This window comes from Flavivirga aquimarina, assembly GCF_030540835.1.
GTDB classification, from domain to species: Bacteria; Bacteroidota; Bacteroidia; order Flavobacteriales; family Flavobacteriaceae; genus Flavivirga; species Flavivirga aquimarina.
The window spans coordinates 1-57671 of record NZ_JAUOEK010000072.1 but is presented as its reverse complement, the minus strand read 5'-3'; the positions used below and the strand labels follow the sequence as shown (position 1 = coordinate 57671).

Here is a 57671-nt window from a genome sequence, read left to right as displayed (position 1 = left end):
CTTAATAGGAAGAAAGGTTGATAGTATAGAATTATATCCAGCCAGTGAAGGCTTTTTTGCATTTCAAGACACTCAAAAAGAAAAAGGCATGTTGCTTCAGCTGAACTCTGGAATCTTTTATGAGTTTGTTAAAGCGGATGAGTTCTTCGATGACAATCCTAAAAGAATTACCATTAAAGATGTTGAAATTGGCGTAAACTATGTGATGATTATTTCTACGAATGCTGGTCTTTGGGCATATAATATTGGGGATACCGTTCAGTTTACTTCAACCAAACCTTATAGGGTTATTGTTTCCGGACGTATAAAACATTTTATTTCGGCTTTCGGAGAACATGTCATAGGTAAAGAAGTGGAACAAGCAATGCAAGAAGCCCTTTTAGATTCAAGTATTAGTGTCTCTGAGTTTACGGTGGCCCCTCAAATAAATCCAAAAGAAGGATTACCATACCATGAATGGTTTATAGAATTTGAAAATGAACCTGAAGATATTTTGTACTTAGCTAAAAAAATTGATGAGTCGCTTCAAAAACAAAACTCATATTATTTCGATTTAATAGATGGTAAAGTGCTGCAATCTCTTAAAATAACTAAGGTTAAAAAAGGAGGTTTCCAAGAGTATATGAAATCCATTGGAAAATTGGGAGGACAAAATAAACTGCCAAGATTATCGAATGATAGAAAAATAGTTGAACAGTTTCCTCGTAAGAATTAAGCTAAATAATACTATCTTTGGGGAGAAAAAAAGGCAAATGAGTAATAAAAAGCATCATTCTAGAACGAGAGCTCAGGAAAGCTCTAACGCTATTGAGAGGATGTATATAACTATGCGTCATTTGTTTAATAGAGGGTTTTATAAGCCTATGGGTATTTCGGGAGAAACTTTACGACAGTCTTTATTGCTTTTACGCCCAGAAATATATGGATCAATAGGAGAAGAAAAAGCCGAATTAGAAGGGTTACTTTATGTAATAGATAGACTTCCTACTGGAATTGAAGAGTGTACTTTTATTAATTTAACGAGTGATGAAGGTTATGGGAATTCTCATTTTAAGCCTATAATTCCAGAAAAAAGACGTCGAAATTGCTATAGAATTGATGCAGAACAAATGAATATTGAGATTACTCGAGGAAGGTCGGAAATCTACGATATTTTAACGCACCTTACATTTCTTTTTATAGAGTCTCATAAAATAAGTAGTCGTGTTTTAATTAATGAAGAAGGTGTAACAACAAGGGATTGGATAAAGCTTGAAAAAGCCGTTTTATCAAAAAAGAAACTTTCGCAGGATGAGCGCGAAGTTGCCATAACTCATGCCGCTAATATATTAGGCAGAACGTTTAATGAATTAAGATCTGTTTATGATGAGTTTGCCACGCCTTCACAACCGGAAAGATTTCTTCATATAGTATATTGGTTAGGTAAATTAGCCATAGAAGAACAAATACACAATAATAAAAGAACTGTAACATTTAGCCCTGTTCTAAGAGAACGGATAGGGCATCATATACATGGAGAAATTTGGGCAGATACCATAAAGGAAACTTTGTTTAAAAATGATTTATTGGAAAGACCGATACATATAATAAGTGCCAATATGCATAGCGTTATGAATACGCTTTTTGCATCAAATGCTTTAAAAATAAAGATGCCTAAAAAAGATATTTTTGAGGTATATGAGTCTTTGAGCAAGAAAGAAAATGAAGGGCTTCGAAATAAAGTAACTAAAGAAGCGTTACCCCAAGGAATGATTTATATTAAAGACACATCTGGAACTAATGTGGATGTTCAGATTTTCGATACCAGTAAAATAGATGCTTCAAAAACAGATATTGAAATTAATGAAAATGTATTAAAACAAAAAAAACCTGTTATATTAGTGATGGATTATGCTTTTGGAGAGCAAGCATATGAAACCATTGACGAGTTATTGAAACCATATAATAAGGATAAGAAAATGCATTTGAATGTAGAATCGATATCCATTATGGGTAAAGCAGGTATTTTAGAAGGTGGTAAAGGAGATATTATGATTCCTTCGGCACATATTTTTGAAGGTACTGCCGATAATTACCCGTTTACAAATGAGCTTAAAAAAGAAGATTTAGAAGGACAAGGCGTCGATATTTACGAAGGATCTATGATTACTGTTTTAGGGACATCATTACAAAATAAAGACATTTTGAAATTCTTTTATAATTCGACTTGGCAGGTGATAGGATTGGAAATGGAAGGAGCACATTATCAAAAGGCGATACAAGCAGCTTCAAAAGTTAGAGGAAGTATTAGTCCCAATGTAAAAGTAAGATATGCTTATTATGCCAGTGATAACCCCTTGGAAACAGGAGCTACACTTGCTTCGGGAGGCTTAGGGACTTCTGGGGTTAGACCAACATATTTAATAACAAGAACGATATTAAAACAAATACTTAATTAATATATGAATACTTATGAGTAAAGATTTGCCACAACCACCACAGCAGTCTGAAGAAGTAGATTTAGGACAACTTTTTAAGCTAATAGGGAATGTTTTTAGCAATTTCTTTCGCTTTATAGGGAGCATTTTCAATAAGCTTTTTTTAGCATTTGTCTGGCTGGTGTTTTTTGTAAAAAAACATGTTTTAAAATTAGCAATAGCTGGCATTGTTGGAGTTATTTTGGGAATAGTGTTGGAAAAAACGTCTGAACCTGTTTATAAATCTTCTATTACAGTAAAACAGAACTATAATACAGGAGAGAATTTATATAACGTGATTGACTATTATAATGATTTAATAAAACAAGATGTAAATATTTTAAAGACTGTTTTAGGTGTTAAATCAGAAGAAGCAGAATCTATTCTAAATTTTGAAATAGAGCCTACTATTAGTGAAAACCAAAAACTTCAAGAGTTCCATGCGTATCTTAAAACACTTGATACATCATTAACAAAAATATTAGATTATAAAACCTTTTTGAAAAACTCAAAAGATTACCATCACCAATATCAACAAATAACTATTAAAGCTAAAGAGCGAAATAATTTTAAGACCGTATTTCATAAGATTATTTCGAATATTAATTCAAATGTATATTTTAAACAAGAACAGGAAAAAGATTTAAGGGAATTAAAAGCGCAGGCTTCAGCAATTTTTAAAGGATTAATTAAATCGGATACATTATTAGCTGTTTACCAAAAAGCCATAGTAAAATCAGCAGAAAATAATAATGATTCTCAGACCCAAATTACTATAGCTAATAAAGGGAATCAAAGCTCTACCAAAGAATTTGAACTTTATAATAAAGATTTAGAACTAAGGCGAGAATTAGTTGAAATTGAGAGAGAAATAGCTGATAAGAAACATATCATTGAAATCACATCTAGTAAACAAGATAGTGGAACAATAGATGATAAAAAAGAATTATTTGGTATTATGATAAGTCCAAAGTTATTCTATGCGATTATATTGACTATGTTCACGTTTATAGTTTTATTAGGATTTAACGTTGTTAAATTTTTAGAACGCTATAAAGATAAAATATAATAAATGACGATTTTAATAACTGGAGGAGCTGGGTTTATAGGATCTCATTTAGTAAGACTTTTTGTAGAAAAGTACCCAAATTACAATATTTTTAATATTGATGCACTTACTTACGCAGGCAACTTAGAAAATTTAAAAGATATAGAAAGCAGGTCAAATTATTCATTTATAAAAGGAGATATTACCAATGGTGATTTCATAAATGAGTTGTTTGAGAAATATAAATTCGATGCAGTTATACATTTAGCAGCAGAATCTCATGTTGATAGATCTATTAAAGATCCGCTTGCATTTGTTAAAACAAATGTTATCGGTACTGTAAATCTTTTAAATGCTTTTAAAAGTTGTTGGAGAAACAATTTCGAAAAGAAACTTTTTTACCATATAAGTACGGATGAGGTTTATGGTACGTTAGGTAAAACGGGGTTGTTTACAGAAACTACTTCTTATGACCCTAATTCACCCTACTCTGCTTCAAAAGCAAGTTCAGATCATTTTGTAAGAGCATATGGGGAGACTTATGATATGCCTTATATTATTACTAATTGTTCGAATAATTATGGGCAGAATCAGTTCCCTGAAAAATTAATCCCATTGTTTATTAATAATATTATTCATAAAAAACAGCTTCCTGTTTATGGAGATGGAAACTATACCAGAGATTGGTTATATGTTAAAGATCATGCCATTGCAATCGATTTGGTATTTCATAAAGGAAAAATTTCTGAAACATATAATATAGGTGGTTTTAATGAATGGAAGAATATTGACCTTGTGAAGTTATTATGTCGACAAATGGATGAAAAACTTGATCGTACCATAGGTAGTTCGGAAAAACTAATAACTTTTGTTAAGGATAGACCTGGTCATGATTTAAGATATGCTATTGATGCATCAAAAATAAAAAACGAATTAGGTTGGAAGCCATCTGTTAATTTTGAAGAAGGTTTAAAAAGAACGATTGATTGGTATTTAAACAATGAAGATTGGTTAAATAATATAACTAGTGGAAATTATCAATCATACTATGAAAAACAATATAATAATTTAGCTATCGAATGAAAGGAATTATATTAGCCGGAGGTTCAGGAACACGATTACATCCATTAACTTTGTCAATAAGCAAACAGCTAATGCCTATTTACGATAAGCCAATGATTTATTATCCGCTTTCTACATTAATGTATGCCGGAATTCGTGAAATATTAATTATATCTACACCTAAAGACTTGCCTTTATTCAAGGATTTACTTGGTGATGGTAAAAAATATGGTTGTTCTTTTCAATATGCTACGCAAGATGCACCAAACGGTTTGGCAGAAGCCTTTATTATAGGAGAAGAATTTATTGGAAAAGATAAAGTAGCTTTAATTTTAGGAGATAATATCTTCTATGGTTCAGGGCTTTCTAAACTTTTACAGAACAATAATGACCCAGACGGAGGAGTAATATATGCTTATAGAGTACATGACCCAGAGCGTTATGGTGTTGTTGATTTTGATAAAAATGGACAGGCAATATCTATAGAAGAAAAACCAGATAACCCTAAGTCAAATTTTGCTGTTCCAGGAATTTATTTTTATGATAATAATGTTGTGGAAATAGCAAAAAACATAAAGCCAAGCTCAAGAGGAGAGCTTGAGATTACAGATGTAAATAGAAAATATCTTGAAGCAGGTAAATTAAATGTTAGTATTTTAGATAGAGGAACTGCATGGTTAGATACAGGGACTTTTCAATCTTTAATGCAGGCATGTCAATTTGTTGAAGTGATTGAAGAACGACAAGGTTTAAAAATTGGTTCTATTGAAGTTGCGGCTTTTGAAATGGAATACATTAATGAAGCCAAATTTAAAAGATTAGCAAAACCATTGCTTAAAAGTGGTTATGGGTCGAACCTTTTGGGGCTGTTGAATAATAAATGATGACAATAAAAGAAACTAAATTAAACGGGTGTTTTATAATAGAGCCTGAGATTTTTGAAGACAATAGAGGTTATTTTTTTGAAATATTTAATGCAAAAACTTTTAATGAATTAACAGGAATAAATGTGAGTTTTGTTCAGGATAATGAATCAAAATCATCTAAAGGCGTACTAAGAGGTCTACATTATCAAATTGGAGAGCATGCGCAAGCTAAATTAGTCAGGGTAGTAAAAGGTAAATTGTTAGATGTTGCTGTAGATTTAAGAAAGGACTCTCCAACGTTTGGAGAGCATATTATTATTGAGCTTTCGGAAGATAATAAAGTACAACTATTTATTCCTCGTGGATTTGGGCATGGATTTATTGTTTTAGAAGATCATACTATTTTTTCATATAAATGTGATAATTTTTACAATAAAGCTGCCGAAGGAGGCATCATTTTTAATGATAAAGACCTGAATATTGATTGGAAATTAGATGAAAGGGAATTCATAGTTTCCGAAAAGGACTTGGAATTACCAACTTTTAAAAAAGCTGATTTATGATAAATGTTTTGGTTACAGGAAGTAACGGACAATTAGCAAATTGTATAAAAGATATTGAAAAGCAATATGATAATTTAAATTTTATATATACAGATTATCAAGAGTTAGATATTTGTGATTTGGATCAGATACGGATTTTTTTTGAATCCAATGAGAAAATAGATTACTGTATCAATTGTGCAGCATATACAGATGTAGATAGTGCCGAAAAAGACAAAGCAAATGCTTATGAGATTAATGCTCTAGGAGCAAAAAAATTAGCAACTGTTTGTATTTCATATAAAACAGTACTAATTCACATTTCTACCGATTTTGTTTTTGATGGAGAAAAAACAGATCCTTATAATGAGTTAGAGCAACCAAACCCTTTAAGTGTTTATGGAAATACAAAATTGAAAGGTGAAATAGAAATAAAACAGATTCTTAAACGCTACATTATAATAAGAACGTCTTGGTTGTATTCAGAGCATGGGAATAATTTTGTGAAGACTATGTTAAGACTTTCAAAGGATAAAAAAGAGTTAAGTATAATAAGTGATCAAGTAGGAACACCAACTTATGCAGGAGATTTGGCGGTAGTAATATTAAATATTATAAGAGAAACTCCCCAAAGTTATGGAACCTATCATTATAGCAATTTAGGTTCAATAAGCTGGTTTGATTTTGCAAAAGCCATTTTTGAAGAAAGTAAAATAGCTATTAAGCTAACACCAATAAAGACCAAAGATTATCTTACACTTGCAAAACGCCCATTGTATAGTGTTTTAGATAAAACGAAAATCAATAAAACATTTAACATTGAAATTCCTCATTGGAAAGAGAGTTTAAAAAAAACGTTATCAAGATTAAACTAATGTTAAATTTTGAATAAAACCATTTAAAAAATGAAAAATAAAATAGCTCTAATAACAGGAGTAACAGGACAAGATGGTGCTTATTTAAGTGAGTTTTTACTTAAGAAGGGATATGAGGTACATGGTATAAAGAGAAGGTCATCTTTATTTAATACAGACAGGATAGATCACTTATACCAAGACCCTCATGTTGAGGATAGAAATTTCTTTTTGCATTATGGTGATTTAACCGATAGTACCAACTTAACAAGAATTATACAGGAAGTCCAACCTGATGAAATTTATAATTTAGCCGCCATGAGTCATGTGCACGTTTCATTTGAAATGCCAGAATATACTGCTAATGCGGATGGAATAGGTACTTTGAGACTATTAGAAGCGATAAGGTTTTTAGGGTTGGAAAAAAAGACAAGAATATATCAAGCATCTACTTCAGAGCTTTATGGAAAAGTTCAAGAAGTACCTCAAACCGAAACAACACCATTTTATCCAAGAAGCCCTTATGCAGTTGCAAAAATGTATGCTTATTGGATAACTGTAAATTATAGAGAAGCGTATGGTATTTATGCTTGTAATGGTATTTTGTTTAATCACGAATCACCTATAAGAGGGGAAACTTTTGTAACGAGAAAAATCACTAGGGCAACTTCAAGAATAGCTTTAGGTTTGCAGGATAAAATATATTTAGGGAACCTTGATGCCCAAAGGGACTGGGGGCATGCCAAAGACTATATAAGAATGATGTGGTTGATACTTCAGGCAGATAAAGCAGAAGATTGGGTAATTGCTACTAATAAAACAACAACAGTTAGAGATTTTGTAAAAATGAGTTTTGCTCATATTGGAATGGAATTAGAGTTTAAAGGAACAGGTTCAGATGAAAAAGGTTATGTGAAATCTTGTTCACATTCTGAATATCAACTAGAAATAGGAAAAGAAGTCATAGCCGTTGACCCGAAATATTATAGACCTACAGAGGTAGACTTATTGATAGGAGATGCTACAAAGGCAAAAGAAAAACTTGGTTGGGTGCCCAAATATGATTTGGAAGCTTTAGTTGAAGATATGATGACAAGCGACCTTAAGCTAATGAAGCAACAGCAATTCCTTAAAGATGGAGGATATAGGATCAATAACTACTTTGAATAAATCTATATGGAAAAAAATACCAAGATTTATGTTGCGGGACACAGGGGGCTTGTAGGAAGTGCCATTCTAGAAAACTTAAAAGACAAGGGGTACACTAATATAATTACTAGGACTCATAAGGAGCTTGATTTAACAGTGCAGGCAAATGTTGCTCATTTTTTTGAAAAAGAAAAACCAGATTTTGTTTTTTTAGCAGCGGCAAAAGTAGGAGGCATAGTTGCAAATAACATATATAGAGCAGATTTTATTTATGATAATATGATGATACAGAATAATGTCATTCATCAAAGTTATGTTCATGGGGTTAAAAAATTGTTGTTTTTAGGAAGCACTTGCATTTACCCCAAGAATGCACCGCAGCCTATGAAAGAAGATTGTTTGTTGACAGATACCTTAGAATATACCAACGAACCCTATGCCATTGCAAAAATTGCAGGTATAAAAATGTGTGAAAGCTATAATTTGCAATACGGAACAAACTTTATTTCCGTAATGCCTACTAATTTATATGGTCCTAACGATAATTTTGATTTAGAAAAATCCCATGTGCTTCCTGCATTAATTAGAAAAATTCATTTGGCTAAACTTTTATCTGAGTCTAAATTTGATGAGATCTTAACAGATTTAGATGTTAATACCATAAGTCAAGCAGAGATGTATCTCACTAGCTTTGGGGTTACGGAAAACAGTGTTGAAATTTGGGGTACTGGAAAACCAAAACGAGAGTTTTTGTGGTCTGAAGATATGGCCGATGCATGCGTTTTTATAATGGAAAATAGAGATTTTGTGGATACCTATGGTGGTGCTAAAAATGAAATTAGGAATACTCATATAAACATTGGTACAGGGATAGATATCTCAATTAAGGACTTAGCTGAAACTATTAAAAAAGTTATTGGTTTTCATGGAGAACTGACCTTTAATACTGAAAAGCCTGATGGAACTATGAAAAAACTAACCGATGTTTCTAAGTTAAACAGTTTAGGTTGGAAATATCGAACAGACCTTGAAACTGGCGTTAAGAAAATGTATAATTGGTTTTTGAATCATTATGAATCAAAATAGAATGAATGAAATTCTTGTAAATATTCGAGAAGAGTTAGTACTTTGTGAAAATGAAAAAAACGTAAATTTTGTGTTGTTCTGCAACGCAAAGCCGATTTCAGATTTAGTTTTAGATGAAGAAGATTTGGGTAATAAAAAATTTTATAAAAAAATACGACTAACTAAAATCGATTTTATAGAAAATTTAACTAAAGATGTTATAAAGTTAATCTTAAGATTTCCTCCAACTCAAATTTTAAATTTATTTCGGGGCAATATGTGAATTTAATAAAAGGTAGTCTTAAAATAAGCTGTTTTTGTTTTCGAGTTCACTTTTAAAGTTTATAATCTATTTTATTGATGAATGAGCTTACAAAATATCTTGCCAGTTTAAACATGAACTTATTAAAATTAAGATGATTAAAGTGTTTAATGTATAGGGATTGTATATTCTAAAGATAAGTATGAATAGATATTGTTCTATTGAATTTAAAAAAGATAAAAATGAAAAAAATAGCGATTATTGGAAGTGGTATATCTGGAATGACATTGGCTCATAATTTTAAAGGTAAATTTGAGGTTGAATTATTTGAAAAAGAAAGTAGACCCGGTGGTTTAATCAAATGTGATGTAATTGATGGTAATTTATATCATCTGGTTGGAGGTCACGTTTTTAATTCTAAACGGCAAGATGTATTAGATTGGTTTTGGAATTTTTTTGATAAAGATAAAGAGTTTACTAAAAGTAATAGGAATGCTGTAGTGTATATAGATAAGCCAATTGGCTATCCAATAGAAAACCACTTGTATCAAATGAATAATGGTACTACCAAGAAAGTTATAAATGATTTGTTAGACTTGAATAAGTCAAATGAAGAACCTCAAAATTTTGAGCAATTTCTTAAAGGTAAATTCGGTTTAACGTTATACGAAGCTTATTTCAAGCCATATAATGAGAAGATATGGAAAAAAGATTTAAGTAAGGTGCCTTTAACTTGGTTAGAAGGAAAGTTGCCTATGCCTAAAATTGAAGAGATTCTTTACAATAATATTAAAAAGGAGAAAGAAATGAATATGGTACATAGTTCTTTCTTTTATCCCAAAGTTAATGGCTCTCAGTTTTTAGCAGATCGATTATCTGAAGGATTAAATATTAATTTAAGTACCCCTGTTGAAGCCTTGTTAAAAGATAAAGAAACGAACAAATGGATTGTAAATTCTGATAAAGAATTTGATATGATTTTTTTTGCAGGAAACATCAAATCATTGGCATCAATGTTAAAAAATGATTTTTTAGAAAACTATGAAGAAAATATTAAATCATTAGATTTTCACGGAACCACTACGGTTTTGTGTGAAGTAGACCCTAATGATTATAGTTGGATATATATGCCCAACGTAAAGTATGATGCCCATCGCATAATTTGTACCGGAAACTTTTCAAAAAATAATAATAAAGAAGGAATCATGTCAGCAACAGTAGAATTTACTGATTATGTTTCAGAAGACACGATTAAAGAACAATTAAAAGATATTCCTTTTACACCAAAATATATATCACATAAATATACGAAATACACATACCCTATTCAGGATGTTACAACCAGATCTTTAATTTCTGAAATTAAAGGTATTACAGAAAAAGAAGGGTTGTATTTATCAGGACGTTTTGCAGAATGGGAGTACTATAATATGGATGCTGCAATAGGGGCAGCAATAGATTTATCTAAAAAGATTTTTGATATTTAATGAATGTGGATTGTTATATAAGATATGAGTAATATTAAATTTAGAAACACATTAATAATGGTGAAATAAAATGAGACTAAAAATAAAAAATATTAAAATTCTAGAATAGAATATAAATGTTAGAAATAAAACAAAAAATCCGTAATATCTTAATTAAGATAGGTCTAATTAGCCCAAGGCTATCGACATTATATTATTTTCTATTTTCAAATAGATTTGATAATGTACATTATGCTATTTTATCTGGTATTCATGAGAATAGATTGAATACCAATAATATTGGTAATTTCCGTAGGTCTATTCATAGAATTGAAAAAGGATTAATAACCACTCCATCTAAGCCTTTTTTCGCTGAAGGTTATATTAAAGAAACGATTGAATCCTATGGAGCTATGATTATTAACCCTAACGATGAAAACTTGATATTATGGGCTAGTAATGTATTACAAGACTATTTCGATAAAGTAGAGCATACAAACATAATTAAGTCTGCTTTTAATCATTTTAATTTACTTGGTAAATATGAGATTAATGAAAAGGCTAAACCTTATAAAGCTCAAAACAAAATATGTTCAATTAGTTACGATGATTACTTGGACCTGAATAAGTATCGGAGATCTATAAGATATTATACAAACAAGGTAGTGCCTAGAGAGCTTATAGAAAAGGCTGTTAAGGCTGCATTATATGCTCCAAGTGCATGCAATCGTCAACCTTTTAGTTTTTTTATAATTGAAGGTAATAAGAATATTCATGGATGTGATTATACTCCTGATGGTGCACAATCATTTTCAAAAAATATCCATACAATGATATACGTAATTGGTGATTACAGTTACTATTTTCATGAAAGAGATAAAAATGTAATATTTGTTGATGGAGGATTGGTAGTTATGAATTTAGTTTTGGCGCTAGAGACACTTGGGGTATCCTCTTGTATTTGTAATTGGGGGGATCTTAAAGATAAAAACAACAACTTATCTAAAAAACTTAGTTTAAAACCTTATCAGAGTTGTATAACAACGTTATCTATCGGTTATGCTCTTGAAAATTCTGGCATAGCAAGCTCAATAAAAAAGACTGTCGATTCTGTTGTTAAGTATCATTCAGAACTTCCTATTAAGTGAATATAATTATTAAAAATACAGGGTTTTTATATTTAAAATCAATATTATCAATTGCTATATCTCTTATTTCCACCAGATATGCCTTAGAATTTTTGGGAGAGGATTTATTTGGAACTTTTATAGTTATTGCGGGTGTAATTAGTTCTTTGGCATTTTTAAATGGAGCAATGAGCGTTGGAATTCAAAGGTATATGTCTTATTATCAAGGTAAAGATAATCTCAGTTTTCAAAAAAAAATATTTTGTAATGGGTTTGTTCTTCAATTAATTTTAGCAATTACAATTGTTTTGTTATTAACTTTAGTTGAGGATTATTTATTTAATCAAGTATTGGTGATTAATGAAGTTGATACTAGTAAGTTAGTATATAGAATCATGTTACTAAGTATTTTTATGACGATTTCATCTGTTCCGTTCATATCAACCATAAATGCACATGAAGAAATGCACTATATTGCAATAGTTGGATTTATTCAAGTGATTTTGGTATTTATACTGAGCGTTTCTTTGAAATTTACAAATTGGAATAGGCTTTTGTTTTATGGATCAGGAATGGTAGCAATACAATTAATAATAAATAGTATATATGCGATAATATGTTTTAAAAGATACCCTGAGATAACATTTTCATTAAAAAAACACCTTGATAAAAAGTTTTTAAAAGAATTAATAAGTTTTTGTGGATGGAATACAATTGGTGCTATAACAGGGACCTTGAAAAATCAGGGAATAGCAATATTATTAAATGCTAAATTAGGAACATCCATAAATGCAGCCTATGGGGTAGCTGGGAAAGTTTCAGAGCAGTTGAATTTTTTTTCAGTTACACTTCAAAATGTCATAAATCCTCAAATAATGAAAAATGAGGGCTCAGGTGAGCGAGATAAGATGATAAATTTATCTTTTATTTCATCAAGAGCTAGCTTTTTTCTTTTTGGAATTTTTTCACTCCCATTGATCTTTGAAGGACATTTGGTTCTTAATTTGTGGTTGATTGATGTGCCAGAAAACACTACGAATATTCTACGAATTTTACTTGTAGCCATTTTAATTAATCAAGCTAGTATAGGATGTGTTTCTGGGATTCAGGCTATCGGAAATATTCGAAACTATTATATTATTGTTGGGGGGTCAAAAATTTTAATGTTGCCAATTTCATTTGTAATTCTTTATTTGAAGTTTGATGTTATCTGGGTATTTATTAACTATGCTTTTTTTGAATTATTTGCAAGCTTTTTGCGTGTTCTTATGTTTTCAAAAATTAGTGATATTAAAATTTCATTGTTCTTAAATAAGGTTCTTTATAAAGAAATGATTCCAACACTTATTACAGTTCTAACGTCTGTTATTTTAGTAAGTTTTTTACCTGAACATAATCGGTTTTTAATTTCTATTCCATTAATCGTTATTACATTTATTAGTACTATTTTTGTTTTTGGAATGGATTTAAGTGAACAAAAGCTGATAAAACAAAAAATTAAAATTTTGTATGAAAATTCAAATAGACGGAACAAATACCGTAAATAAAGGCGCTGAGTTAATGCTTTATAGTGTGCTTGAGCAAATTGAAGAAAAGTATCCAAATTCAGAAATCTTTTTTAATGATAATAATTATAGAACATCCAAATCATCTGATGTAAAAACCAAATTAAAATTTAAAAAAAGATTTTGGTTAAGGGCAGGAGATTTTTTAAGCCCTATAAAAGCTGAAGGAATTTTGAGAAGATTGGGTCTGCCATATCGTTTTTTATCTGGAAATTATGCTCCTTCTGATATAGATGTTGTCTTTGATGCTAGTGGATTTCAATTCACTGATAGCTTTCGTATAAATGAGAAAGTATTATCTTTTAAGGTTAATTATTATAAAAGTTTAAAAAAGAATCATATTAAACTAATTTTTCTTCCTCAAGCTTTTGGACCTTTTGAAAAACCCATTGGCAAAAAAACTGTAAAAATACTTAATGAGTTTGTAGACATGATATTTGCCAGGGATGAAGTTTCTTATCAGCATTTGGTTAAAAACGGTTTTAATAAGGAAAAACTATATTTATATCCTGATTTTACTGCTCTTTGTGACGTTTCAATACCTTATAATGAAAAAGGAAAACTTAAAACCGTATGTATTATACCTAATTATCGTATGATAGATACTGGAAATATAGGCGAGAATGTCTATGTAGATTTTTTTGTTGAAATGATAACAAGGATACAGGAAAAAGGATTTAAAGTAAAATTATTAAACCATGAATCTAAGGGGGATTATAAATTGTGTTTACAAATTAATAATTTACTAATTAATCCTGTACCTATTCATGATAATTATGATGCTCTTAAGGTAAAGGCAGAAATATCAAATAGTTGTTTGGTGATTACATCAAGATTTCACGGTGTCGCAAGTGCACTCAACTCTGGTGTTCCTTGCCTTGCTACTAGTTGGAGTCATAAATATGAAATGCTTTTTAAAGATTATAATCAATATGATAATTTATTAGATCATAAAAATATAGAAGCTTCTTGGGTAAGAATTGATGATTTTTTAAATATAGAGAATAGGGAAATTATTATTGATACAGTGTTAAAAGCTAAAGACAATATTGTCAAAAAAAACATAGACATGTGGGAATTAATTTGGAGAAAAATAGAAGGCGACATTTAATATGTTGTTATATTATAAGTTTATAGTAAGAATGAATCGAATATATGTACTTTAACAAAATTTATAACAAAGTAAGTTTTAAATAATTAAAATAATAATTTTAATGTATAAGATTTTATTTATTCTAATGCCAGTGGAAGGGTATGGAGCCGAAAAATCGCTACTATCGAATATCATTTATCTTAAGAATCAAAATCTTATTGATCCCTTAATTATAATTAATAAAAAGAGTCCTAGTTTAGAACTATTACTTCAGAAAGAGAACATTCGATTTTTTAAAATACCTTTTAATTGTTTTATAAAAGCTAGTACGAAAGGGGTTATAGGTTCAATTAAACCTCATGTAAAATATATAGTAAATAAAATTTTGGCTATGGTTTTTAGCTCTTATCTTCAATTCTTTAACAAAAGCAAAATTGATTTCGTATATACTAATACTTTAACTTCTTTTTATGGGCTATTCCTTTCAAGAAAACTCAAAGTAAAGCATATTTTACATATTCGTGAAGTGATTGGTGAGCAATTTGATTTTACATTGGATTTTGGCACGGAAAAAACATACAATAAGTTAAAAAAGAATACGTCATTATTTATTTGCAATTCAGAATACACCAAAAACTACTATTCTAAGTACTTTAATACAAATTCTCTTAAAGTCGTTCCAAACCCCATAAGACTAGATGAATTCACCAATGAAAAAAAGGCTAAAAGAGAAAAAATCAAATTAATTTGCTTAGGGCGCTATTACGAGGATAAAAATCAAATGGAATTGTTAAAAGCGGTTAAGTTGTTAAGTGAAAGAGGAGTAACTGATTTTAAATTGGATTTATTCGGGGATGGTATTTTAGAAAGTACATTTCTGCAATTCATTGAAACTAACAATCTCAAAGATTTGATTTCTATTAATGGCTATACTTCTGATATTTCTTCATTATTGGCTAAATATGATATTGCTATTGTACCCAGTAGATTTGAGGCGTTTGGTAGAGTTACAATTGAATACATTTTAAGTGGTTTAGCAGTTATAGGTAATGATTCTGGGAACACAAAATATTTAATTAATCATCAAGAATCCGGATTAATTTACAAATATGGAAATGAAATGGATTTAAGTGAAAAAATTGAGTTATTACTGGATAACAAAGAACTAAGACATAATCTTGCTAAAAATGCTAAAATCCAAATAGGGAATACGTTCTCTGTTAAGAATAGTTCAGAAGAACTATATAAAGCTTTAAAATCACTCAAATGAAAATAATCTTGTATGACCCGTTGTATGCGGAAAAAGGGCATTACCAAAGATACTCTAAGTATATTAGTAAACTTTTATGTTCTTCCAATAAAATTGAGAAAGTATATTATTTCACAGATAAATCAGAGTTAAACTGGGATTTAAATTCAGATAAAATTCAGATTATTCACAATAACTCCTCCAGAATTGAGGATATTCAAACTAAGTTTATTCAAGTTAAAAACGAGAAATTCAAAAAACTAAAATTAATAATCTCTTCTTTTTTACATTATTATATTGTTCTTAAACAATTGAAAAGAATTAAGGCAGATAAAACAATATTTCTTTCACAGGGACAATTATCATTTTGGATTCCCGTACTTTTATTCTATAAAAACTATGTGGTTTCTGTTATAATTTTGAAATGGCTTTATGAAACTAAAGGAGTAAGGTATTTTGTGAAGAAAATTTTCGAATTATTTTTAAAAAAATCTAACATAACTTTCTTTACCGAAGATATTTATCAAGAAGACACTAAATATTTAAATTTATCTAAAACTTTTGTTTTATCTGACAGGTTTTTGCATACATCCAATTCTAAAGATACTTTAACAAAATCCAAAAATTCGCAAGAAAAAATCAAGCTGTTAACTTTAGGCACTATTTCATCTAATAAAAACCCAATAAATTTTCTCAAACAATTTAAAGAACTAGAAAAAAATATACAATCTAGATTTGAATACAAAATATATGGTAAAATAGTAGAAGAAAATCTAAATGAATTATGGAGTTTAGCCAATGAAATTGATTCTGTAATTCTAAAAGACGAATATATTAATCAAGAGTTGTATGTTGAACTAATGAGCGAAGCAGATTTGATTGTCATACCTTATTCAGGAACGTATTTAAGATATGCAACATCAGGTGTAATGTGGGATTGTTTCGAAAAATCAAAACTGATTTTGTGCCCAGAACACGAATTATTTATGCATTATATAAATCATTATCAAATTGGTTATACTTATAATCAAAAGAATTTTAACAAGGTACTGAAAGGAATTACTAATAATACACCGAAAAAAATGATTAACAATTTTGAAAAGTTACAGAATGATTTTGCTTTTGATAGGCAAGTTTCAATATTGGAAGGTAATTTGTGATTCTAAAATCTAACAATAATTATAATGCAATCGTTAAACAAAGATAAAATTGAAAATGTAGGTTTAAATGGAAAGTTGTTGATTCTTACCTTTTTTATCTTTAATGCTGTTTTCCTTCCACCCCCATTACTATGGATAAACTTTTTATCTGTCTTCTATGTTTTTAAGGTTCTTAATTCTAAATCTGTTTTTATACTAATTGTATTTGTTTTGTTATTAGGTCTGTTTTCTGCTATTCACTTTTATAATGGAGTGGATATAGAATCTTATAGGAATAGTAGTTTGATTTATATATTGGTAGCATATACAGCAATTACAGCAAGAGTATATTTGGTAAATAACTCGATTAAATTTGATGCATTTTATAAACTTATAGTCAAATATAACTTTGTACTCTATATAGTGGGTCTCTTTCTATATTTTTTAGATATTCCTTCTAAAGTTTTTATAGTTTATAATTATGAAGAAGGAGGGCTACCAAGAATGCGAGGGTTATTGTATGAACCTTCTTTTTATGCATACCTTTTAACCCCTTGGATAATTTATGCAATGCTTAAAAATATAAAAAGCAAAGCAAATAAATCAGACTTAAAGTATTTTATACTTTTGGTTATACCTTTTGTATCAACTGCTTCAATTGGTGTTGTTTCTGCTCTATTTATGGCTTTAGGTGTAGTAGGATTTTTAAGAGTTTTCAGCTATATGAAATTAAACAGAAAGGTTGTGATAGTTACTGCATCTGTTTTTTTTGCTTTAATTATCACAGTTTTATTATACCCTGAAATAATTTTATCTCGAGTTGTTTCTATTCTTAATGGTGAGGACGGGTCAGCTAATCAAAGAACGATAGGCTCATTAGATGTGTCATATCAAATTATGAAAGAAAAAAGTACTTTGTTTGGTATTGGTTCGGGTCAGATTAAAATCATAGGGAATGATATATTTAATAATTATTTCAATTATCAAAAATCCAATATCGCAAGAATTCCAAATGCCATAGGTGAGACAATGACAATTTTTGGATTTGTTGGTTTGACAATAAGACTTTTTATCCAATTTATTATATTCATTTACTACAAAGTTTACAATAATAATTATTTATTAGCACTATTTTTATTCCTTTTTATTTACCAATTTACTGGGAGTTTCATTACTTCGACTATTGAGTATATTTTCTGGTTACTCTTAACAATTCCTGTTTTTAGGGAATTTAAATTTGGGCATAACCGATCCTAAAATTTTATCATTATGGAAATATTTGTTGATGGATACACTTTACATAAAGAAAATCAAGGAACAAAAACCTTTATTTTAGAATTATACAGACAGTTATTAGAAACGCATTCTAATATTAAGATAACTCTTGGAATAAGAAAGGAAGCTGAGTTAAGCATTAGTGAATATTTTGGTGAAAAAACAGACTTATATATTTACAAACTACCCAGCAGAATGTTAGTATTAAACCTAGAAATCCCATATATAATAGCCAAGAAGAAAATTGAATTGGCACATTTCCAATATTGGATTCCTTGGTTGAAATTGAATTCATGTAAATATTTGGTAACCATTCACGATGTATTATTCCTTTCATACAAAAAAGAATTTCCGAAATCTTATTACTACAGTAGAAAAATAATATTTAAAATAAATGGTTTATTAGCAGACATTACCAGCACAGTATCAAATTATTCTCGATTAGAAATTCGGAATAAACTAAATATAAAAAAAGATATTTACGTAATCAGAAATGGTGTGTCAGACTTATTTATCAAAGCCCACAACTTGAGACCAGTTAGTAAGAATAAATATGACTTAGAGATTCCGGAAAAATACATCTTATGCGTAAGTAGAATAGAGCCTCGTAAGAACCATCATTTGATGATTCAATTGTTTTTAGAATTGGAACTTCAAAAGAAAGGGGTACACATAATATTTATTGGACATAAATCTCTTAAATATAACAATCTTGATCAGATGCTCCAGGGGGTATCTATGGAACAAAAGCAGTTTATTCACTTTATTTCTAATGTTGAGTTAAATGATTTGTTATTCTTTTATAAACAGGCTTCATTGTTCCTTTATTTGTCTAAGGCGGAAGGTTTCGGGATTCCGCCAATAGAAGCGGGTGCTATTGGTGTTCCTGTAGTGTGTGCAAAAAACACAGCGATGGTGGATTTCGAATTCTTCGGTGAAGATTTAGTTTCTCTGGATAATATTGAAACATTAAAGCAACGTATCCTCTTTAATTTAGATAATCAAAATCAAAATCAATTATTATTAATTAAAAATGAAATTTTGAAAAAGTACACCTGGAAAAACTCAGTAAATGATTTAGAAGTTATCCTTTCAGATTATTTCCCTAATTATGTAAATAAGAACGCTTAAAAAACTAACCCTAAATGATATACAATGTTATTTAATTCCTTTGACTTTGCAATATTCTTACCAATTGTATTTATAGGATATTGGTTTTTATTTAATAAAACACTTAAGATTCAGAATTTATTCATTCTTGTCTCAAGTTACTTTTTTTATGGTTGTTGGGACTGGAGATTTTTATCATTAATTCTTTTTAGCACGATAGTAGATTATTTAATAGGTATTGGTTTATCAAGAAAAGAGAACATAACTAAAAGGAAACTTCTTTTGTGGATAAGCATTTTAATGAATTTAGGATTTCTTGGTTTCTTTAAATACTATAATTTCTTCCTTCATAATTTCATCACAGCGTTTTCATTTTTTGGTAAAGAAATAAGCGCAAATTCATTAGACATTATCCTTCCTGTTGGAATTAGTTTTTACACTTTTCAGACATTAAGTTATACTATTGATGTATACAAGAGAAAACTTGAACCAATTAAAGATTTTATTGCTTTTTCTGCGTTTGTAAGTTTTTTCCCTCAATTAGTTGCGGGCCCTATTGAAAGAGCTACAAATCTTTTACCACAATTTCAAAAAAATAGAATTTTCAAAAATGATCTGGCAATTGACGGGGTGAAACAAATTTTATGGGGATTGTTTAAAAAGGTTGTTATAGCAGATAATTGTGCATTTTTTTGTAATGAAATATTCAATAATTCCTCATCCTATAATGGAAGCACTTTAGTGCTTGGAGCAATCTTTTTTTCATTTCAAATCTATGGTGACTTCTCTGGATATTCAGATATTGCCATAGGGGTAGCGAAATTATTTGGATTTAAACTTATGAAAAATTTTTTGTATCCTTATTTTTCTAGAGATATTGCTGAATTCTGGCGAAGATGGCATATTTCCCTCACTACATGGTTTCGAGATTACTTATATATCCCCTTGGGAGGAAGTAGAGCTTCTAAAGGGGTGATTGTAAGAAATGTTTTAATAGTATTTCTTGTCAGTGGTTTTTGGCATGGAGCAAACTGGACGTTTTTATTTTGGGGAGGTTTAAATGGATTACTATTTTTACCTCTAATAATACAAAAAAAAAATAGGAAGTATACAAATGATATTTCAAATAGTTTTTATTTTTTACCATCTTTTAAAGAGTTTTTTTCAATATTATCAACTTTTGCTTTAGTGACCTTGTGCTGGGTGTTTTTTAGAGCAGAATCACTTACTCATGCATTCCAATATTTAAATGGGATATTTAGCGATACTTTATTTGAGCCCCCACTGATTACATTTAAACTAGGTTTATTGGTCTTGCTAATTTTTTATATGATTACTATTGAATGGTTTGGTAGATTTAGTGAACACCCGCTGAAAAATTTAGTTAAAAACAGGAATATTATGTTTAAAATTTCTTTTTATTCATTAATCCTTATTTTAACCATTTGGTTTTCTGGTAAGCAGCAGGACTTTATTTATTTTCAATTTTAAAACAATCTGGTTTGAAAACATTTTTTATTAAAATCATTAAGCATCTATTTATTTTTTTAATAATCCTAGAAATAGTATCCAGAGTTTTTATAGATCCCCTATTCTTTTTTTCGCTAGATACATTTCGAAATAAATCGTGTAAAACTATTAAATGCATTCTAGAAGAACCTAATGACAAACCAGACTATATTTTCATGGGTAGTTCTAGAGTAGCAGCATTAGTCAATCTGGAATTACTAACTGATTTAACAGGAAATAAAAATGTCCTAAATAGTGCCAGAGGTTATATGACCCCTGGAATTATGATTCAAGCCTTAAAAAGCAAACTAAGAGAGACTCCCGATTTTTTAAGTGACTCAAAAGTGTTTTTGGAATACTATGGTCAGGGTTCGTTAACTAATTTATATATAAGAGATCAGCTAAAAGTATACGAAACCTATACCATGAAATATTCATCTCAGCCACAATTTATTTTACCGTATCTGAATTTTTCAGATTTAAAAGATTTTTGGTCTGTTTCATCAAATTCTTGGAAAGTTAAGGTAAATCTTACTGTTCTTTACTTTTCAGCTTCTTATCGGTGCGCATTATTCATGAACGAAAAATTTAATTATGCAGATAAAGTGCTTTATAAAGGGCAATCCAATGTTTCGGAATCAGGAGGAATAAGAAGTGATGATATTGAGAATACAATTCAGTTTGCCGCAATTAGTGCTGAGAAAAAAAAACAAAGAATTTTATCTGAACCTTATTTAACACAGGAAATTTTGGCAGAAAGCTCACTTTCAGAACTTAATAATCTCGTCAGAGAGAATGGTGGAGAGTTGGTCTTGTTTAAAACCCCATTGCATTCAATTTCGAAAGAAATTTTTAACACCCAAAAATCTAAATTAAATAATCAAGTTTTTATAAAATGGTTAAATACCCAGAAAATTAATTTAATTGAACCTGAAAACTTCAATTATAAAGATGAAGATTTTCTAGATATCCTTCATATCAACCCAGATAGAAAGGATGAGTATACCCATTCCTTATATAATCAAATATTAGTCTTAGAAAATCTTTTAATAAAGAATTAGATATGAAACCATCAACCATAGAAACTAGAGGATTTGATAAATTTTCAGGGTATTTTACAGGATTTGCCTCAGAAAATGCTACAATTTTATCTGTTTACAATCCACCCATATAAAAAACATCCAAAAAAAGTAAATTATGCAATTAAAACATTTTGATAGGATTGTTAACAAAATTAATTTAATGGAATTTTGGTATGCGTTCTTACTAGCCTCTTTACCTCTTCCGTTCAATTTTCAGAATATAATATTTATTGGTTTTATTTTAGCGATCATTTATAATTTTTTTTCTTCCTCTTCAAAAACAAGTAAATATCGAATATATCATTTGTTCTGCTACTTAATATATCTTTTAATTATAACTTCTATTATATGGTCAAGTAATATACCTCTAAGTGTTGATAAAGGGATTCTAAGATTCTTAAATTTTATATTAATACCATCTATTTTTTTAATTTGGAACCGTTCCAAGGTTTCTAAATACAGAATATTAGTAATATTTTCCTTTTTTGTTACTTGTTGGGCTGTATTTTTTATTACCTGTGGAATTTTTTATTGGTTAATCCATCATTCAATAGATAAGCTTTTTCATCATGAATTGGTTAGTGTCCTTGGACTAAATAGGATTTATGTAAGTGCTATGGTATTTATTTCTGTTTTGCATTTAATAATAAATATCAAGTTTTTAAGTAAATACCGCCAACTTTTTTTAGTTATTCAAGTACTATTTTTATTTTTATTGTCTTCAAAATTATTTATCGCTTTAAGCATCATGGCGATATCAATAGTCTATGTGATAAGAATTAAAAAAGTAATTAAAGTTGCCATGATAATTGGAATATTGTTAATTTCATTTATGACAATAAATTCTCTAAATAGAGGTAAACTGTTAACTGAATTAAATCCAAACTTAGAACAAACACTTTATTCCGACACATTTGGGCAACTCTATTATGCGAATGGAATCAATTTAAGGATGCTTTATATTCGCTTTTATTGTGAATTAGTTAAAGAAGAACGAGTTAATTTCTTTTTGGGATCAGGTATAGGCACGTCTCAAATTATTCTTAATCAAAAAATTGATGAATATGATATATGGAGAGGTTATAAGCAGTTCAACTATCATAACCAATACATTCAAGGACTTGCAGAAATGGGATTATTGTATCCTGTTTTTTTATGTTTTCTGTTAATTATTGGTTTTAGAAAGTTAGTATTACAAAAGAATTATTTTGGAGTTGGAGTAATATTCATGTTTATTATTCTTTTCTTCTCAGAGTCATTCTTATATCGTCAGAAAGGAATTTATCTTTTTTTACTGATTTACTTCTTGCTAATTGATGACAATTTTAATGTTAAACGAACCCTTAACAAGGGTGTAAGCACCAAATAAACAATTGGTCATTTCCCAATAATAGGGAATAAATTAAGTTATAAAAGAATGCCAGATGACCTAAGAATTAGCGACGAGACTTTTTGTGGATTACTGGACAAATTAACCTATGGAAGCGTGAGTTTATAGTTAATTAAAACTTAGCTTTTGAAATGGATAATAGGCAAAAAAAGAGTAAAACAGAACTCAAAGAAGATTGTTTGCTAAAAGGTCATAGGTCTTAAAAAATTTGTTCGACTTTTTGTTGTAAGTTCAAGATAAAATAGGTTTTTTTGTAGAATCCTTTTTAGATAAGATATATGAACTCTACAATATTGTTAGTAGAAACTTAGCTTTACACATGTGACGATTTAAAATTAATATATAAAAGACGAGTTAACTCAAGTTATTATAGATTCTATTATAAGGATTCGTAAATAAAAAACCGTTATATTACTTAATTACTTATCATTTTTAAATGAAAAAAATTCTACTTTCTATTACTCCTGTCATTGATATATTTTTAATTCCATTTTTAATTCCAGCTTCTTTAATTATGTGGTTAACTCGGAGAATTGGAGTAGAAAAAATCCCATATTCTAGAAAAACTATGTTAAAAATAGGAGTCCTTCCTATCATTGATCATTATTATGAGCCTTTAATCAATTCGAAACATTTAAGGTTTTCGTTAAGAGAAAAAAGAAACTTGGTTGGAATTAATTGGAATATAGAAGAACAGCTAAAATTATTAAATAGATTTAAATATCAATCGGAGCTTTTAAATTTTTCGGATTTACCCACAAATGATATAAAAGAATTCTTTTATCTTAATAAAAGTTTTGTAAGTGGAGATGCATGCTTTTGGTATAGCATAATTAGAGATAAAAAACCTAAAAAAATAATTGAAATAGGTAGTGGACACTCAACACGTATGGCTCAAGCTGCTATTATCAAAAATCAACAGGAAAACCCAAATTATAATTGTGAGCATATCTGCGTTGAACCTTATGAAATGCCATGGTTAAGTCAAATGAACGTAGATTTAATAAGAAAAAAAGTAGAGACCTTGGATTTGGAACTATTTCGAAAACTTGAAAGTAATGATATACTCTTTATTGACTCTTCTCACATGATTCGACCTCAGGGAGATGTTCTTTTTGAGTTTTTAGAAATTCTACCTATCTTAAAATCTGGAGTTATTGTTCATATACATGACATATTATCTCCTAGAGATTATTTAACTGAGTGGATTACTGAAGATATAAGATTCTGGAATGAGCAATATTTGTTAGAAGCATTCCTTACAAATAATAAAGATTGGAAAATTATAGGTGCTGTAAATTTCTTAAAGAATGATTATTTTGATCTTATGAAAAGTAAGTTCCCAAAATTGGATATAAACATTGAGCCAGGGTCGTTCTACATTCAAAAAAATAGTTTAAATTTTGAATAAGATTTCCAAAATAGATGTGCCCTCTTTAAAGTAGTGGATAGGCTGGAGCTGTAATAGAATTATTTAATAGATCCTAATAATACCTGTTACAAAGTTTTATTATTGGAGAATATCTAATAAGGCTATCTTATTTTTTTGCGAATGAAAAAAGTACTATAAACAATATTTATTCAAGAGTAAAAAATTATTTTAATTGGTTAGTTTGGGACAATTAGTTTGGTGTTATTGGAAGTAGCATATTATGGATGTATAGCTATTACTAATTGAGTCGATTAAACTGAATATTTTGGTGAAAATGCTTATTATTGTAAGCCTGAAAGTGTGATATCAATATGAGAAGCAGTGGGAATAACTTTTAGGCAAAAACATAGTAGAGGGTTTAAAGAAAAAATTAGGGAAGAATATATTCGTTTGGCAGCTTCAAAAACAAATAAAGCATATAAAGAAGCGATTAATAATTAGAATTTAGTTTGTGAAAATAGCAATCTTAGGAACAAGAGGAATACCTAATTATCATGGAGGTTTTGAACAATTTGCGGAATTTTTTTCCGTGTATCTTGTTAAAGAAGGACACGAAGTAGTGGTTTACAATTCGAGCGACCACCCTTTTAAAAAAAAAACATTTAAAGGTGTAGAAATTATTCATAAAAAAGATCCTGAAAAGAGGATAGGTACCATAGGACAATTTATCTATGATTTTAATTGTATTATAGATTCTAGGAAAAGAAAATTTGATATTATACTGCAATTAGGTTATACAAGTAGTTCTATTTGGCATAGGCTTTTGCCTAAATCTGCAGCTATAATAACCAATATGGATGGTTTGGAGTGGAAGCGTTCTAAGTATTCTAAACTTGTTCAAAAATTTTTACTCCATGCAGAAAAATTAGCTGTTAAAAGTAGTGATTTTTTGATTGCTGATTCATTTGGAATTAAAGAATATTTGAAGGCTAAATATAATAAAAAGTCAAAATTTATTGCTTATGGAGCTGATATTTTTAAGAATCCAAAAGAAAAAAAAATAGATAAATATAAAATAAAAGCATATTATTATAATATGCTTATTGCTAGGTTAGAACCAGAAAATAACATCGAGATTATTCTTGATGGAGTAGACAAATCAAAAAGCGATTTACCCTTTCTTGTAATTGGTAAACATAATGAAAATGAATTTGGACGTTATCTCAAAAAGAAATATAGAAATAGTAAGAACATTAGATTTATAGGAGGAATATATGATATTGAAGAATTAAATAATTTAAGGTTTTTTTCAAACCTTTATTTTCATGGACATTCGGTTGGAGGAACAAACCCCTCATTGTTGGAAGCTATGGCTTCCAATGCATTAATTATTGCAAGTGACAATATTTTCAATAAATCTATTTTAAAAGAAAATGCATATTATTTTTCAACATCAGATGATATTAGTAAGTGGATTAATAATTTATTAAAAAATAATAATATTAAGTTGTTGAAAAACAACAAAATAAAAATTGAAGAAGAGTACAGTTGGGAATTTATAGGTAATGAATATTTAAGCTTTATGATTGAAGCTAAAGACAATAAATAATTTATCTATAGATAAAAATATCGTATAAAAAATATTTGCTACATAGGTGCGGAGGATCTAAAATGGCTGTTATTGAAAAGAAATGCTCAAAAATAAAAACTACAGTTTTACTGTTGTAAATATTAATCAAGGCAGAATTGATAGATCGAATAATAAAGAGTTGGGTAATTTACCAATATATGAACTTGGTATATCTAATTTAGTTTAGAGAAGTAAGGGACAAGAATCTTTTTTCTCTACAAATAGTTGATAAAGCCGATATGATTTTTATATTGGTTACATATCAATAAAAATTTTTTGGAAAGGAAAAAAGATGGCAGCTGACTTAAAATACATCGAGTTTTGTGCAAGGCAAATAGCCAATGTGGCTAAGCAAGATTAAATAGTTGTTGGAAAATCGACGTTTCTAGTTAGAACAGTATTAGCGTTAAGAATAGATAATACAGGAGATGGTGTGCAATTTAAAATTTTATCAAACCTCGATAGCGTATTAATCGGTGGTGATAATTCAATTAAGGAAGGTGAGGCTGCCATTCGCTTTAGTCAGATATATATTCGAATAGAATTCCTAAAGAAAGAATATATACCGATTTAGATCACCTAAACACACGTTCATCAGACGAAAATAAAAACTTGTTAAATACAGCCTTATAAGGCTTGCAAAGGTTTCCATGCCATAGCTGTTTTAACTGAATGGGATGAGTTTAAAAACTATGATTGGAAACGTATTTATATAAATATGCAAAAGCTTGCTTTTGTTTTTGACGGCAGGGGCATTTTGAACAAAAAAATTAGAAGAAATAGATTATACTTTTTACAAAATTAGCGGTGGTAAGTAAAATTTAAGAAAAGGTTGATCATATTTTATAAAAAAAACTGTACATGGTTTTAGGAGAAGGAGATAAGGAGTTTTTAAATTTATCTGAGCAATACAAGTCAATAGTTGTTGTTGGTTCTCAGCAGTCTGGGAAAACAACATTGGTAAGATTAGTGTTTCCGGATAGCCTTTGTAAATTTAGAAAATCTTCACACAAGAAGTTTTGCTTTAGAATATTTAAAAGTGTTTTTAGAAGAATATTCAAAGGACGCTATACTAGATGAGGTTCAACGAACACCAAAGTTATTTTCATATTTACGCAAATATTAGATCAAAGTAATAAAACAGCACAGTTTACACTAACAGACTCAAACAATTTTTTATTGCAACAAAGCATTACATAAAATCTTGCAGGTAGAGCAGGTTATTTAAACTTATTATCTTTTTCGTTATCTGAAATAAAAGATATAGTACCTAAAACCATTCACGAAAAACTTTTTAAAGGATTTTATCCACCATTGTATGATAAACCTTTTGAGACTCAAAAATGGTTTTTAAATTATATTAAAGCATATTTAGAAAAGGATATAAGACAATTAAAGGGATTGAAAACTTGTTGTGTATGAAATACTTATAAAACTGTGAGATGGCAGAATAGGTCAATTGCTAAATAAAAATGCGTTGGGTGTTGAAGTAGGTGTGGACAGTAAAACAATTGAATCCTAGATAGGGGTGTTAGAAACCAGTTTTATTTTATTTAGATTACAACCACATCATAATAGTTTTAATAAGTATGTTGTAAAAATGCCCCAAGCTTTATTTTTACGATGTAGGTTTAGCAAGTACTTTATTAAGTGTTCAGGATGTTAATCAATTAAATTTACATCTATTTAGAGGAAACTTGTTTGAGAATATGGTCATTTTGAACTTTTAAAACAACTATTAAATAAGGGAAAAGTAAATAATTTATATTTTTGGAGGAATAGTAAAAGAAACGAGATTGATATTGTAATAGATGATTTTGATGAATTAATACCTGTTGAAATAAAATCATGAAAAACCGTTACAAATAATTATTTTAAAGGGTTAAAGTATTGGAATAATTTAATAGGATATGAAGGAGGAAAAATTGTTTATAGAGGCAAATATTATCAAAAAAGAAACCATATTTTTGAAGTAATTCCTTTAGATTTGATGAGTGAAAAAATTAAGGATTAAAACTTAAGCATTGAAAAAAATTTTAATAACAGGAGCAGCAGGTTTTTTAGGATCACATTTATGCGATCGTTTTATCAACGAGGGATATTGTGTTATTGGCATGGATAACTTTATTACGGGTGATAAAAAAAATCTGTCCCACTTAAATGATAACCCAAACTTTAAGTTTATTGAACATGATGTCACTGAGTTTATAAGTATTGAAGGTAGCCTAGATTACATTTTACACTTTGCCTCTCCTGCCAGTCCAATTGATTACTTAAAGATTCCTATCCAAACATTAAAAGTAGGATCGTTGGGCACTCATAATTTATTAGGGCTAGCAAAAGCTAAAAAAGCCAGAATACTTATAGCCTCAACATCTGAAGTTTATGGAGACCCGTTAGTTCACCCACAAACAGAAGATTATTATGGCAATGTAAATACTATTGGTCCTCGGGGTGTTTATGATGAAGCAAAACGTTTTCAGGAATCTATCACTATGGCATATCATAGATTTCATGGTTTAGAAACACGAATAGTTCGTATATTTAATACCTATGGTCCACGGATGCGCCTCAATGATGGTAGAGTTATTCCAGCATTTATGGGTCAGGCACTACGTGGAGAAGATTTAACTGTGTTTGGTGACGGTTCTCAAACAAGATCATTCTGCTATGTAGGTGATCAAGTAGAAGGTATTTATAGGTTATTATTAAGTGATTATACAAGACCTGTTAATATTGGTAACCCTCATGAGATTACTATAAAGGATTTTGCAGAAGAGATTATAAAATTAACAAATACCAACCAAAAAATCATTTATAAAGAATTACCTCAAAACGACCCATTACAAAGGCAACCAGATATAACTTTAGCAAAAAGACTATTAAATTGGGAACCAAAAATTGGCCGAGAAGAAGGAATGAGAATGACTTATAAGTACTTTAAAACACTATCAGAAGAAGAATTATTTAAAAGTGAACATAAAAACTTTGAAAACCATATAAAAAAATAAAGTGAGCTATAAACAGGGTAGATATTCAAATTTGATGAAACCATTATCTGGTTTCATTGATTTATGTATAATAAATTTAACTGTTTTTTTATTTGAAATAAATTTATTAAATGCATATATCTTTTGTATATACCTGTCCCTTTCGTGGATTATTATTTCTCTTATAAATCGTTTTTATGAAGTTCAACGCCATACCAGAATAATTCAAATTATCCCCCTTTTATTTAGGCAACTTGTTTTTTATTCAATTGCCCTCTATGCCTTTATTGGTTTTTTTAAACAACCCAATATAAGTAGGCTTGCATTGGGCAATTATTTATTAGCGACTTTGGCATTTATATCAGTCTTTAAAATATTAGCATTTTTCTTACTTAAAAAGTACAGGTCTGTTTTAAGTGGTAACATAAGAAATGTTGTTGTTATTGGTGAGAATGAGAAAACAAGACAATTAATAAAAACATTTAAGACAAGACTTGATTTTGGATATAAATTTAAAGGGAAATTTAGTGTTAATGAAGGTGATTTTTCTTTAGAAAAATGTTTCCGGTTTATTATTGATAATGATATTGATGAGATATATTTTTCTGTATCTGAATTATCTAATAGGCAAATCAACCAATTGATTGATTTTGCAGACAATAATTTAAGAGAATTAAAATTTATTCCTGATAATAAGGATATCTTTTCTAAGAAACTTAAGTATGAATATTATGATTATATCCCAATTTTATCTATACGAGAGATATCGTTACAAGAATCGCTGAACAAATTTCTTAAGCGTTCTTTTGATATTATATTTTCTTCATTTATTATTTTCTTTGTGTTGTCATGGTTAACCCCAATTTTAGCCATATTGATACGCTTAGAATCTAAAGGTCCTATATTTTTTAAACAATCAAGGAATGGATTCAATTATGAAGAGTTCGATTGCTATAAATTTCGTTCCATGACTCCAAATATAAATGCACATTTACATCAGGCGACAAAAGGAGATCAGAGAATAACAAAAATAGGGAGGTTTATACGAAAAACTAGCATAGATGAACTACCTCAATTTTTTAATGTATTATTTGGAAATATGTCTGTTGTGGGACCCAGACCACATATGGTAAGCCATACAAATATATATGCACAAAGAGTTGATAAGTTTATGGTGCGTCATTTTGTAAAACCCGGGATTACTGGTTTAGCCCAAATAAGTGGGTTTAGAGGAGAAATAGAAAAGGAAAAAGACATTATTAACCGTGTAAAATATGATATTTTTTACATTGAAAATTGGTCATTATTATTAGACTTAAAAATTATGTTTCAAACTTTTTTAAATGCTTTAAAGGGAGAAGAAAAGGCGTATTAAATCTTTTCTATTAAGGAATTCAATTGCTTATCAAAATCAAAATATTCACAAGCAGTTTTCACGATTCTTTCTCTATTTTTTAATTCTAAATCCGAAGATTCAATTTTAGAAATAACCGTATTTAAGCTACTATAATTTCCAGCTTCAGCAACCCAACCCAGATTATATTCTTTAATTATTTGTTCACCTTCTCCACCGCCAAAATAGACCATAGGCAAGCCCAATCTGGCGTATTCAAATATTTTTGATGGTACAGACCCATAAATTCTATTTAACAGTGGAATAATCGTTAAATCATACCCTATAAGAGCTTCATGTAACTTATCTCTTGATATTTCACCATGATATATAATATCCAATTCAGGATTATTAGAAATAAATATCTGAATTTTATTCTGTTCAGCACCTCCCCCATAAATATGAAATTGGACATTACTATAATCTAGTTCTTTACATAATTTGTATATCCCTTGAGCAATACCTAACAAACCAGCATATACCACTTTTAATTTTCCTTTTGAAGCGACACTTCCAGAAATTTTAGGAGGTACAAAATCCGGATAATTACGATATAAAAAAGTGTCTTTTTCGGGAAATAAAGATGTCACATGATTTAGAATTTCATTACTCTGTCCTAAAACGAGATTAACGTGTTTATAATTAAAACGTTCAATTTTTTCGAGCAGTTTGTAACTGAAATTCTTTTTAAAAGCGCCTAATTCCAGTCCGGCAATGGGCCATAAATCACTTACATTTAAAATGAGTTTTCGTTTTTTAGAACGCAGAAATAAAACAGAAGTAAATGCAACTAATAAAGGAGGAGATTGTATAATAACAGTTTTTGAGATTCTATTCCACATAAAAAACCAGCATAAACTAAAGCTATAAGATAGCATAGCTATTAAACGTAATAGCTTATTTTTAGAGTTACTGGCATATATCCACAAGCGATGAATAATAATATTATTTTCTATGGTGGTTTCCTTAAACTTTCCTTTATAGGCTTCAAAAATCTTGCCCGTTGGATAATTGGGTAAAGGTGTTAAAACAGATACCTTAAAACTATGTTTTTGGAGCCCTTCAGCTAAATGAAAGATACGGTTTGAAGCAGCTCCCGTTTCTGGAGGAAAATAACTGGTTATGATGAGGATGTCCTTCATTATAACTTATAAATGTCTACTAAGTGGTTAACAATTCTATTTGCTGCGTTTCCATCCCATAATTCAGGAATACTTCCTTGTTTCCATGATTTAGTTAGTAATATCTTAAAAGCATTTTCAATTTTTTCAGAATCATTTCCGACTAAGATATTAGTTCCTATATCACAAGTTTCAGGGCGCTCTGTAGAATCTCTAAGCGTCAAACAAGGCACATTCATAACTGTAGTTTCTTCGGTTATACCTCCGGAGTCGGTCAATACAGCAAAGGCATGCTTTACTAAATAATTAAATTCTAAGTAACCTAAAGGATTAACATAATGAAGATTTTTAAAATTTAGATCTAAACCACTTAAAAGCTTTTTAGTTCTGGGATGAACAGGGAAAATAATGGGGTAATTTTCACTTAGTAATACAATTTGAGTGACTAGCTTTTTTAGAAGATCCTCTTCATCAACATTACTGGGTCTATGAAGTGTCATGACAAAATATTGTTTCTCAGATAAGCCCAAATCCTTCCAAATCACAGGTTTTTTTAAGCGAGCCTCATTTTTTCGAAGTGTATCGATCATGACATTACCAACAAAAAAGATATTCGATTTCGGTATACCGAGTTTCATTAAATTCTCATTAGCATACATGGACGTTGTAAAAAAGTAATCTGTTAAGCTATCGGTTACAATTCTGTTAATTTCTTCAGGCATTTTCATATCACCAGAACGGATTCCTGCTTCAACATGAGCTACTTTTGTGTTGGCTTTTTTAGCTACAATAGTACAGGCCATAGTTGAGGTAACATCACCAACTACCATTACCAAATCACTGGAGTTTTGTTCCAGTTCTTTTTCAAAACCAATCATGATGGCAGCCGTTTGCTCTGCTTGCGTGCCACTTTTAACGTTAAGATTGCTGTCAGGGAAAGGAATATTTAGTTCTTCAAAAAAGGTATCACTTAAGTTTTTATCGTAATGTTGCCCCGTGTGTACAAGTCTGTAATTGATATTAACACCGTCTTTTTTTTTGTTCTGAATCGCTTCAATAATAGGAGCAATTTTCATAAAGTTAGGCCTAGCGCCAGCAACTATAGTTATATTCATTTGTTTGGGTATATTAGTGATGAAAACTGTTTCAATTTACCGCTTTTTGAGCGTTTTAATTTGGTTTGTCTTTCAAATAAGATAGTAAGTCCGTTTTCAAGATAATTTTCCATTTCATTTTTTATCAAATCAATTTTGGTTAAAGAGATATCATGATCGCTAACATAGTAAATTTTAAATGTATCAAGCTTTATCTGTTCAATAATAAACTCTTTAACGTTACCATCATTTTCAATGATACTTTTCGTAATGTAGTAAAATGTTAAACCGGCAGCTTTTTTTCCACTAGGTAATATAGCCATGTCATTTGTTCTGCCAATTAGTTTTTCCAGAATAGGTTTTTTAGGCGTACTTTTTTTCGAAAGCATACCAATATCTCCAATATCATATCTTATAAATGGTTGCGCCTTATTATATAAAGAAGTAATGACCAAACGACCAGCTTCACCATAAGGTAACACCTTATTGTTTTCGTCTAGAATTTCTACAAAGAGCGTTTCACTATTGATAATCCATTCTCCTTTTGTGTTTTCAAAAGCAATTAAATCTAATTCAGAAGCACCATATTCATTGATTATAGGGACTCCAAATTGTTTTTCCATAAGTTGCCTATCATCTTCAAAAAGCATTTCGGAGGTTACAACACAAGCTTTTAAAGTAGGGCAAATAGACTTAAGAGTGATATTTTCACGTTCAAGATATTTAGCGAATTGTACCATAGGGCTGGTATAGCCATTCATATAGACAAAAGGCTTTTTTTTAAAATCGATTAGCCAATTATCCAGAGCTTTATTGCTCAAATCAAAGACATTAAACCGATATCTGTTGCTTATAAAATCTTTTAGCTTTTCTGTGTAATAGCCTTTTTTATCTAAGGGAATTCCGTAAAACCGTGCTTGTTTTGTGGTATTAAAATTAAGATCAAACCAAGAAAAACGATCCATGATAATACCCCAGGTTAAAGCATGAGTAAATTTATCTTTAGAAAAAATAAAAGGCTGCCCAGATGCCCCAGATGTTTTATCGATGTAAATATTCTTTTTTGAAAACCCATCCGACAAAAGTGTTTCTAACGGTTGTTGTAAATCTTTTTTCAACATCACTGGAATAGTATTCCAATCTCGCGGGTCTGCCTTTTTTGCAAAAGATTTGTAAAACGAATTATGTATTAAGTGATAAGAAACAATCGCTTCTTTACTGGTTTTAATGTAGGTGTTAAATTCAGCATCACTTTTCTCTTGAATATCTTTCAAAACAAGTTTGGCTTTTCGTATAGGAAAGCCCTTAAGGTTTAAAGAAAGATTGAATAAATTCAACTAGAAATATTATTTGTTAGTGCCTGAAAAACAAAGCTAAATATAAATCCCGTTTTTTATAATGATTATATGAAAAAAACATGAAACAATTCATGGCTAAACCTAAAAAGCCATTATTTTTGCATTTAAGAAAATTACGATGTTGTCTCGAAAGTGAGTGCGATGTCATATTGAGTCTGTCGAAATATTTTTAACTCATTAATAATCAAGTTTGGTTTCGATAAGCTCAACCTGACAAAGTAAATTATAATGGCTTTTGAGATAATCTCAACGAAAATTTGATATTCTCATGTGAAGTGGGAACCTAAAAACACCATATATAAATGAAAATCTTAATTCTTGGCTCTGGAGGAAGAGAACATACATTCGCTTGGAAAATTGCGCAAAGCCCAAAATGTAAACAATTATTTGTAGCCCCGGGAAATTCCGGAACAGCGGAAATAGCAACTAATGTAAATATTGGAGTAAATGATTTTGAGGCTATTAAAGAGCTTGTTTTAAAAGAAGGTATTAATATGGTTGTTGTGGGACCAGAAGACCCACTTGTTAATGGAGTTCACGATTATTTTTTAAATGACGATACAATTAAACACGTATCTGTTATTGGCCCTCAAAAAATAGCAGCAGAATTAGAAGGAAGCAAAGAATTTGCTAAAGAATTTTTATATAGACACGATATACCAACGGCAGCGTATAAGAGTTTTACAAAAGAAACCGTAGAACAAGGGTATGTTTTTTTAGAAACTTTAAAAGCACCTTACGTTTTAAAAGCTGATGGATTAGCTGCTGGTAAAGGTGTTGTTATTCTGAATGATTTAGAAGAGGCTAAAACCGAATTAAAAAGTATGCTAGTTGATGCTAAGTTTGGAGAGGCCAGTACGAAAGTAGTTATTGAAGAGTTTTTAGACGGTATAGAATTAAGCTGTTTTGTATTAACAGATGGTACAAATTATAAAATTCTGCCAACAGCTAAGGATTATAAACGAATTGGCGAAGGAGATACCGGATTAAATACAGGAGGTATGGGAGCAATTTCTCCAGTGCCTTTTGCTACTGACGAATTCCTTAATAAAATAGAAGAACGTATTGTAAAACCAACTATTGAAGGCTTTAAAAAAGATAATTTACCCTACGTAGGGTTTGTGTTTATTGGACTCATTAAAGTTGGAGACGACCCAAAAGTGATAGAATATAATGTACGTATGGGAGATCCGGAAACTGAAGTGGTACTCCCTAGGTTAAAAAATGATTTTGTTGAAATACTTGAAGCCATGTCTAATGGTTCATTAGATAAAATCAATCTTGAAATAGACGAACGTGCTGCAACAACTATTATGCTAGTATCTGGTGGGTATCCAGAAGCCTATGAAAAAGGAAAAGAAATTACAGGGGTAGAAAACATTAAAGATTCTATACCTTTTCATGCAGGAGCTATAGTAAATAATGATAAAATAATAACTTCCGGCGGACGTGTTATGGCTATTACTTCATATGGTGATACATATCAAGAAGCCATAAAAAAATCTTACCAAAATATAGAAAAACTACATTTCGATAAGATGAATTATCGTAAGGATATCGGATTCGATTTATAAGAATGAGTGTGAAGAAACACTTTTATCTTCTTCATTATTATCGTTAAATATTTTAAGTTGTTTCATCCAATAAACCATAGCAACAAAACCAATAATAAGGAAAATCCAAGAAATAGTATTTGCTGCAAACCAGTTTTCAAGTTCAAGTGCTCGTAATGCATCTAATGGCGCAAAAAGCACATCAACAAATAAATCCTGTATAGCGTAAAAGAAATCTTTCATGTTTTTTTATTGTTTTCTAACCATTTTATAGTTAGTATATTTACGTAGCAAAAATACAAAAAGAGTTAATGATAACAAGCATTTTTAGCAAATCTAAGTCAATAAATTTCATCATTGTTTTTTTAATAACACTTTTAGCGTTCATAATTGCTAGAGTAAAGTTAGTAAACGAGTCAGTTACAATGGAGTTTGTATTAAAACAAATTGTTTTACTTTTTGTTTGTTGTATGTCTGTTTTACTTTTAAGCTTTATAGTTAATAAGAATAATTTAACGAAAGAGAATAACTATGAGATTTTATTATTTAGTCTGTTTTTACTGTTAATTGTCCATACGACGATTAATACAGATATTATTTTATCTAATTTTTTTATTTTGTTAGGTTTAAGACGTATCATGAGTTTACGATCTCAAAAAAATGTAAAGAAGAAATTATTTGATGCTGCTTTTTGGATCGCTATCGCATCGTTATTTTATTTTTGGGCTATTCTATTTTTTGCTTTAATACCAGTTACACTTTTTCTATATACAGATAAAAAATTAAGGCATTGGATTGTTCCTTTTTTAGGAGTCGTTACTGTTTTTGTGATTTTTATAGCAGGCTCTATCATTATTTATGATGATTTTTTTGGAATATTTAATATATCACCAAAAATTAGTTACGATTTTAGTAATTATAATTCTGTAAAATATCTAGTAGCTATTACGCTACTATTGTCTTTTGGGGTTTGGTCCTCCATATTTTATTTACAGAATATTAAAAAGAAGAAAAAAGACTTTAGAGCTTCTTTTAAAATTATTAGTATAGCCGTTTTAATTGCCTTTTTGATAGTACTTCAAGCACCTGAGAAAAGCGGAAGTGAATTTCTATTCATGTTTGCACCACTTGCTATAATTATAGCAAATTATATTGAAGTTATTCAAGAAAAATGGTTTAAAGAAGTATTTCTTTCATTACTGATTATTATTCCATTTATAACCCTATTGTTGTAGTTTTTCTCCAAAAGCCAAGTCGCCCGCATCACCTAAACCTGGGACAATATAACCTTTGTCATTTAATTTATCGTCAATGGCAGCAATCCATAAATGCGTTTTATCATCAAAATTATTTTCAATAAAATCAACACCTTTTTGAGCTCCAATAACACTAATTAAATGGACTTCTTTGGGTATTCCGAATGGCTTTAAAGCCTCAAAAGTTGCTACCATGGATTGTCCAGTAGCCAACATGGGGTCTGCAAGAATAAGTGTTTTGTTTTCTAAATTTGGACAGGCCAAATATTCTACAACAATTTCGAAACTTTCAGGATTGTGCTTATGATGTCTGTAAGCCGAAATAAAAGCATTTTCAGCAGTATCAAAATAATTAAGTAATCCGTTGTGTAATGGTACCCCAGCTCTTAAAATAGAGCATAATACAATATCGTTATTCAATAGGTTAATATGGCAAGTTCCTAAAGGAGTTTCAACAGTTGAGTTTACGTAATTTAAAGATTTACTCATTTCATAACCCAAAATTTCGCCAATACGTTCAATATTCCTACGAAAACGCATACTGTCTTTTTGAATATTAATATTTCTAATTTCAGAAATAAAGGTGTTTAATATGGAGTTTTCTTTAGATATATTGTGAATAAACATGCTGTTATACGGAGTTTTTTGAATAGTAAAGTTGGCTAAATATAAAATATATTTACGATAACCATGATGTTTTAATGTAAAAGAAATTGTGAATCTACATAAAGAGAATGTGTGCTCTTATTTTATATAATTTTCGTAGGTTTACACTTTAAAATAAAGAGAACATGTTTACAGAAAAAGCTAACAAAATATTTCAGGATGTTATTGAAAAATATCATATAATTAATACAGTAGATCAACCTTTTGAAAATGCCTATGATAAAAGTGATTTATTAGAGCATTTACTATATAGAAAATGTTGGATTGATACAGTACAATGGCATTACGAAGATATTATTAGAGACCCTCAAATAGATCCGGTTGCAGCTTTAACATTAAAACGTCAAATAGATGCATCGAACCAGGATAGAACGGATATGGTTGAATATATTGATAGTTATTTTCTTGAAAAATATAAAGATATTACCTCAAAAGTTGACGCAACTATTAATACAGAAAGTCCAGCTTGGGGAGTAGATAGATTGTCTATTTTAGCGTTAAAAGTGTACCATATGAATGAAGAGGCGACAAGAACAGACGCTTCTGACACTCATAAAGAAGCATGTCAGAAAAAATTAGATGTTTTATTAGAGCAACGCGTAGATTTATCTACAGCTATAGATACGTTACTTAGCGATATTGAAAAAGGAGATAAATACATGAAAGTTTATAAGCAGATGAAAATGTATAATGATGATGAATTAAATCCAGTTTTACGTTCGCAAAAATAAAAACAGTTTGTCATTCAGAATGACCTGTTCTAAGCGGGGTCGAAGCAAGAGAAGAATCTCACTTTAAAGGTATTTCGGCTACGCTCAATATGACATAATTATTATGCCAAACGAGCCTAAACATATTTTAGTCATTCGCCTTTCTGCTATGGGAGATGTTGCAATGACTATTCCCATATTAAGGGCATTTACAGCCCAATATCCTGAGATTCAAATAACGGTTTTAACAAAAGCTTTCTTTAAACCCTTTTTTAGAGATTTATCAAATGTTAATGTGTTTCCTGCCGAGGTTAAAGGAAAACACAAAGGGGTTTTAGGATTATATAAACTGTCAAAAGCATTAAAAAATACAGGTATTGATGCTGTTGCCGATTTACACAATGTCCTTCGAAGTAACATTTTAAAACACTTTTTCTTTAAAACACCGTTCGTTCAGATTGATAAAGGGAGAGCAGAAAAGAACGCCTTGATTTCCGGTAAAACATTTCGGCAATTAAAGACAACACACCAAAGGTATGTAGATGTGTTTGATACTTTAGGCTTTAAGATAGACTTATCACAGCCAACATTTCCAAGTAAATCGATTTTAAATAAGAAAATTCAATTGCTTGTAGGGTTAGATTCAAAAAAAATGATTGGAATAGCCCCTTTTGCAGCGCACGAAGGGAAAATGTATCCTTTACACTTGATGAAGGACGTTATAACAGTGCTTTCAAAAGACTACAAAATCATTTTATTTGGAGGAGGAACAAAGGAAATAACCATTTTAAATGATTTTGAAGATCGTATAGGCAATGTAATAAACGTTGCGGGAAAAATATCACTTGATGAAGAATTAGATATTATTTCGAATTTAGAAGTAATGCTTTCAATGGATTCCGGTAACGCACATATAGCCAGTATGTTAGGCGTTAAGGTGGTAGCTGTCTGGGGAGTTACACATCCATTTGCAGGATTTGCACCATTCAATCAACCAGAAGACTATGCTTTATTACCAGATAGAAACCAGTTTCCGCAAATCCCTACATCTGTTTACGGTAATAAATATCCGGAAAACTATAAAAAAGCATCCGGAAGCATTTCTCCGGAAACTGTTATAAATAAAATTAAGTCTGTAATCTAGCTTCTCTCCCTTTGGGAGAGATGTCCGAAGGACAGAGAGGGATTAAACATCATCATAGTCTACCACAAGAGTTGGTGTAGTAGGATGAGCCTGGCATGTTAAAATTAACCCTTCGGCAACTTCATTATCGGTTAAAATATTATTTTGCCTCATAGTTGCTTCACCTTCTTTTATACGAGCTAAACAACTGCTACAAATACCTCCCTGACAAGAATATGGCGCATCAATGTCCTCATCTAAGGCAGCTTCAAGAACTGTTTGCTTTTGAGACATTTCAAATGTAGATGCTTCTTCATCAACAATAACCGTTGTTTTAGTTTTACCGTTTGGAACAATATCATCTTGTATTTCGGCGGGTTTTGCAGCTTTAAAAAGCTCAAAATGTATCCGATTTTCATCAATACCATGATCTGTTAAAACATCTTTTACCGTATGAATCATAGCTTCTGGTCCGCAAAGATAAAAAGCATCAACATCAACATGTTTATGCTTATTTTTCATAACATAATTAACGGTACTCTTTTCAATACGACCAAAAATAGCATCTTCTTTATCTTGTTGGCTAAATACAAACTGTATAGAAAAACGATCTTTATAATTGTGTTGAAGCTCTAATAGTTCACTTAAAAACATGGTGTCTTCGATTGTTTTATTACCGTAAACCAAAATAACTTTACTGTGCACTTCTTCTTCCAATGCACATTTAATAATGCTTATAACAGGAGTAATACCACTACCAGCAGCAAACGCAGCAATATTTTTTGTTTTAGAATCGTTGGGTTCAAAAACAAAACGTCCTTTTGGAGGCGCTACTTCCAAAGTATCACCAACCAGTAATTGGTTGTTTGCATAAGACGAAAAAGTACCATCTTTTACAGCTTTAACAGCTACTTTTAATTCATCGCTTTTTGGAGCTACACAAAGGGAATAATCACGTCTTACCTCATGCCCATCAATGTTAGTTTTTAATGTAATGTATTGTCCAGCTTTAAAAGTAAAAGTGTCTTTTAAATTATCCGGAACATTAAATGAAATACTTACTGAATTATCAGTTTCTCTTTTTATATCTTTAATCGATAGCTTGTGAAATGACGACATTTTAAAAAATTTTCACAAAAATAGTGAAGCTAGGAGATCTTTATCTAAAAATTAATCAAAAATATATACATAAAATTCTTATGCATAAGAATTTTATGTATATATTTATACCCTATGAGTAATGCAAAATTATACAAAGGCAGCCTGGTAACCATTATTTTAAAACTCTTGAATGAGCATGATAAAATGTATGGCTATGAAATAACACAGCGCGTAAAAGAGATTACAAAAAACGAGCTTAAAATAACAGAAGGAGCCCTTTACCCATCATTACATAAGCTAGAAGCAGAGGGGTTATTGGATGTTGAGGTTTTAAAAGTGGATAATAGGTTGCGAAAGTATTATAAACTTACCGAGAAAGGCACTCAAGAAACAGTTAACAAATTGGCAGAGCTGGAAAATTACATTAAAACTATGCGAGCATTGGTAAACCCTAAATTTCGTTTGGAATAAATGAAAAGGCTTACAGAATTACAAATTAATAAGTTGTACGCATTTACTAAGAAACGCTATGTAGAATGGTATGATGTACAAATAGAATTAGTAGACCATTTAGCAAATGGAATTGAAAGTCAATGGGAATAAAATCCGAACATATCTTTTGAAAAGGCTTTAACCAATGAGTTTAAAAAATTTGGAATTTTTGGCTTTCAAGATATGGTAGAACAAAAAACAAAAGCACTTAATAAATATTATAGAAAGCAAGTTTGGAGCTGTTTTAAGGAATTCTTTAAGTTACCAAAAATAGTTATTACCCTTTTCAGTATTTGGGCTTTGAATACGATTGTTCATTTTTTAAATGATAAAACATATTTAATGATAAGTATAATTACTATAATAATATTTTTTCAATTTTATCATCTAATTAGGCTTAAGATAAGAATTAAGCGAAGATTCAAAAGAACAGATAAAAAGTGGCTTTTTGAAAACAGCATACTCCAATTAAGAGGAATTATACATTTTTTAAATATTGGAGTTTGGGGGCAAGTTTTGTTCAAACCAGATAGAGTATGGAACAGTACTTCAGAATTAATGGTTTCTATATGTATTATTTTATATTTACTTATCTCATATATATCTATAAAAATAGTTCCAGAAAAATTAAAAATGAAAGTGTTAAAAGAATATTCAGAATATAATCTTTTATAAGGTATGTAACATTTTTGAGTAAACAAATACATATATAAATAAGTAAATAAACCATTAATTATAAAAACAATAAAATGAAAAAGGCTCTACTAGTATACCTGTTTATAATTGCGATAGTATTTCAAACACAAGCACAAGACAATACCGAGTTTAAAAAAGAAACGGTTGAATTTATTAAATTAACAGGTGCAGGAGGAGCTTTTGAAAATGCGATTGCTCAAATTGGAGCTATGGTTTCAGATGAAAACAAAGAAGCTTACGCTAAAGAAGCCAATGGAACTTTAACAGGTCTGTACGATAAAATGGCAGAATTATATATAGCTGAGTTTACACATCAAGAAATAAAAGAGTTAATAGCTTTTTATAATACCGATTTAGGAAAAAAACTAGCGGAAAAACAATTAGGGTTAACCCAAAAAGCAATGGAATATGGGCACTCATGGGGAATGGAAGTACAGGGAATAGCCCAAAAATATAACTAACAAAAATCATGGTTAAACGATTTCTTAGTTTAGAGTGGAAGTCTTTTATTAGATCGGCTAGTTTTGGAAAAAGTTTAGGAGTTAAGATACTAATTGGCTTTTTTGGCTTGTATTTTATTCTTATGTTTTTAGGTATGGGAATTGGAATGTATCCAGCTTTAAAAAAAATTCACCCAGAACAAGACCCTTTGTTTATGGTCAATAATTTTTTGTTTTATTGGATTTTAGGCGATTTAATTTTTAGATTTTTCTTTCAGAAATTGCCTATGATGAGTGTTAAGCCCCTTTTAACCTTACCTATAAAAAGAAGTAAAATTGTAAATTATGTTTTAGGAAAATCGGCCATATCATTCTTTAATTTTTTACCCCTATTTGCCATTATACCTTTTGGAGTTACTCTAATAATGCAAGACTACCCCCTTAACGCTGTGTTAATATGGATGCTTACCCTAACTATTGTAACGCTTATTGTAAATTTTTTAAATTTTATTATTGAAAGCTTTTCTATAGAAACGGAACTTTCTTTTCTTCCTATAATTATACTTACAACAGGGTTATTTGCATTAAATTATTTTAATATTATCTCATTTACAGATTTATTTGGAAAAGGATTCAACGCTATTTACGAATCTCCTATTTTTATTATAATTCCCATTATAATTCTAATAGCCCTTTATGCATTAAACTTTAAACTACTAAGAAAAAGGTTATTTCTAGATAGCGGATTAAAAACAAAGATTAAAGAAGTAAATACATCTAACCTTGAATGGACAAAAAACTTTGGAGACATTGCACCTTTTATGCAATTAGACTTAAAACTAATTTGGCGTAATAAACGCACAAAATCTTCTGTTTGGATGTTGGTATTAGGTTTATTTTATGGTTTATTCATTTATACTAATCCTAACTTAAAAGAGAGTGTCCCGTTTTTCATTTTTGTAGGTATTTTTTCAACAGGCATTTTTTTAATGAATTTTGGACAGTTTATACCTGCTTGGGATAGTAGTTATTACAAATTACTTATGAGCCAGAATATTAAATACGAACAATATTTAAAATCAAAATTCACTTTAATGGCTTTAAGTGTTGTAATTATGTTTGTGCTAGGTGTACCTTACATTTATTTTGGTTGGAAGGTTTTATTAGCCCATTTTGTGTCAGCAATTTATAATATAGGTGTTAATTCACATATCATTTTATATGGCGGGTCTTTTAATAGAAAAAAGATCAATTTAGATCAAAAAGCGGCTTTTAATTATCAGGGGACCGGTGCTGTACAATGGCTTATTGGCATCCCTTTATTGTTGGTGCCAATGGGTTTGTTTGCGTTGCTCTATTATTTATTGAATTTTGAAATAGCTTGTTTAATTATAGCTGTGCTTGGTATAACTGGTATCGTTTTACATCAAAAACTAATGAAAATAATTACTAAAAAATATTTAGAATCAAAGTATAAAATGATTGATGCTTTCGATCAAAATAATTAACACATAACATTATGATAACAACTTCAAACTTATCAAAAAAATATAGTGGAAATGAAGTTTTAAATATAGCATCATTAGACATTCCTAAAGGCCAAAGTTTTGGCTTGGTAGGTAATAATGGCGCAGGAAAAACGACTTATTTTAGTTTGCTTTTAGATTTAATTAAACCGTCAGCAGGATTTATAAAAAGCAATGGTATTCAAGTAAACGAAAGCGAAGATTGGAAACCTTTTACCTCGGCATTTATAGACGAAAGCTTTTTAATAGGTTATTTAACAGCCGAAGAGTACTTTTATTTTATTGGTGAATTACGCAATCAAAATAAAGCAGATGTTGATACTTTAGTAGCTCAGTTTAAAGACTTTTTTCATGGTGAAATACTAGGTCAAAAAAAATATTTGCGCGATTTAAGTAAAGGAAACCAGAAAAAAGCTGGTATTGTAGCTGCTTTAATAGGAAACCCAGAAGTTATTATTCTGGACGAACCTTTTGCAAACTTAGACCCAACCACACAAATTCGTCTTAAAACGATTATTAAAGATTTAGCGGAAAAACAAGGAATAACAGTTTTAATTTCCAGTCATGATTTAATGCATGTTACCGATGTATGTGAGCGTATTGTAGTACTTGAAAAAGGCGAAATAGTAAAAGACTTAATAACAAGTGAAGCTACATTAAAAGAACTTGAAGTACATTTTACTGGGACTGGTGTTTAGTTTTTAGTGTACAGTTTCAGTAAGCAGTGTTCGGTAATCAGTGAGCAGTGTACAGTATTCAGGAAATAGTGTTCAGTGTTTAATTAGTTTATATTTCATCTCTAATTAAAAGCCTTTGCGTCTTCGTGGCTTAGCGAGAGAATATAATTCCAAAAACAGTCAATTTTAGTTAAGCATCACAGTTGCAGTCTATACAATAATAAGTGTTCAATAGACAATATCAGTTGACGTTGAAGATTTTCATATTGCCTCTAACAACCATGCGATCTCAGACAACTTAACACCTCCGCGACTTTGCGAGAAGCACCTATTAGCACAAAAAATATTCATGAATTCAAGACAATTTTAAAATATGCAACTTATACAGGCGTTCTTATAGTTTAAAAGTCGCTCGGATTTTATAGGTTAATCAAAAAAGATGCTTATTTTTACCTGCGTACATAATATATGTAAGAGTTTGTAGTTATTTATTTAGGCTAAAAATACCAGCATTGAAAAGACCTTCTAAAGCAATATTAATTATTATATGTTCTACGTTATTGGTTGTAAGTTGTTCTAGAAAAAAGGACAAATTCATCAACCGAAACATGCATGCGCTTACAACAGAATTTAATACACTTTACAACGGGTATATTGCTTTAGATCAAGGAAGGCAAAGCCTTAACGAAAACTATACCGATAATTATTGGGATGTGCTTCCAATAGAGCGCATGCAAATATTCGAAGATATTGTACTACCTGGGCAATCTAAAAACGAGAACTTTACAAGAGCAGAAGAAAAGGCGGTTAAAGCAATTCAGAAGCACAGTATGAATATTGATGGGAGAGAGAAGAACCCTCAAATGGATGAAGCTTATTTGCTTTTAGGAAAATCCAGATATTTCGATCAGCGTTTTATACCGGCATTAGAAGCATTTAATTATATACTTTATAAGTATCCGGCCAGTGATAAGATAAATCAAGCTAAAATTTGGCGTGAAAAAACAAATATTCGTTTAGATAATGATGATTTGGCCATTAAAAATTTAAAGCGTCTTTTGTCACAAGAAGAACTTAAAGGTCAGGATTTAGCAGATGCAACGTCTATGTTGGCACAAGCCTATTTAAATACAAAATCTGTTGATAGTGCCATAACGCAATTAGAAATAGCATCAAATGTAACTAAAAGTAATGATGAGCGAGGACGTTACCGTTTTATACAAGGGCAATTGTATAATGAACTAGGTAAAAAAGACAGTGCGAATATGGCATTTGATAAGGTGATTGAACTTAACCGTAAAACACCTAGGATTTATATGATAAGTGCTCATATTGAAAAGATTAAAAATTTCGATTATGAGAATGGCAATCGATTAGAGTTAACAGAGTTACTGGCAAAGCTTGAAGAGAATAGAGAAAACAGACCTTTTTTAGATAAAATTTATCACCAAATTGGAGAATACCATTTAAATAGTCAATCAGATACTTTAGCAGTAGTCTATTACAACAAGTCCTTACGTACTAATTCTAAAGATAAACTATTAAGAGCTAGGAATTACGAAATTCTAGGCGACATGAATTTTGACAAATCTATTTATAAGGAAGCTGGCGAATATTATGACAGCACTTTAGGAAATTTAGCTTTAAATTCTAAACCATATCGCATTATTAAACGTAAACGGGACAATTTAGAGGATGTTATTTATTATGAAGGGATAGCTCAAGTTAATGATAGTATTTTAAGACTTATAAACTTACCAGAAGCAGATAGGTTAGCTTATTTTGAGTCATTAGTAGAGACCCTAAAAATTAAAGCAGCCGAAGAAGAAGAAAAAAAGAAGCGAGAAGAAGCTGCAAAGCGCAATACAGGTTTAGTAACAGTTAATAACCAGATAGGAAGCCCGAATGCTCTCCGAGGGAGCACTCCTAACCAAGCCACAGCATTTTATTTTTACAATCCTACTACAGTATCTTATGGTAAAAATGAATTTGTAAAATTTTGGGGGGATAGAGTTTTAGAAGACGATTGGAGATGGTCAGACAAAGTAAATTCAGGAAGCATTAGTAACGATGCAAATAATAATATTTTAGCTTCAGCAACCGAAGAAGAATTATTTGACCCTCAATTTTACATATCTAAAATCCCTTCGGCAGAAAAAGATATTGATAGTATTTCAAAAGAACGAAACTATGCTTATTATCAGTTAGGGTTAATTTATAAAGAAAAGTTTAAAGAATACGAATTAGCTAAAAGCAAATTTCAGGACTTACTAAAAAGTAATCCAGAAGAACGACTCATATTACCATCTAAGTACAATTTGTATAAAATTTATGAGCTTTTAGGTGAAATCGATGAAGCAACCATTGCTAAGAATGAGATTATTTCAACATATCCAGATTCCAGATATGCTACTATTTTAAAGAATCCAGAACTAGCATCAGATCGTGATCAGAATAGCCCGGAAAGCCTATATGAAGCACTGTATAAACAGTTTGAAAATCAGGAATATGCAGAAGTAATTTCTAAAAGTGAAAATTATATAAACGTTTTTGATGGAGATGCTATTGTACCAAAATTTGAGTTACTAAAAGCGACAACCCTAGGGAGGTTATATGGATACGAAGCTTATAGTAAGGCAATAAATCATATAGCCACTACTTATGCCAATACAGAAGAAGGTATGCAGGCTCAAAAGATCGAAACCAGTGTTTTGCCTAAACTTTTAAACAAAGATTTTATTTTAGAGGATAAAGTTACCTCTAATTATAAAATCTTTTTTAAGTTTGAGAATCAGGAAATGGAAAAAGTTTATGGTTTTCAAAAAACCTTAGATACTGTTTTAAAAAACATAAAATATTATGACTTTAAATCGTCGGTCGATGTCTATAATCCAAATACAATTCTTGTGGTTGTTCATGGATTAAAAAACGCAAAAGTAGCTAAGACATTCGACCAGCTAATAATTGAAGAAGATAAACAAAAAATAAAAGAACCGTATTTTGCAATAGCATCAGCAAATTATCAAATTGTTCAGATCCATAAAAATTTAGATACCTATTTGAATACGAATAACCATTAATAATTAATAGCACATCACATTATGTTCTCCGAAAATAAAAAAGAAAAACAAATGGTAGAAAGCAAACCAAGTCAAAACATTGTATCACAAGGCACCAAGATGGTTGGTGACTTTAATAGCGAAGGCGATTTTAGAATCGACGGCATTATAGAAGGAAATATTAAAACTTCAGGAAAAGTAGTCGTTGGTAAAACAGGTTTCGTTAAAGGTACTTTACAAGGAACAGATGCCTACTTTGAAGGTAAATTTTCTGGAAAATTAGCACTATCAGGTACATTAACATTAAAAACATCTGCTTTTATTGAAGGCGAAGTTGTCGTTGGCAAATTGGCTGTTGAGCCTGGAGCTACTTTTAATGTAACCTGTATCATGAAAGGCACCGTAAAAGAAATGAATAAAGGTGGACAACAAGGACAACAACCAAAAAGACCAGAAACCGAAAAAACAGCTTAATACATACGCTAGGTTTTCAGGGCTTGCCATTCAAATGTTTGCCATTATTGGCGTTGGAACTTTTATAGGTTATAAGTTAGATCAAAACTATCCTAATCAGCATAACTTATTTACGCTTTTTGGCGCATTATCTTCTGTGATTATATCAATAATATATATAATTAGACGTATTATTGCAACTTCAAAAGAAGAACAATAAAATGAATAATCTTTTTAAGAAAAGAGAATCTAGCTTTCTTATTCAGCTTACAGCCGTAGGTGTTTTATTATTTGTAATTCACACGTATTTAAGTTTTCATTTTGCCAAGGATATTATATTGTTTTTTCCGCTATGGCATATTTATTTATTTCATATTGTTACTGTTATTATAATTTATACTTTAATTAATTACAGAGAATCTATTGGTAAAACAGAAGTCTTTAATGCTTTTATATTAGGAATGTTTTTAAAAATGATATTAGTTATTGTATTCTTATTGCCATGGATTTTATCTAAACCAGATCAAAAAGGTTACGACCTTGCGAACTTCTTTATTCCTTATTTTATTTTTCTTGCATTTGAAGTGTATTCTGTAACTAGAATTCTTCAAAAATAGTAGATTATTTATCTTCTTTTCGTGCTTAGGAAAACACTGCCAAATAATCATTAAATTATATTTGTCAATTCATTTTATGTGTGTACATTTGCACCGAATTTAAAGCATGGTATTTTTAAGCGATACAGAATGACATTAAACACCTTTAAAAGCATATTATTTTCTGCTCTATTTCTAGCAATATCGTTTGTTGGACATGCGACAGAAGATTCAGACAACAAAGACAGCAAAGAGTTCAATGCCAAAGAAATGATTTTGCATCACGTTAAAGACGCTCATGGATTTCACCTTTGGGATTGGAATGGGCATGCAGTTTCACTTTCGTTGCCAATCATACTTTGGACAGATAATGGATTGACTACATTTTCTTCAAGTAAATTTCATCATGATGATTCAGGTAAAACAATTGTTGAAAAAAATGGAGGTAAGTTTGTTAAACTTCACGAGAAAATATATCAATTAGATGAAGGGGCTTCTTCCGTTAATTTTGATGAAGAACATCATCCAACTAATGCTCACAGACCTTTAAATTTTTCTATTACACGAAACGTATTTATGATGTGGGTTTCGGTAATTGTTTTATTATTAATCTTTTTTACAGCTGCAAGGCACTATAAAAAATCTGAAGATAATGTTCCAACAGGAATTGCAGGATTTGTTGAGCCTCTTGTGATATTTGTTAGGGATGAAATTGGTAAGCCAATGATTGGCGAACATAAATATAAAAGATACATGCCATATTTGTTAACTATCTTTTTCTTTATCTGGATTAATAATATATTCGGTTTAATTCCAATTTTAAACGGAGCGAATTTAAGTGGTAATATCGCGTTTACATGTACGTTAGCGTTATTTACTTTTATAATTACAACATTTAGTGGAAATAAGAATTACTGGAAACATATCTTTTGGATGCCAGGGGTTCCAGTTCCAATGAAAATATTTTTAATGCCTATTGAAATTATTGGGATGTTTGTAAAACCAATCTCTTTAATGATTCGTTTGTTTGCTAACATTACAGCAGGGCATGTTATTATATTAGCATTAATGTCATTAATATTTGTATTTAAGTCTGTTGCAATTGCTCCAGTATCTATAGCATTTTCATTGTTTATTACAGTTATTGAAATTATTGTTACAGCAATACAAGCATATATATTTACAATATTGTCAGCCCTTTATTTTGGAATGGCTACAGAAGAAGAACATCATTAATTTAAATTTTATACTACTATGACTATTACTGGAATTGCAGCTATTGGAGCTGGTTTAGCAGCTATTGGAGCTGGAGTTGGTATTGGTAAAATTGGAGGATCGGCCATGGAAGCTATGGCTCGTCAACCGGAAATGCACGGTAAGATTCAATCTTCTGCATTAATTTTAGCAGCCTTCGTAGAGGCGGTGGCACTATTTGGTGTTGTTGTTGCTTTCTTACAAGGATAAAAACCTAAGAGTACTGAAGCAACGGTTGGTTGTTTCAGTACTTTTTTAAAATTTAAATTATTAAAATACAAAAAAAATGGATTTAATTACACCTGAATTTGGACTGGTTTTTTGGACAGCAATTACATTTTTATGTTTGCTTTTCATCTTAAGAAAATTTGCATGGAAGCCTATTTTAGGAGCAGTTGAAGAAAGAGAAAGTGGAATTAAAAATGCGTTAGCATCTGCTGAAGAAGCTCGTAAAGAAATGGAAAACCTGACGGCAGATAATGAACGCATTTTAAAAGAGGCTAGAGCAGAACGTGAAACTTTGCTGAAAGAAGCACGTGATATCAAAAATAAAATGATAGAAGATGCTAAAGGTGAAGCCCAAGAGCAAGCTAATAAGTTAATTCAACAAGCACAAGCAGCTATTGAAAGTGAAAAGAAAGCTGCTATGGCAGAACTTAAAAATCACGTAGCAGGTTTATCTTTAGAGATCGCTGAGAAAGTGGTGCGTAATGAGTTATCTAACAAAGACAAGCAGTTAGAGTTAGTTAAAACCATGTTGGGTGAAAAATCATTAACAGAGGCATAATGGCAGGAGTAAGAGCAGCAATACGTTATGCAAAAGCAGTATTAAGCTTAGCATCAGATCAAAAAACAGCAGACGCTGTAAATAATGATATGAAGTTAATTGTAAATACTATTGCAGAAAGTAAAGACTTAAACGATACACTTCAAAGTCCTGTAATTAATGCTTCAGTGAAAAAAACTATTTTATTAGAGGTTTTTAAGAACTCAAATAAAACAACTTTAAGCTTAATAGATACTTTAGTGAATAATAATAGAATTGACCTTTTAGGGCATGTTGCTTTAAAATACAATCAATTATTTGATGAATCAAAGGGTATTGAACTGGCAACAGTTACAACAGCAGTAGCCTTGACAGCTGCTCTGGAAAAGCAAGTTTTAGCAAAAGCTAAAGAGCTTACCGGTAAAAATGTTGAAGTTAAAAACATAATAGATGAAAGCATTTTAGGTGGTTTCATTTTAAGAATAGGAGATATACAATACAACGCAAGTATTGCAAATCAGCTAAACAAATTAAAAAAAGAATTTACATTAAATTAAAAACGTTTTGTCACATTGAGCGCAGTCGAAATGCGTTTAAAAACGAAATTTAAACATAATTAAAGATGGCAGAAGTAAAACCAGCTGAAATATCAGCAATCTTAAAACAACAACTTTCAGGTTTTGAAGCAGGAGCTTCATTAGATGAAGTTGGAACAGTATTAACAGTAGGTGATGGTATTGTACGTGCTTACGGATTGGCTAACGCACAATATGGTGAGTTAGTAGAATTCGAAGGTGGATTAGAAGGGATTGTACTTAACCTTGAAGAAGATAATGTAGGTATCGTATTATTAGGTGCTTCTGTAGGAGTTAGAGAAGGATCTACTGTAAAACGTACTGGGCGTATTGCTTCTATTAATGTTGGTGAAGGTATTGTTGGACGTGTTGTAGATACTTTAGGGAATCCTATTGATGGTAAAGGGCCAATTGCTGGAGATACTTACGAAATGCCTTTAGAGCGTAAAGCTCCTGGTGTTGTTTTCCGTGAGCCGGTAACAGAACCATTACAAACAGGTATTAAATCTATTGATGCCATGATTCCTGTTGGACGTGGACAACGTGAGTTAGTTATTGGTGACCGTCAAACTGGTAAAACCACTGTTTGTATAGATACCATCTTAAATCAAAAAGAATTTTACGATGCAGGTGAGCCTGTATATTGTATATATGTTGCTGTAGGTCAAAAAGCATCTACTGTAGCAGGTATTGCTAAAACATTAGAAGATAGAGGTGCTCTTGCTTATACAACGATTGTAGCAGCAAACGCATCAGATCCTGCGCCAATGCAAGTATATGCTCCTATGGCAGGTGCTGCCATTGGTGAGTATTTTAGAGATACAGGTCGTCCAGCATTAATTATCTATGACGATTTATCTAAACAAGCGGTAGCATACCGTGAAGTATCTTTATTATTACGTCGCCCACCGGGACGTGAAGCGTATCCAGGTGACGTTTTCTATCTACACTCAAGATTATTAGAACGTTCTGCAAAAGTTATCAATGATGATAGTATTGCTAAAGATATGAATGACCTTCCAGATTCATTAAAGCCATTAGTGAAAGGTGGGGGTTCTTTAACAGCTTTACCAATTATTGAAACACAAGCAGGTGACGTTTCTGCATATATCCCAACAAACGTAATTTCTATTACAGATGGGCAAATTTTCTTAGATGGAGATTTATTTAACTCTGGTGTACGTCCGGCAATTAACGTAGGTATTTCAGTATCTCGTGTTGGTGGTAATGCACAGATTAAATCTATGAAAAAAGTATCAGGTACTTTAAAATTAGATCAAGCACAATTCCGTGAATTGGAAGCATTTGCTAAGTTCGGATCAGATTTAGATGCCGTTACATTAAACGTAATTGAAAAAGGTAAACGTAACGTGGAGATCTTAAAACAAGCTCAAAACGATCCATTTACCGTTGAAGACCAAATTGCTATTATTTATGCAGGATCTAAAAACTTATTGAGAGATGTTCCTGTAGAAAAAGTAAAAGAATTCGAAAGAGATTTTATTGAATTCTTAAGAGCAAAACATGCAGATGTGCTTAGTACATTAAAAGCAGGTAAATTAACTGATGAAGTTACAGATACATTAACAACTGTAGCAAAAGATTTATCAGGGAAATATATAGCATAATTTTAACAAGTGTTACTCTGAGCATTGCCAAAAACAAAATACATTTTGTTTGAAGGTAGCTAGCGAAGCTAGTCGAAGAGTCTCTTTTGAATAACATTCGAATACAATAAAAGAATGGCAAACTTAAAAGAAATACGTAACAGAATATCATCGGTATCTTCAACAATGCAGATTACCAGTGCCATGAAAATGGTATCTGCTGCAAAGTTAAAGAAGGCACAAGATGCTATTACTGCAATGCGTCCTTATGCAGATAAGTTAACAGAGCTTTTACAAAGCTTAAGTGCGACTTTAGATGCAGATTCTGGAAGTAAATTTTCAACACAACGTGAGGTAAATAATGTATTAATAGTTCCAATTACTTCCAATAGAGGTTTATGTGGCGCTTTTAATTCAAACATTATTAAGCAAACACAACATTTAATTGATTCGGTTTATGCAGATAAGAATGTATCTGTAGTAGCAATAGGAAAGAAATCTAGTGATGCTTTCACTAAGCAAAATAGAGTTGTTGCCAATAAAAGTGATGTTTTTGAAGATTTAACTTTCGATAATGTTGCAGCCATTGCAGAGTTATTAATGGATAAATTTGTTTCAGGCGAATTTGATAAAATTGAAATCGTTTACAATAAGTTTAAAAATGCAGCAACTCAGATTGTAATGACAGAACAGTTTTTACCAATTGTTCCTGTAGAAGGAGATACTAACAGTAATGCAGATTACATTTTTGAGCCATCTAAAGAACAGATCGTAGAAGAGTTAATACCAAAGTCGTTAAAAACGCAGTTGTATAAAGGCGTTAGAGATTCTTTTGCAAGCGAACATGGTGCTCGTATGACAGCCATGCATAAAGCAACAGATAATGCGACAGAGCTAAGAGATCAGCTTAAATTAACTTATAATAAAGCACGTCAAGCAGCCATTACTAATGAAATATTAGAGATTGTAGGTGGAGCAGAAGCGCTTAATAATTAAGAACTGTTAAAAAAATAATTATCAAAATATTTGATAATAAAGAAAAGACCCGAATTGAAAGATTCGGGTCTTTTCTTTATATAAACGTAAAGAATTCCTCTTTGTCCCAATAGCTGTAAAAGTAGCTCCAAGATGTGCGTTTTAAGAAATATTTTTATTATTGGTTCTCGTTGGTCGTACTCCAAAACGCTTAAAGTAAATTTTAGAAAAATGAGTATCATGATTATAGCCCACTTCCAAAGCGATTTGTTTTAGTAATATGGTAGGATTTCGTTCCAAAATCTCCCGTGCTTTTTGAAGTCTGATTTCCTTGATAAAATTATTTGGGTTTAAACCTGTCTGACTTTTAACTTTTCTATAAAAAGAGCTTTTGGAAATATTAAATTCTTCAGATAAAATATCTTGGTTTAATGTCGTTTCTCTGGAATTTTTATAAATGTATTGTTTAAGATTAGTAATAAAATAATCATGATAGTCATTTGCATAAATTTGATGTGCTTCATTATATGAGTTTTTTGAGGTGTAATTTTTAATACAATTCTTAATACGTATCAAAAGTTCTTCTTCATCAAAGGGTTTTGTAATATAGTCATCTATACCAAGCTTTAAAACGTCTAGCTTTATAGGAATATCGGGTTTTGCTGTAAGCATGATAATAGGCGTATTGTTATTGAGTTCTTTAAGTTTTAAGATAAACTCATACCCATTTAGTTTAGGCATCATATAATCTGTAATAATAAAATCAACCCTTTTTTCTTTTATAATTTCAAGCGCTTCTAAACCATTAGAAGCTTCTAAACAACTATAATTGTTTAGTATAGAGATTAAATATTGGCGCATATCATAATTATCATCAACAACTAAAAAAATATGACTCGATTCTATAGAGACTTGTTGTAGAGGATACTCTTCTTTTATGAAAACGGGTGTTGTATCTACTGGTGTAACAAGAGTTGCAGCTATACTTTTTTCTAATGGTAGTACAATGGTAAACGTGCTTCCGACATTAAGCTCACTGGCCAATAAAATTTGAGCATTATGTAATTTAATAATTTCTTTACTAAATGCCAAACCAATACCACTACCACCGGATTTGTTAGTATCGTTATTTACTTGATAAAACCGATCGAAAACATGCTTCAGGTCGTTTTTAGAGATACCTATTCCAGTATCAGAAATAGCTATATGAACATGTTGATTTTTTTTAGAAATAGTAATTTTAACCTCACCCTCATCGGTATATTTCAAAGCATTCGTAAGGATATTATTAATGGCTTTTTCAAAAAAAACAACATCAATATTAACCATGCAATCTTTAGAATTTTTAAAAATGTGAAAAGCAATATTTTTCTGCTTGAATAAAGGCTCGAAATTCAAATAGTGTTTTTGAATCAATTCAGAAATATTAATAGGTTTTAATTCCAAACTAAAATTAGAAGATCGCATTTTGGCTAAATCTAACACATTGTCCACCATATTAGTAATTATATTAATCTGCTTTTTAATACCAGATTGAATTGTAGGCAAAGATCTGTTTTCAAAAGTATGTGCATCTAAATCAGATATATGCCCATTAATTAGAGTTAAAGGAGTTCGTATTTCATGAGATATATTGGTGAAAAATTGTGATTTAAATTTATCCAGTTCTTCCAGTTCTCTGGTTTTGGCTTCTAGTATTTTTTCATTTCTAATATTAAGGCTTTTAAAGTAACTCATTACAATAAAAAGGTTTAAGAACAAGAATGGAGGGTTCACATTATTTAAAACAGGAATAGGATAATGTTTAAAATATAAATTGGGGATATAGAGTACCATTAAACATACAACGAATATTAAGATGTTGATTTTTTTATTATCGATGTAAATTAATGCCATACATGGAAGTGCTAACAAAAAATATTCTAAAAGCTGACCTTTGTATACATAATTGGAAAAATATATAACGCTAACAAAAATAAAAGACATAAAGGAAAGACGAGCGATATAAAACTTTTTATAGTATTGTAATACCTGTACGATTATTGTTGATGAGAATATAGTCAGATAATTCATTAAAATCAATTTGTTTTTTAAAAAATCTTCAATAAAAGAAGCGATTAAAAAAAGATACCAGGTGTTACAAAAGATATGTAACAGAGTAATCTTTTTCAAGTCATTCTGACTCGTATTTTCGTCTGCACCAAGTGTAATATATCTGTAAAGTAGGTTGGAAATCTTTTTTATCATGGGGCTTAAATTTGAGTTATGTACCAAAAATAAACATACCTGTTGATATGCATAACAATTCTAACAGAATTGAATCATTAGTGATGTTTATTGACCAAAAAGTGATGTTTAGATTTAGTCTTTTTGTATAAGGTTTTATACTAAAGCAATATACTGTTTCGGTTTTAGTACTAATTCATGGTTAATAACAGGACAACAACCAACAACAGGTAATAGCTTTTTAAACGCTTAAAAATATTGGGATTTTTGGTTAGTATTTATTAAATCCTTTTGCAGTTAGATAATCCTCCAGAGCTTTGTGCTTTGGGGATTATTTAACACATCCAGACAATTTTAACCAGAGTTGACCTTCTTTGAATTAATTATTATTTTAACCCTTAATATACAAGCTCTCAAAATTAGAGGATAGAATTATCAATAAAACAGGTTTCAGGAGTTATTGGTGGTAGGACTGGTTTATTTATGATCTAAACATTGCCAAAGACTGTAATGACGTAATATTTTTAATTCATTTTTATTAGTGTTTTCACCTGCTCCTAATGTAATATATTACCTTATCCTTTTAGTCATCTTTTATTTGCAATCTTTTCTTGAACTTCAAACATAAAAAATAATATGTATAATAGTGAAATTACTAATTGAATAGTTAGATTTTTAGCAACGGATAAAAGCTTGTTAAATTTAAATTGACTGTTTTGTGATGTAATCTGACTAAAAAATGGTTTCTTTTATACTAATTTTAAAACTCAAAAATTCATGAAAAAACAATTACTAGTTTTAACGCTCTTTTTATTAGGATTAACACAAATAGCTGTACAGGCTCAATGTACAGGAAATGTAAATATACCCGATGTCAATTTTAAGGCAGCGTTAATAGCAGATACTAATATAAATACGGATAATGATACCGAAATTAGCTGTGCCGAAGCATTAGCTTTTACAGGTATTTTTGATGTTTCTTCTAAATCTATATCAGATTTAACAGGTATAGAGGCATTTGTTAATATTTCAGGTTTATTATGTTATAATAATACTTTAACAAGCTTAGATATATCCAATAATACAGATTTAAAAATATTATATTGTTCTGATAATACTTTAACAAGCATAGATGTATCCAATAATATAGATTTAGAAGAATTATATTGTTTTGGTAATACTTTAACAAGCTTAGATATATCCAATAATACAGGTTTAAAAGTATTAGTTTGTTCTGATAATGCTTTAACGAGCTTAGATATATCCAATAATCCAGACTTTGAAATATTATATTGTTCTGATAATGCTTTAACAAGCTTAAATATGGCAAATGGAAATAATACAAATTTCTTTGTGTTCGATGCAAGTGGTAATCCAAATTTAAGTTGTATACAAGTAGATGATGTAGCTTACAGCACGACTCAATGGAGTGATGATATAGACATTACAGCCAGTTTTAGTAATAATTGTAGTAGTTTAAGTGTACTAGATAATGAATTTAATGCTATAAGTCTATACCCCAACCCTGTTTTAAACACATTGAATATTAGCTTGAGCACATTAAATAAAGCAGAAAAAGTACAGGTTTATAATCTATTGGGAAAAAAAGTATTAGAAACTACAAATACAACCATAGATATAAGCTATCTATCA

Annotated in this window: 56 protein-coding genes and 1 pseudogene (1 of these 57 running past the window's edge); 50 read left to right on the top strand and 7 right to left on the bottom strand. The window is 30.2% G+C overall.

What is annotated here, in order from left to right:
- From Q4Q35_RS06780 to Q4Q35_RS06640, 29 genes and pseudogenes are all read left to right on the top strand, one after another.
- Positions 1-715 carry the 3' end of a GH3 auxin-responsive promoter family protein gene (locus Q4Q35_RS06780; protein ID WP_303277196.1) on the top strand. 779 nt of this gene lie to the left of the window's left edge, so 715 of the gene's 1494 nt are visible here — the last part of the coding sequence; its start codon lies beyond the left edge, outside the window; its stop codon occupies positions 713-715.
- A 37-nt stretch (positions 716-752) separates the two neighbouring features.
- A complete protein-coding gene (locus Q4Q35_RS06775) occupies positions 753-2438 on the top strand; it encodes a DUF6909 family protein (protein WP_303277195.1) in 1686 nt (561 codons plus the stop codon).
- Positions 2439-2451: 13 nt separating this feature from the next.
- Positions 2452-3525, top strand: a complete 1074-nt coding sequence (locus Q4Q35_RS06770) for a YveK family protein (protein WP_303277194.1) — start codon at positions 2452-2454, stop codon at positions 3523-3525.
- A 3-nt stretch (positions 3526-3528) separates the two neighbouring features.
- Positions 3529-4587, top strand: a complete 1059-nt coding sequence (rfbB, locus tag Q4Q35_RS06765; protein ID WP_303277193.1) for a dTDP-glucose 4,6-dehydratase — start codon at positions 3529-3531, stop codon at positions 4585-4587.
- The gene (gene rfbA, locus Q4Q35_RS06760; protein ID WP_303277192.1) at positions 4584-5450 is read left to right on the top strand and encodes a glucose-1-phosphate thymidylyltransferase RfbA; all 867 of its coding nucleotides are present in this window, start codon (positions 4584-4586) and stop codon (positions 5448-5450) included. Before rfbB ends, rfbA begins: the two co-directional genes overlap by 4 nt.
- Complete coding sequence (gene rfbC / locus Q4Q35_RS06755) at positions 5450-5995, top strand: dTDP-4-dehydrorhamnose 3,5-epimerase (RefSeq protein ID WP_303277208.1); 546 nt, start codon at positions 5450-5452, stop codon at positions 5993-5995. The genes rfbA and rfbC overlap by 1 nt, the downstream gene beginning before the upstream one ends.
- Positions 5992-6849, top strand: a complete 858-nt coding sequence (rfbD, locus tag Q4Q35_RS06750; protein WP_303277191.1) for a dTDP-4-dehydrorhamnose reductase — start codon at positions 5992-5994, stop codon at positions 6847-6849. Before rfbC ends, rfbD begins: the two co-directional genes overlap by 4 nt.
- A 30-nt stretch (positions 6850-6879) precedes the next feature.
- Positions 6880-7998: a GDP-mannose 4,6-dehydratase gene (gene gmd / locus Q4Q35_RS06745; RefSeq protein ID WP_303277190.1), complete on the top strand. Its 1119-nt coding sequence runs from the start codon at positions 6880-6882 to the stop codon at positions 7996-7998.
- Between the two features lie 6 nt (positions 7999-8004).
- Positions 8005-9063, top strand: coding sequence for a GDP-L-fucose synthase family protein (locus Q4Q35_RS06740; RefSeq protein WP_303277189.1), 1059 nt, complete (start codon positions 8005-8007; stop codon positions 9061-9063).
- 1 nt (position 9064) lies between these two features.
- Positions 9065-9325: a hypothetical protein gene (locus tag Q4Q35_RS06735; RefSeq protein WP_303277188.1), complete on the top strand. Its 261-nt coding sequence runs from the start codon at positions 9065-9067 to the stop codon at positions 9323-9325.
- Between the two features lie 221 nt (positions 9326-9546).
- Complete coding sequence (locus Q4Q35_RS06730) at positions 9547-10791, top strand: protoporphyrinogen/coproporphyrinogen oxidase (RefSeq protein WP_303277186.1); 1245 nt, start codon at positions 9547-9549, stop codon at positions 10789-10791.
- A 116-nt stretch (positions 10792-10907) separates the two neighbouring features.
- Positions 10908-11918, top strand: coding sequence for a nitroreductase family protein (locus Q4Q35_RS06725; protein WP_303277185.1), 1011 nt, complete (start codon positions 10908-10910; stop codon positions 11916-11918).
- Complete coding sequence (locus tag Q4Q35_RS06720) at positions 11915-13444, top strand: oligosaccharide flippase family protein (protein ID WP_303277184.1); 1530 nt, start codon at positions 11915-11917, stop codon at positions 13442-13444. Before Q4Q35_RS06725 ends, Q4Q35_RS06720 begins: the two co-directional genes overlap by 4 nt.
- Positions 13407-14573, top strand: a complete 1167-nt coding sequence (locus tag Q4Q35_RS06715) for a polysaccharide pyruvyl transferase family protein (protein WP_303277182.1) — start codon at positions 13407-13409, stop codon at positions 14571-14573. The genes Q4Q35_RS06720 and Q4Q35_RS06715 overlap by 38 nt, the downstream gene beginning before the upstream one ends.
- A 103-nt stretch (positions 14574-14676) precedes the next feature.
- Positions 14677-15825, top strand: a complete 1149-nt coding sequence (locus Q4Q35_RS06710; RefSeq protein WP_303277181.1) for a glycosyltransferase — start codon at positions 14677-14679, stop codon at positions 15823-15825.
- Positions 15822-16964, top strand: a complete 1143-nt coding sequence (locus tag Q4Q35_RS06705) for a glycosyltransferase family protein (protein ID WP_303277180.1) — start codon at positions 15822-15824, stop codon at positions 16962-16964. Before Q4Q35_RS06710 ends, Q4Q35_RS06705 begins: the two co-directional genes overlap by 4 nt.
- Positions 16965-16988: 24 nt before the next feature.
- The gene (locus tag Q4Q35_RS06700; RefSeq protein WP_303277179.1) at positions 16989-18200 is read left to right on the top strand and encodes a hypothetical protein; all 1212 of its coding nucleotides are present in this window, start codon (positions 16989-16991) and stop codon (positions 18198-18200) included.
- A gap of 12 nt (positions 18201-18212) precedes the next feature.
- A complete protein-coding gene (locus tag Q4Q35_RS06695; RefSeq protein ID WP_303277178.1) occupies positions 18213-19349 on the top strand; it encodes a glycosyltransferase family 4 protein in 1137 nt (378 codons plus the stop codon).
- Between the two features lie 24 nt (positions 19350-19373).
- On the top strand, positions 19374-20819 hold the full coding sequence (locus tag Q4Q35_RS06690; RefSeq protein WP_303277177.1) for an MBOAT family O-acyltransferase: 1446 nt from the start codon (positions 19374-19376) through the stop codon (positions 20817-20819).
- An 11-nt stretch (positions 20820-20830) separates the two neighbouring features.
- The gene (locus Q4Q35_RS06685; RefSeq protein WP_303277176.1) at positions 20831-21898 is read left to right on the top strand and encodes a hypothetical protein; all 1068 of its coding nucleotides are present in this window, start codon (positions 20831-20833) and stop codon (positions 21896-21898) included.
- A gap of 136 nt (positions 21899-22034) precedes the next feature.
- Positions 22035-23288: a hypothetical protein gene (locus Q4Q35_RS06680; RefSeq protein ID WP_303277175.1), complete on the top strand. Its 1254-nt coding sequence runs from the start codon at positions 22035-22037 to the stop codon at positions 23286-23288.
- Between the two features lie 457 nt (positions 23289-23745).
- On the top strand, positions 23746-24720 hold the full coding sequence (locus tag Q4Q35_RS06675) for a class I SAM-dependent methyltransferase (protein ID WP_303277174.1): 975 nt from the start codon (positions 23746-23748) through the stop codon (positions 24718-24720).
- 472 nt (positions 24721-25192) lie between these two features.
- Entirely contained in the window at positions 25193-26290 is a 1098-nt protein-coding gene (locus Q4Q35_RS06670) for a DUF1972 domain-containing protein (RefSeq protein ID WP_303277173.1), read from the top strand.
- 640 nt (positions 26291-26930) lie between these two features.
- Positions 26931-27116 carry a UDP binding domain-containing protein gene (locus Q4Q35_RS22375; protein ID WP_367892733.1) on the top strand — a complete coding sequence of 62 codons (186 nt, stop codon included), beginning with the start codon at positions 26931-26933 and terminating at the stop codon, positions 27114-27116.
- A 56-nt stretch (positions 27117-27172) separates the two neighbouring features.
- The gene (locus Q4Q35_RS06660; RefSeq protein ID WP_303277172.1) at positions 27173-27391 is read left to right on the top strand and encodes a hypothetical protein; all 219 of its coding nucleotides are present in this window, start codon (positions 27173-27175) and stop codon (positions 27389-27391) included.
- A gap of 234 nt (positions 27392-27625) precedes the next feature.
- On the top strand, positions 27626-27733 hold the full coding sequence (locus tag Q4Q35_RS22565) for a hypothetical protein (RefSeq protein ID WP_496559755.1): 108 nt from the start codon (positions 27626-27628) through the stop codon (positions 27731-27733).
- 358 nt (positions 27734-28091) lie between these two features.
- Positions 28092-28163: pseudogene (locus Q4Q35_RS22560) on the top strand (hypothetical protein); the annotation flags it as partial.
- A 172-nt stretch (positions 28164-28335) separates the two neighbouring features.
- Positions 28336-29322 (top strand): UDP-glucuronic acid decarboxylase family protein, encoded by a 987-nt coding sequence (locus tag Q4Q35_RS06645; RefSeq protein ID WP_303277171.1) that lies wholly within the window; start codon positions 28336-28338, stop codon positions 29320-29322.
- Between the two features lie 34 nt (positions 29323-29356).
- On the top strand, positions 29357-30676 hold the full coding sequence (locus tag Q4Q35_RS06640) for an exopolysaccharide biosynthesis polyprenyl glycosylphosphotransferase (protein ID WP_303277170.1): 1320 nt from the start codon (positions 29357-29359) through the stop codon (positions 30674-30676).
- On the opposite strand, the gene Q4Q35_RS06635 is transcribed toward Q4Q35_RS06640, so the two are convergent.
- Genes Q4Q35_RS06635 through Q4Q35_RS06625 form a run of 3 tightly spaced genes read right to left on the bottom strand, consistent with a single transcriptional unit; the run spans position 30673 to position 34246 of the window.
- A complete protein-coding gene (locus tag Q4Q35_RS06635; protein WP_303277169.1) occupies positions 30673-31836 on the bottom strand; it encodes a glycosyltransferase family 4 protein in 1164 nt (387 codons plus the stop codon). The two genes, Q4Q35_RS06640 and Q4Q35_RS06635, sit on opposite strands and share 4 nt — an antisense overlap.
- Positions 31836-32930 (bottom strand): non-hydrolyzing UDP-N-acetylglucosamine 2-epimerase, encoded by a 1095-nt coding sequence (gene wecB, locus Q4Q35_RS06630; RefSeq protein ID WP_303277168.1) that lies wholly within the window; start codon positions 32928-32930, stop codon positions 31836-31838. The genes Q4Q35_RS06635 and wecB overlap by 1 nt, the downstream gene beginning before the upstream one ends.
- Positions 32927-34246: a phenylacetate--CoA ligase family protein gene (locus tag Q4Q35_RS06625; RefSeq protein ID WP_303277167.1), complete on the bottom strand. Its 1320-nt coding sequence runs from the start codon at positions 34244-34246 to the stop codon at positions 32927-32929. Before Q4Q35_RS06625 ends, wecB begins: the two co-directional genes overlap by 4 nt.
- Before the next feature lie 323 nt (positions 34247-34569).
- Between Q4Q35_RS06625 and purD the strand changes: the two genes are divergently transcribed.
- Complete coding sequence (purD, locus tag Q4Q35_RS06620) at positions 34570-35841, top strand: phosphoribosylamine--glycine ligase (RefSeq protein WP_303277166.1); 1272 nt, start codon at positions 34570-34572, stop codon at positions 35839-35841.
- Here the strand turns inward: purD and Q4Q35_RS06615 are convergent.
- Positions 35836-36063, bottom strand: a complete 228-nt coding sequence (locus tag Q4Q35_RS06615) for a DUF6341 family protein (protein WP_303277165.1) — start codon at positions 36061-36063, stop codon at positions 35836-35838. The two genes, purD and Q4Q35_RS06615, sit on opposite strands and share 6 nt — an antisense overlap.
- Positions 36064-36131: 68 nt before the next feature.
- On the opposite strand from Q4Q35_RS06615, the gene Q4Q35_RS06610 reads away from it, so the two are divergent.
- The gene (locus Q4Q35_RS06610) at positions 36132-37055 is read left to right on the top strand and encodes a DUF6427 family protein (RefSeq protein WP_303277164.1); all 924 of its coding nucleotides are present in this window, start codon (positions 36132-36134) and stop codon (positions 37053-37055) included.
- Here Q4Q35_RS06610 and upp read toward each other — a convergent pair.
- Positions 37044-37703 carry a uracil phosphoribosyltransferase gene (upp, locus tag Q4Q35_RS06605; RefSeq protein ID WP_303277163.1) on the bottom strand — a complete coding sequence of 220 codons (660 nt, stop codon included), beginning with the start codon at positions 37701-37703 and terminating at the stop codon, positions 37044-37046. The two genes, Q4Q35_RS06610 and upp, sit on opposite strands and share 12 nt — an antisense overlap.
- Before the next feature lie 164 nt (positions 37704-37867).
- Between upp and Q4Q35_RS06600 the strand changes: the two genes are divergently transcribed.
- Together Q4Q35_RS06600 and Q4Q35_RS06595 are read left to right on the top strand one after the other, a co-directional pair.
- Entirely contained in the window at positions 37868-38473 is a 606-nt protein-coding gene (locus tag Q4Q35_RS06600) for a DUF4254 domain-containing protein (RefSeq protein WP_303277162.1), read from the top strand.
- Between the two features lie 103 nt (positions 38474-38576).
- Positions 38577-39596, top strand: a complete 1020-nt coding sequence (locus Q4Q35_RS06595) for a glycosyltransferase family 9 protein (protein ID WP_303277161.1) — start codon at positions 38577-38579, stop codon at positions 39594-39596.
- A gap of 42 nt (positions 39597-39638) precedes the next feature.
- Here Q4Q35_RS06595 and Q4Q35_RS06590 read toward each other — a convergent pair whose 3' ends face one another.
- Entirely contained in the window at positions 39639-40694 is a 1056-nt protein-coding gene (locus tag Q4Q35_RS06590; protein WP_303277160.1) for a ferredoxin--NADP reductase, read from the bottom strand.
- A gap of 114 nt (positions 40695-40808) precedes the next feature.
- Here Q4Q35_RS06590 and Q4Q35_RS06585 point away from each other — a divergent pair, with 114 nt between their 5' ends.
- From Q4Q35_RS06585 to atpG, 16 genes are all read left to right on the top strand, one after another.
- Positions 40809-41147 (top strand): PadR family transcriptional regulator, encoded by a 339-nt coding sequence (locus tag Q4Q35_RS06585; RefSeq protein WP_303277159.1) that lies wholly within the window; start codon positions 40809-40811, stop codon positions 41145-41147.
- Positions 41148-41279: a hypothetical protein gene (locus Q4Q35_RS06580; protein WP_303277158.1), complete on the top strand. Its 132-nt coding sequence runs from the start codon at positions 41148-41150 to the stop codon at positions 41277-41279.
- Positions 41280-41351: 72 nt separating this feature from the next.
- The gene (locus Q4Q35_RS06575; RefSeq protein WP_303277157.1) at positions 41352-41843 is read left to right on the top strand and encodes a hypothetical protein; all 492 of its coding nucleotides are present in this window, start codon (positions 41352-41354) and stop codon (positions 41841-41843) included.
- Positions 41844-41917: 74 nt separating this feature from the next.
- Complete coding sequence (locus tag Q4Q35_RS06570; protein ID WP_303277156.1) at positions 41918-42325, top strand: DUF2059 domain-containing protein; 408 nt, start codon at positions 41918-41920, stop codon at positions 42323-42325.
- 8 nt (positions 42326-42333) lie between these two features.
- Positions 42334-43812, top strand: a complete 1479-nt coding sequence (locus Q4Q35_RS06565; protein WP_303277155.1) for a DUF5687 family protein — start codon at positions 42334-42336, stop codon at positions 43810-43812.
- Between the two features lie 11 nt (positions 43813-43823).
- The gene (locus Q4Q35_RS06560; RefSeq protein ID WP_303277154.1) at positions 43824-44528 is read left to right on the top strand and encodes an ABC transporter ATP-binding protein; all 705 of its coding nucleotides are present in this window, start codon (positions 43824-43826) and stop codon (positions 44526-44528) included.
- A gap of 491 nt (positions 44529-45019) precedes the next feature.
- Positions 45020-47587 carry a type IX secretion system periplasmic lipoprotein PorW/SprE gene (gene porW / locus Q4Q35_RS06555; RefSeq protein WP_496559754.1) on the top strand — a complete coding sequence of 856 codons (2568 nt, stop codon included), beginning with the start codon at positions 45020-45022 and terminating at the stop codon, positions 47585-47587.
- A 21-nt stretch (positions 47588-47608) separates the two neighbouring features.
- Positions 47609-48040 (top strand): bactofilin family protein, encoded by a 432-nt coding sequence (locus tag Q4Q35_RS06550; RefSeq protein ID WP_303277152.1) that lies wholly within the window; start codon positions 47609-47611, stop codon positions 48038-48040.
- On the top strand, positions 47988-48239 hold the full coding sequence (locus Q4Q35_RS06545; RefSeq protein ID WP_303277151.1) for an AtpZ/AtpI family protein: 252 nt from the start codon (positions 47988-47990) through the stop codon (positions 48237-48239). The genes Q4Q35_RS06550 and Q4Q35_RS06545 overlap by 53 nt, the downstream gene beginning before the upstream one ends.
- 1 nt (position 48240) lies before the next feature.
- Positions 48241-48636: a hypothetical protein gene (locus Q4Q35_RS06540; RefSeq protein WP_303277150.1), complete on the top strand. Its 396-nt coding sequence runs from the start codon at positions 48241-48243 to the stop codon at positions 48634-48636.
- A 129-nt stretch (positions 48637-48765) separates the two neighbouring features.
- On the top strand, positions 48766-49851 hold the full coding sequence (gene atpB / locus Q4Q35_RS06535; RefSeq protein ID WP_303277149.1) for a F0F1 ATP synthase subunit A: 1086 nt from the start codon (positions 48766-48768) through the stop codon (positions 49849-49851).
- A gap of 18 nt (positions 49852-49869) precedes the next feature.
- On the top strand, positions 49870-50079 hold the full coding sequence (gene atpE / locus Q4Q35_RS06530) for an ATP synthase F0 subunit C (protein WP_034042296.1): 210 nt from the start codon (positions 49870-49872) through the stop codon (positions 50077-50079).
- A gap of 76 nt (positions 50080-50155) precedes the next feature.
- The gene (locus Q4Q35_RS06525; RefSeq protein WP_303277148.1) at positions 50156-50656 is read left to right on the top strand and encodes a F0F1 ATP synthase subunit B; all 501 of its coding nucleotides are present in this window, start codon (positions 50156-50158) and stop codon (positions 50654-50656) included.
- Positions 50656-51192, top strand: coding sequence for an ATP synthase F1 subunit delta (gene atpH / locus Q4Q35_RS06520; RefSeq protein ID WP_303277147.1), 537 nt, complete (start codon positions 50656-50658; stop codon positions 51190-51192). Before Q4Q35_RS06525 ends, atpH begins: the two co-directional genes overlap by 1 nt.
- Before the next feature lie 65 nt (positions 51193-51257).
- Positions 51258-52838, top strand: coding sequence for a F0F1 ATP synthase subunit alpha (atpA, locus tag Q4Q35_RS06515; RefSeq protein ID WP_303277146.1), 1581 nt, complete (start codon positions 51258-51260; stop codon positions 52836-52838).
- A 114-nt stretch (positions 52839-52952) separates the two neighbouring features.
- A complete protein-coding gene (gene atpG, locus Q4Q35_RS06510; protein WP_303277145.1) occupies positions 52953-53813 on the top strand; it encodes an ATP synthase F1 subunit gamma in 861 nt (286 codons plus the stop codon).
- Positions 53814-53954: 141 nt separating this feature from the next.
- On the opposite strand, the gene Q4Q35_RS06505 is transcribed toward atpG, so the two are convergent.
- The gene (locus Q4Q35_RS06505) at positions 53955-56039 is read right to left on the bottom strand and encodes a response regulator (protein WP_303277144.1); all 2085 of its coding nucleotides are present in this window, start codon (positions 56037-56039) and stop codon (positions 53955-53957) included.
- A gap of 756 nt (positions 56040-56795) precedes the next feature.
- Between Q4Q35_RS06505 and Q4Q35_RS06500 the strand changes: the two genes are divergently transcribed.
- On the top strand, positions 56796-57671 hold an 876-nt coding region (locus Q4Q35_RS06500; protein ID WP_303277143.1), incomplete at its 3' end, for a T9SS type A sorting domain-containing protein.

What these genes read in the sequence shown, in the direction of transcription:
- Q4Q35_RS06715 (WP_303277182.1), top strand. Translation starts at nt 13,407, where the DNA reads ATGAAAATTCAAATAGACGGAACAAATACCGTAAATAAAGGCGCTGAG.
- Q4Q35_RS06725 (WP_303277185.1), top strand. Translation starts at nt 10,908, where the DNA reads ATGTTAGAAATAAAACAAAAAATCCGTAATATCTTAATTAAGATAGGT.
- Q4Q35_RS06690 (WP_303277177.1), top strand. Translation starts at nt 19,374, where the DNA reads ATGTTATTTAATTCCTTTGACTTTGCAATATTCTTACCAATTGTATTT.
- Q4Q35_RS06640 (WP_303277170.1), top strand. Translation starts at nt 29,357, where the DNA reads ATGAAACCATTATCTGGTTTCATTGATTTATGTATAATAAATTTAACT.
- Q4Q35_RS06730 (WP_303277186.1), top strand. Translation starts at nt 9,547, where the DNA reads ATGAAAAAAATAGCGATTATTGGAAGTGGTATATCTGGAATGACATTG.
- Q4Q35_RS06680 (WP_303277175.1), top strand. Translation starts at nt 22,035, where the DNA reads ATGCAATTAAAACATTTTGATAGGATTGTTAACAAAATTAATTTAATG.
- atpH (WP_303277147.1), top strand. Translation starts at nt 50,656, where the DNA reads ATGGCAGGAGTAAGAGCAGCAATACGTTATGCAAAAGCAGTATTAAGC.
- Q4Q35_RS06540 (WP_303277150.1), top strand. Translation starts at nt 48,241, where the DNA reads ATGAATAATCTTTTTAAGAAAAGAGAATCTAGCTTTCTTATTCAGCTT.
- Q4Q35_RS06580 (WP_303277158.1), top strand. Translation starts at nt 41,148, where the DNA reads ATGAAAAGGCTTACAGAATTACAAATTAATAAGTTGTACGCATTTACT.
- Q4Q35_RS06775 (WP_303277195.1), top strand. Translation starts at nt 753, where the DNA reads ATGAGTAATAAAAAGCATCATTCTAGAACGAGAGCTCAGGAAAGCTCT.
- Q4Q35_RS06695 (WP_303277178.1), top strand. Translation starts at nt 18,213, where the DNA reads ATGGAAATATTTGTTGATGGATACACTTTACATAAAGAAAATCAAGGA.
- Q4Q35_RS06595 (WP_303277161.1), top strand. Translation starts at nt 38,577, where the DNA reads ATGCCAAACGAGCCTAAACATATTTTAGTCATTCGCCTTTCTGCTATG.
- upp (WP_303277163.1), bottom strand. Translation starts at nt 37,703, where the DNA reads ATGTTTATTCACAATATATCTAAAGAAAACTCCATATTAAACACCTTT.
- Q4Q35_RS06610 (WP_303277164.1), top strand. Translation starts at nt 36,132, where the DNA reads ATGATAACAAGCATTTTTAGCAAATCTAAGTCAATAAATTTCATCATT.
- wecB (WP_303277168.1), bottom strand. Translation starts at nt 32,930, where the DNA reads ATGAATATAACTATAGTTGCTGGCGCTAGGCCTAACTTTATGAAAATT.
- purD (WP_303277166.1), top strand. Translation starts at nt 34,570, where the DNA reads ATGAAAATCTTAATTCTTGGCTCTGGAGGAAGAGAACATACATTCGCT.
- Q4Q35_RS06550 (WP_303277152.1), top strand. Translation starts at nt 47,609, where the DNA reads ATGTTCTCCGAAAATAAAAAAGAAAAACAAATGGTAGAAAGCAAACCA.
- rfbC (WP_303277208.1), top strand. Translation starts at nt 5,450, where the DNA reads ATGACAATAAAAGAAACTAAATTAAACGGGTGTTTTATAATAGAGCCT.
- Q4Q35_RS06660 (WP_303277172.1), top strand. Translation starts at nt 27,173, where the DNA reads ATGGTTTTAGGAGAAGGAGATAAGGAGTTTTTAAATTTATCTGAGCAA.
- Q4Q35_RS06635 (WP_303277169.1), bottom strand. Translation starts at nt 31,836, where the DNA reads ATGAAGGACATCCTCATCATAACCAGTTATTTTCCTCCAGAAACGGGA.
- atpB (WP_303277149.1), top strand. Translation starts at nt 48,766, where the DNA reads ATGACATTAAACACCTTTAAAAGCATATTATTTTCTGCTCTATTTCTA.
- Q4Q35_RS06585 (WP_303277159.1), top strand. Translation starts at nt 40,809, where the DNA reads ATGAGTAATGCAAAATTATACAAAGGCAGCCTGGTAACCATTATTTTA.
- Q4Q35_RS06735 (WP_303277188.1), top strand. Translation starts at nt 9,065, where the DNA reads ATGAATGAAATTCTTGTAAATATTCGAGAAGAGTTAGTACTTTGTGAA.
- Q4Q35_RS06740 (WP_303277189.1), top strand. Translation starts at nt 8,005, where the DNA reads ATGGAAAAAAATACCAAGATTTATGTTGCGGGACACAGGGGGCTTGTA.
- atpG (WP_303277145.1), top strand. Translation starts at nt 52,953, where the DNA reads ATGGCAAACTTAAAAGAAATACGTAACAGAATATCATCGGTATCTTCA.
- Q4Q35_RS06560 (WP_303277154.1), top strand. Translation starts at nt 43,824, where the DNA reads ATGATAACAACTTCAAACTTATCAAAAAAATATAGTGGAAATGAAGTT.
- atpE (WP_034042296.1), top strand. Translation starts at nt 49,870, where the DNA reads ATGACTATTACTGGAATTGCAGCTATTGGAGCTGGTTTAGCAGCTATT.
- Q4Q35_RS06590 (WP_303277160.1), bottom strand. Translation starts at nt 40,694, where the DNA reads ATGTCGTCATTTCACAAGCTATCGATTAAAGATATAAAAAGAGAAACT.
- rfbD (WP_303277191.1), top strand. Translation starts at nt 5,992, where the DNA reads ATGATAAATGTTTTGGTTACAGGAAGTAACGGACAATTAGCAAATTGT.
- Q4Q35_RS06615 (WP_303277165.1), bottom strand. Translation starts at nt 36,063, where the DNA reads ATGAAAGATTTCTTTTACGCTATACAGGATTTATTTGTTGATGTGCTT.
- rfbA (WP_303277192.1), top strand. Translation starts at nt 4,584, where the DNA reads ATGAAAGGAATTATATTAGCCGGAGGTTCAGGAACACGATTACATCCA.
- gmd (WP_303277190.1), top strand. Translation starts at nt 6,880, where the DNA reads ATGAAAAATAAAATAGCTCTAATAACAGGAGTAACAGGACAAGATGGT.
- rfbB (WP_303277193.1), top strand. Translation starts at nt 3,529, where the DNA reads ATGACGATTTTAATAACTGGAGGAGCTGGGTTTATAGGATCTCATTTA.
- Q4Q35_RS06770 (WP_303277194.1), top strand. Translation starts at nt 2,452, where the DNA reads ATGAGTAAAGATTTGCCACAACCACCACAGCAGTCTGAAGAAGTAGAT.
- Q4Q35_RS06705 (WP_303277180.1), top strand. Translation starts at nt 15,822, where the DNA reads ATGAAAATAATCTTGTATGACCCGTTGTATGCGGAAAAAGGGCATTAC.
- Q4Q35_RS06710 (WP_303277181.1), top strand. Translation starts at nt 14,677, where the DNA reads ATGTATAAGATTTTATTTATTCTAATGCCAGTGGAAGGGTATGGAGCC.
- Q4Q35_RS06525 (WP_303277148.1), top strand. Translation starts at nt 50,156, where the DNA reads ATGGATTTAATTACACCTGAATTTGGACTGGTTTTTTGGACAGCAATT.
- Q4Q35_RS06505 (WP_303277144.1), bottom strand. Translation starts at nt 56,039, where the DNA reads ATGATAAAAAAGATTTCCAACCTACTTTACAGATATATTACACTTGGT.
- atpA (WP_303277146.1), top strand. Translation starts at nt 51,258, where the DNA reads ATGGCAGAAGTAAAACCAGCTGAAATATCAGCAATCTTAAAACAACAA.
- Q4Q35_RS06675 (WP_303277174.1), top strand. Translation starts at nt 23,746, where the DNA reads ATGAAAAAAATTCTACTTTCTATTACTCCTGTCATTGATATATTTTTA.
- Q4Q35_RS06570 (WP_303277156.1), top strand. Translation starts at nt 41,918, where the DNA reads ATGAAAAAGGCTCTACTAGTATACCTGTTTATAATTGCGATAGTATTT.
- Q4Q35_RS06565 (WP_303277155.1), top strand. Translation starts at nt 42,334, where the DNA reads ATGGTTAAACGATTTCTTAGTTTAGAGTGGAAGTCTTTTATTAGATCG.
- Q4Q35_RS06600 (WP_303277162.1), top strand. Translation starts at nt 37,868, where the DNA reads ATGTTTACAGAAAAAGCTAACAAAATATTTCAGGATGTTATTGAAAAA.
- Q4Q35_RS06700 (WP_303277179.1), top strand. Translation starts at nt 16,989, where the DNA reads ATGCAATCGTTAAACAAAGATAAAATTGAAAATGTAGGTTTAAATGGA.
- Q4Q35_RS06575 (WP_303277157.1), top strand. Translation starts at nt 41,352, where the DNA reads ATGGTAGAACAAAAAACAAAAGCACTTAATAAATATTATAGAAAGCAA.